The 41588-nt window shown below is 69.9% G+C and carries 36 protein-coding genes and 1 pseudogene; 23 read left to right on the top strand and 14 right to left on the bottom strand.

The features are described 5' to 3' along the window. The 10 genes from ACFWI9_RS13395 to ACFWI9_RS13350 form a co-directional block, all read left to right on the top strand. On the top strand, positions 1-4215 hold a 4215-nt coding region (locus ACFWI9_RS13395; protein ID WP_387161524.1), incomplete at its 5' end, for a HAMP domain-containing protein. Between the two features lie 352 nt (positions 4216-4567). Then, positions 4568-5248 (top strand): two-component system response regulator, encoded by a 681-nt coding sequence (locus tag ACFWI9_RS13390; protein WP_387161522.1) that lies wholly within the window; start codon positions 4568-4570, stop codon positions 5246-5248. 144 nt (positions 5249-5392) lie between these two features. Continuing rightward, a complete protein-coding gene (locus tag ACFWI9_RS13385; protein ID WP_387161520.1) occupies positions 5393-8131 on the top strand; it encodes a DNA translocase FtsK in 2739 nt (912 codons plus the stop codon). Positions 8132-8322: 191 nt separating this feature from the next. After that, positions 8323-9192 carry a helix-turn-helix domain-containing protein gene (locus ACFWI9_RS13380; protein WP_387161518.1) on the top strand — a complete coding sequence of 290 codons (870 nt, stop codon included), beginning with the start codon at positions 8323-8325 and terminating at the stop codon, positions 9190-9192. Between the two features lie 289 nt (positions 9193-9481). Beyond that, entirely contained in the window at positions 9482-11005 is a 1524-nt protein-coding gene (rimO, locus tag ACFWI9_RS13375; RefSeq protein ID WP_387161515.1) for a 30S ribosomal protein S12 methylthiotransferase RimO, read from the top strand. Next, on the top strand, positions 11002-11694 hold the full coding sequence (pgsA, locus tag ACFWI9_RS13370) for a CDP-diacylglycerol--glycerol-3-phosphate 3-phosphatidyltransferase (RefSeq protein WP_387161512.1): 693 nt from the start codon (positions 11002-11004) through the stop codon (positions 11692-11694). The genes rimO and pgsA overlap by 4 nt, the downstream gene beginning before the upstream one ends. Further along, the gene (locus tag ACFWI9_RS13365) at positions 11691-12236 is read left to right on the top strand and encodes a CinA family protein (protein ID WP_387161510.1); all 546 of its coding nucleotides are present in this window, start codon (positions 11691-11693) and stop codon (positions 12234-12236) included. The genes pgsA and ACFWI9_RS13365 overlap by 4 nt, the downstream gene beginning before the upstream one ends. 109 nt (positions 12237-12345) lie before the next feature. Then, positions 12346-12729, top strand: a complete 384-nt coding sequence (locus ACFWI9_RS13360) for a helix-turn-helix domain-containing protein (protein WP_028963738.1) — start codon at positions 12346-12348, stop codon at positions 12727-12729. Between the two features lie 193 nt (positions 12730-12922). Beyond that, positions 12923-13393 (top strand): Dps family protein, encoded by a 471-nt coding sequence (locus ACFWI9_RS13355; RefSeq protein WP_387161507.1) that lies wholly within the window; start codon positions 12923-12925, stop codon positions 13391-13393. 214 nt (positions 13394-13607) lie between these two features. Next, a complete protein-coding gene (locus ACFWI9_RS13350) occupies positions 13608-13859 on the top strand; it encodes a hypothetical protein (protein ID WP_387161504.1) in 252 nt (83 codons plus the stop codon). On the opposite strand, the gene ACFWI9_RS13345 is transcribed toward ACFWI9_RS13350, so the two are convergent. The 3 genes from ACFWI9_RS13345 to ACFWI9_RS13335 form a co-directional block, all read right to left on the bottom strand. Further along, positions 13807-14571 carry an SDR family NAD(P)-dependent oxidoreductase gene (locus ACFWI9_RS13345; RefSeq protein WP_387161502.1) on the bottom strand — a complete coding sequence of 255 codons (765 nt, stop codon included), beginning with the start codon at positions 14569-14571 and terminating at the stop codon, positions 13807-13809. The two genes, ACFWI9_RS13350 and ACFWI9_RS13345, sit on opposite strands and share 53 nt — an antisense overlap. A 78-nt stretch (positions 14572-14649) precedes the next feature. Beyond that, positions 14650-15453: an Fpg/Nei family DNA glycosylase gene (locus ACFWI9_RS13340; protein WP_387161500.1), complete on the bottom strand. Its 804-nt coding sequence runs from the start codon at positions 15451-15453 to the stop codon at positions 14650-14652. A gap of 28 nt (positions 15454-15481) precedes the next feature. Further along, on the bottom strand, positions 15482-20104 hold the full coding sequence (locus ACFWI9_RS13335; protein WP_387161498.1) for an ATP-dependent helicase: 4623 nt from the start codon (positions 20102-20104) through the stop codon (positions 15482-15484). Positions 20105-20160: 56 nt separating this feature from the next. Here ACFWI9_RS13335 and ACFWI9_RS13330 point away from each other — a divergent pair, with 56 nt between their 5' ends. The 3 genes from ACFWI9_RS13330 (at position 20161) to ACFWI9_RS13320 (ending at position 22157) form a co-directional block, all read left to right on the top strand. Next, positions 20161-21000, top strand: a complete 840-nt coding sequence (locus ACFWI9_RS13330; RefSeq protein WP_387161496.1) for an AraC family ligand binding domain-containing protein — start codon at positions 20161-20163, stop codon at positions 20998-21000. 102 nt (positions 21001-21102) lie between these two features. After that, on the top strand, positions 21103-21852 hold the full coding sequence (locus tag ACFWI9_RS13325; protein WP_387161494.1) for an AzlC family ABC transporter permease: 750 nt from the start codon (positions 21103-21105) through the stop codon (positions 21850-21852). Continuing rightward, positions 21849-22157 (top strand): AzlD domain-containing protein, encoded by a 309-nt coding sequence (locus ACFWI9_RS13320; protein ID WP_387161492.1) that lies wholly within the window; start codon positions 21849-21851, stop codon positions 22155-22157. The genes ACFWI9_RS13325 and ACFWI9_RS13320 overlap by 4 nt, the downstream gene beginning before the upstream one ends. A 33-nt stretch (positions 22158-22190) precedes the next feature. On the opposite strand, the gene ACFWI9_RS13315 is transcribed toward ACFWI9_RS13320, so the two are convergent. Further along, on the bottom strand, positions 22191-23111 hold the full coding sequence (locus ACFWI9_RS13315; protein WP_387161490.1) for a hypothetical protein: 921 nt from the start codon (positions 23109-23111) through the stop codon (positions 22191-22193). A 79-nt stretch (positions 23112-23190) separates the two neighbouring features. Between ACFWI9_RS13315 and ACFWI9_RS13310 the strand changes: the two genes are divergently transcribed. Further along, the gene (locus tag ACFWI9_RS13310; RefSeq protein WP_387161488.1) at positions 23191-23385 is read left to right on the top strand and encodes a DUF3046 domain-containing protein; all 195 of its coding nucleotides are present in this window, start codon (positions 23191-23193) and stop codon (positions 23383-23385) included. 240 nt (positions 23386-23625) lie between these two features. Beyond that, a complete protein-coding gene (locus ACFWI9_RS13305; protein WP_387161534.1) occupies positions 23626-24765 on the top strand; it encodes an AI-2E family transporter in 1140 nt (379 codons plus the stop codon). Between the two features lie 62 nt (positions 24766-24827). Here ACFWI9_RS13305 and ACFWI9_RS13300 read toward each other — a convergent pair whose 3' ends face one another. Continuing rightward, the gene (locus ACFWI9_RS13300; RefSeq protein ID WP_387161485.1) at positions 24828-25883 is read right to left on the bottom strand and encodes an MBL fold metallo-hydrolase; all 1056 of its coding nucleotides are present in this window, start codon (positions 25881-25883) and stop codon (positions 24828-24830) included. 296 nt (positions 25884-26179) lie between these two features. On the opposite strand from ACFWI9_RS13300, the gene ACFWI9_RS13295 reads away from it, so the two are divergent. The 3 genes and pseudogenes from ACFWI9_RS13295 to recX all read left to right on the top strand — a co-directional run. Beyond that, positions 26180-26638, top strand: coding sequence for a PaaI family thioesterase (locus ACFWI9_RS13295; protein ID WP_387161532.1), 459 nt, complete (start codon positions 26180-26182; stop codon positions 26636-26638). A gap of 222 nt (positions 26639-26860) precedes the next feature. Then, complete coding sequence (gene recA, locus ACFWI9_RS13290; protein WP_387161483.1) at positions 26861-27988, top strand: recombinase RecA; 1128 nt, start codon at positions 26861-26863, stop codon at positions 27986-27988. Beyond that, positions 27925-28566, top strand: a pseudogene (gene recX / locus ACFWI9_RS13285) (recombination regulator RecX); the annotation flags it as partial. The gene recA and the pseudogene recX, both read left to right, overlap by 64 nt. 114 nt (positions 28567-28680) lie before the next feature. On the opposite strand, the gene ACFWI9_RS13280 reads toward recX, so the two are convergent. The 8 genes from ACFWI9_RS13280 to ACFWI9_RS13245 all read right to left on the bottom strand — a co-directional run bounded on the left by ACFWI9_RS13280 (position 28681) and on the right by ACFWI9_RS13245 (position 35022). Continuing rightward, positions 28681-29100 (bottom strand): rhodanese-like domain-containing protein, encoded by a 420-nt coding sequence (locus tag ACFWI9_RS13280; RefSeq protein ID WP_387161481.1) that lies wholly within the window; start codon positions 29098-29100, stop codon positions 28681-28683. After that, complete coding sequence (locus tag ACFWI9_RS13275; RefSeq protein WP_387161479.1) at positions 29097-29639, bottom strand: cysteine dioxygenase; 543 nt, start codon at positions 29637-29639, stop codon at positions 29097-29099. Before ACFWI9_RS13275 ends, ACFWI9_RS13280 begins: the two co-directional genes overlap by 4 nt. Before the next feature lie 90 nt (positions 29640-29729). Beyond that, positions 29730-29801: a putative leader peptide gene (locus ACFWI9_RS13270; RefSeq protein WP_322747027.1), complete on the bottom strand. Its 72-nt coding sequence runs from the start codon at positions 29799-29801 to the stop codon at positions 29730-29732. 69 nt (positions 29802-29870) lie between these two features. Further along, positions 29871-31472 carry an FAD-dependent monooxygenase gene (locus ACFWI9_RS13265; RefSeq protein WP_387161477.1) on the bottom strand — a complete coding sequence of 534 codons (1602 nt, stop codon included), beginning with the start codon at positions 31470-31472 and terminating at the stop codon, positions 29871-29873. 198 nt (positions 31473-31670) lie between these two features. Further along, complete coding sequence (locus tag ACFWI9_RS13260) at positions 31671-32576, bottom strand: amino acid ABC transporter permease (protein WP_387161474.1); 906 nt, start codon at positions 32574-32576, stop codon at positions 31671-31673. Continuing rightward, entirely contained in the window at positions 32573-33238 is a 666-nt protein-coding gene (locus tag ACFWI9_RS13255; RefSeq protein ID WP_387161471.1) for an amino acid ABC transporter permease, read from the bottom strand. Before ACFWI9_RS13255 ends, ACFWI9_RS13260 begins: the two co-directional genes overlap by 4 nt. Before the next feature lie 84 nt (positions 33239-33322). Beyond that, the gene (locus ACFWI9_RS13250; RefSeq protein ID WP_387161469.1) at positions 33323-34171 is read right to left on the bottom strand and encodes a glutamate ABC transporter substrate-binding protein; all 849 of its coding nucleotides are present in this window, start codon (positions 34169-34171) and stop codon (positions 33323-33325) included. 110 nt (positions 34172-34281) lie between these two features. Then, positions 34282-35022 (bottom strand): amino acid ABC transporter ATP-binding protein, encoded by a 741-nt coding sequence (locus ACFWI9_RS13245; RefSeq protein WP_387161530.1) that lies wholly within the window; start codon positions 35020-35022, stop codon positions 34282-34284. Positions 35023-35375: 353 nt separating this feature from the next. On the opposite strand from ACFWI9_RS13245, the gene ACFWI9_RS13240 reads away from it, so the two are divergent. From ACFWI9_RS13240 to ACFWI9_RS13230, 3 genes are all read left to right on the top strand, one after another. Further along, positions 35376-36077: a response regulator transcription factor gene (locus ACFWI9_RS13240; RefSeq protein ID WP_387161467.1), complete on the top strand. Its 702-nt coding sequence runs from the start codon at positions 35376-35378 to the stop codon at positions 36075-36077. A 15-nt stretch (positions 36078-36092) separates the two neighbouring features. Further along, on the top strand, positions 36093-37514 hold the full coding sequence (locus ACFWI9_RS13235; protein WP_387161465.1) for an ATP-binding protein: 1422 nt from the start codon (positions 36093-36095) through the stop codon (positions 37512-37514). Between the two features lie 115 nt (positions 37515-37629). Then, a complete protein-coding gene (locus ACFWI9_RS13230) occupies positions 37630-38061 on the top strand; it encodes a GNAT family N-acetyltransferase (protein WP_387161463.1) in 432 nt (143 codons plus the stop codon). A gap of 44 nt (positions 38062-38105) precedes the next feature. Here ACFWI9_RS13230 and ACFWI9_RS13225 read toward each other — a convergent pair whose 3' ends face one another. Then, the gene (locus ACFWI9_RS13225) at positions 38106-39107 is read right to left on the bottom strand and encodes a TAXI family TRAP transporter solute-binding subunit (protein ID WP_387161461.1); all 1002 of its coding nucleotides are present in this window, start codon (positions 39105-39107) and stop codon (positions 38106-38108) included. 89 nt (positions 39108-39196) lie between these two features. Here ACFWI9_RS13225 and miaB point away from each other — a divergent pair, with 89 nt between their 5' ends. Together miaB and ACFWI9_RS13215 are read left to right on the top strand one after the other, a co-directional pair. Continuing rightward, a complete protein-coding gene (gene miaB, locus ACFWI9_RS13220) occupies positions 39197-40714 on the top strand; it encodes a tRNA (N6-isopentenyl adenosine(37)-C2)-methylthiotransferase MiaB (protein WP_387161459.1) in 1518 nt (505 codons plus the stop codon). Positions 40715-40748: 34 nt separating this feature from the next. Continuing rightward, positions 40749-41498, top strand: coding sequence for a hypothetical protein (locus ACFWI9_RS13215; protein WP_387161456.1), 750 nt, complete (start codon positions 40749-40751; stop codon positions 41496-41498). The last annotated feature ends 90 nt before the right edge of the window (positions 41499-41588 follow it).

The following is a 41588-nucleotide window of genomic DNA, read 5'->3' as shown; positions in this document are numbered from 1 at the left end:
ACGACGGCGGTCGCGAACGGTGATCTGTCGCAGAAGGTCACGGTCGATGTGGCCGGGGAGATGCTGGAGCTGAAGAACACCGTCAACACGATGGTGGAGCAGCTCCAGTCGTTCGGTTCGGAAGTGACCCGGGTGGCCCGGGAGGTCGGCGTCGAGGGCCGGCTCGGTGGTCAGGCGCAGGTGCCGGGCGCGGCGGGTACGTGGAAGGACCTGACCGACTCGGTCAACACGGCGTTCCGCAACCTCACCGGTCAGGTGCGGGATATCGCGCAGGTGACGACGGCGGTCGCGAACGGTGATCTGTCGCAGAAGGTCACGGTCGATGTGGCCGGGGAGATGCTGGAGCTGAAGAACACCGTCAACACGATGGTGGCGCAGCTCTCCTCGTTCGCGGACCAGGTCACGGGTATGGCGCGTGACGTGGGCACGGAGGGCCGGCTCGGCGGTCAGGCGCGGGTGCCCGGGGCGTCCGGCACGTGGAAGGAGCTCACCGACTCCGTCAACTTCATGGCCGGGAACCTGACGTCGCAGGTGCGGCAGATCGCGCAGGTGACGACGGCGGTGGCGCGCGGTGATCTGTCGCAGAAGATCGATGTCGACGCGCGGGGCGAGATCCTCGAGTTGAAGAACACCATCAACACGATGGTGGACCAGCTCTCGTCGTTCGCGGACCAGGTGACGCGGGTGGCCCGTGAGGTGGGCACCGACGGCCGGCTCGGCGGCCAGGCTCAGGTGCAGGGCGTCGCCGGTGTGTGGCGTGATCTGACCGACTCCGTGAACGGAATGGCGGGGAACCTCACCGCGCAGGTCCGCAATATCGCCCAGGTCGCCACGGCGGTGGCGCGCGGTGATCTGTCGCAGAAGATCGATGTCGACGCGCGGGGCGAGATCCTCGAGTTGAAGAACACCCTCAACACGATGGTGGACCAGCTCTCGTCGTTCGCGGACCAGGTGACGCGGGTGGCCCGTGAGGTGGGCACCGAGGGCATCCTCGGCGGTCAGGCGGAGGTGCAGGGCGTCTCCGGTACCTGGAAGGACCTCACCCAGTCCGTCAACTTCATGGCGAACAACCTCACCTCGCAGGTGCGCAACATCGCAGAGGTGACGAAGGCGGTCGCGAAGGGCGATCTGTCGAAGAAGATCACTGTCGATGCCAAGGGCGAGATCCTCGAACTGGTGACGACCGTCAACACGATGGTGGACCAACTGTCCAACTTCGCCGACGAGGTGACCCGGGTGGCCCGCGAGGTGGGCACCGAGGGCATCCTCGGCGGTCAGGCGCGGGTGCGCGGCGCCACCGGTATCTGGAAGGACCTGAGCGACAACGTCAACACCATGGCGGCCAATCTGACCAGCCAGGTGCGGAACATCTCGAGGGTGTCGTCCGCGGTCGCGAACGGTGATCTGACCAAGAAGGTGACGGTCGAGGCGCGCGGCGAGGTCGCCGAGCTCGCCGACACGGTCAACACCATGGTGACCACGCTGTCGTCGTTCGCCGACGAGGTGACCCGGGTGGCCCGTGAGGTGGGTACGGAGGGCGAGCTGGGCGGTCAGGCGCGGGTGCCCGGGGTGTCCGGGACGTGGAAGGACCTCACCGAGTCCGTGAACTCGATGGCGTCCAACCTGACCGGCCAGGTGCGTCAGATCGCCGCGGTCACGACCGCCATCGCCAAGGGCGATCTCACCAAGAAGATCGACATCGACGCTCGCGGTGAGATCCTCGAACTGAAGAACACCATCAACACGATGGTCGACCAGCTGTCGTCGTTCGCGGAAGAGGTCACCCGGGTGGCCCGCGAGGTGGGTACGGACGGCATGCTGGGCGGCCAGGCGCGGGTGCGGGACGTCGACGGCACCTGGCGCGACCTCACCGAGTCGGTGAACGAGATGGCCGGGAACCTGACCCGGCAGGTGCGGGCGATCGCGGCCGTCGCCACGGCCGTGACCCGAGGTGACCTCAACCTCAAGATCGACGTGGACGCGGCCGGTGAGATCCAGGTGCTGCAGGACAACATCAACACGATGATCGCCAACCTGCGTGACACCACCCTCGCCAACAAGGAGCAGGACTGGCTCAAGGGCAATCTGGCCCGTATCTCCGGTCTGATGCAGGGCCGCCGGGATCTCGACGATGTCGCGTCGCTCATCATGAGCGAGCTGACACCGGTGGTCACGGCGCAGCACGGCGCGTTCTTCGTGGCGATGCCGACGGGCGGCGGAGACCTGGGCTCGCAGGTCGAGGGCGGCTCGTACGAGCTGGTGATGCGGGGGAGTTACGGATACACGGGCGCGATGCCCACGTCGTTCCGGCCGGGAGAGACTCTGATCGGTACGGCGGCCGAGGAGAAGCGGACCATCCAGGTCAGTGTGCCGCCGGGCTATCTGAAGATCTCGTCGGGGCTCGGCGAGGCCCCGCCCGCCTATGTGATCGTGCTGCCGGTCCTCTTCGAGGGGAGGACGCTCGGGGTGATCGAGCTGGCGTCGTTCCAGCCGTTCACGCATATCCAGCGGGACTTCCTCAACCAGATCGCCGAGATGATCGCGACGAGCGTCAACACCATCAGCGTCAACACCAAGACCGAACTGCTCCTCAAGCAGTCGCAGGAACTGACGGAGCAGCTGCGCGAGCGTTCCGCGGAGCTGGAGAACCGGCAGCGGGCCCTTCAGTCGTCGAATGCCGAACTGGAGGAGAAGGCCGAGCTGCTCGCCCAGCAGAACCGCGACATCGAGGTGAAGAACACCGAGATCGAGGAGGCGAGGCAGGTGCTGGAGGAGCGGGCCGAGCAGCTCGCCGTCTCCATGCGCTACAAGTCGGAGTTCCTGGCGAACATGTCGCACGAGCTGCGTACCCCGCTGAACTCGCTGCTGATCCTGGCCAAGCTGCTGGCCGACAACGCCGATACCAACCTCACCCCGAAGCAGGTGGAGTTCGCCGAGACCATCCACGGCGCGGGGTCCGATCTGCTGCAGCTCATCAACGACATCCTCGATCTGTCGAAGGTCGAGGCGGGCAAGATGGACGTCAGCCCCTCCCGGATCGCCCTGGTGCAGTTGGTCGACTATGTGGAGGCCACCTTCCGGCCGCTCACCGCCGAGAAGGCGCTCGACTTCTCGGTGCGGGTCTCGCCTGAACTCCCGACCACGTTGCACACCGACGAGCAGCGGCTGCTCCAGGTGCTGCGGAATCTGCTGTCGAACGCGGTGAAGTTCACCGACGCCGGATCGGTCGAACTGGTTATCCGACTGGCAAACAGCGATGTGCCGCAATCGATCCGTGAGCAGTTGCTGGAGGCGGGAACGCTGCGTGAGGCCGACGGCGATCTCATCGCCTTCTCGGTGACCGACACCGGGATCGGGATCGCCGCCAGCAAGATGCGGGTGATCTTCGAGGCGTTCAAGCAGGCGGACGGCACGACGAGCCGCAAATACGGCGGCACGGGCCTTGGACTCTCCATCAGCCGGGAGATCGCCAGGCTGCTCGGCGGCGAGATCCACGCGGCGAGTGAGCCCGGCCGCGGCTCCACTTTCACTCTGTATCTGCCGAGTGAACTCCCGCTGGGCTATGTGCAGCTCGCCCCGGGTTTCGATGAGCAGCAGGCGGCGGGCGGCGATCCGGCGGCACTCGAGGCGAACGGTGCGGCACCCCACCCGGGTGCTCAGCCCACCGCGGGAGGGGATTCACAGTCCGGCCCCGCGGTGCTCTTCCGGCGCCGCCGCAAGTCGCTCGGGGGCCCGGATCTCAGGGCGGCGCTCCCCGGGCAGACGGGGGCGGCGGGGGAGTCGTGGAACGGCCGGCACACGCAGGACGGGCCGCATGAGCCGCGCCGGACCTTCGAGTTCCACAGTGAGAAGGTGCTGATCGTGGACGACGACATCCGCAACGTGTTCGCGCTGACGAGCGTGCTGGAGCAGAACGGCCTGTCCGTGCTGTACGCGGAGAACGGCAGGGAAGGCATCGAAGTCCTGGAACAGCACGACAATGTCGCGGTCGTGCTGATGGACATCATGATGCCCGAGATGGATGGATACGCCACGACGTCGGCGATCCGCAGGATGCCGCAGTTCGCCGGTCTTCCCATCATCGCTCTCACCGCGAAGGCGATGAAGGGCGACCGGGAGAAGGCCATCGAATCGGGTGCCTCCGACTATGTCACCAAGCCGGTCGACCCTGATCATCTGCTCACGGTCATGGAGCAGTGGATGCGCGGCAAGTGACGGCGTCCGGCGACCGGCGTCCGCGGATCACGGTCCGGTTCCGGTGAACACGGGTCCGGTTCCGGGGGGTCGTGGGTCTGGTCGCCGGCTCACGGGTTCCCAGGGCCGCTGACTGACTGTCGCCGGTGGTGTGTGAGGGGGCGGGATTCGGGGAACCTTCTGGTCTCCTGCGGCGTTTCTGCTACGTACACAGTGACATCGCGGTGACAGGGTGTGGCGATGGGCGGGGTGCGGCTACCATGACCGGCACAAGGATGGGCGACGTAAGGGGTCGCCCCCTGGGGCGGCGCCCGGTGCTTACCCTGGCCCTTCGGGTCGGGGTGACCCCAAGCCGGGACGAGGAGGGCGAGGCATGGTGCAGAAGGCCAAGATCCTCCTGGTCGATGACCGGCCGGAGAATCTGCTGGCGCTGGAGGCCATCCTCTCTGCGCTCGATCAGACACTGGTCCGCGCATCGTCAGGAGAAGAGGCGCTCAAGGCGCTTCTGACGGATGACTTCGCGGTCATTCTCCTGGACGTCCAGATGCCGGGCATGGACGGATTCGAGACCGCCGCGCACATCAAGCGGCGCGAGCGGACCCGTGACATCCCGATCATCTTCCTGACCGCGATCAACCACGGCCCGCACCACACCTTCCGCGGTTACGCCGCGGGCGCGGTGGACTACATCTCCAAGCCGTTCGACCCATGGGTGCTTCGCGCCAAGGTCTCCGTCTTCGTGGACCTTTATATGAAGAACTGTCAGCTGCGCGAGCAGGCCGCGCTGCTCCGCCTCCAGTTGGAGGGCGGCCAGGTCGGCGCCGGGGACACCAAGGAGCCCGCGGGACTGCTCGCCGAACTCTCCGCGCGACTCGCGGCCGTTGAGGAGCAGGCGGAGGCCCTGTCCAAGCAGCTCGACGACGAATCGGCGGATGCCGCCGCTGTCGCCACCGCCGCCCATCTGGAGCGCAAGCTCACCGGACTGCGCCGAGCCCTGGACGCCCTGGAACCGGGTACCGGAAGCGGTGCCCCCACCCTCCCGTCACAGAACTGACCTGCCCGCGGCAGTCCTGAGTGCGTAGTACGTCCGTATTACGTTTGAACGGACGTCAGTTTCCGTACGCGGCAGGGGCGACACGAAAGGGTGAAGCGGTGGGCACGCGTGTCCACCGCCGGTCACACCGGTAACCTCACCATCATGGCCTCTCGTACGTCCGGCAAGGGTTCCCAGGGCACGGCGGGCACCGCGCAGCCGCGGGCCGGCCGTACCACCGCTGCCGCGAAGAAAGCGGCACCCGCCAAGAAGGCACCGGCCAAGAAGACAGCTGCCCGGAAGCCGGCGCCCGCGAAGAAGGCGTCGGCCAGGAAAGCCGCGCCCAAGGCCGCCCCGAATCCCACCGGGGGCGTGATCTGGCTGCTGCGCGCCGTGTGGATGGGGCTGGCGCACGCGGTCGGCGCCATGTTGCGAGGGATAGGGCGCGGAGCCAAGGGGCTCGACCCGGCGCATCGCAAGGACGGTGTCGCGCTCCTGCTGCTCGGACTCGCGCTGGTCGTCGCCGCGGGGACCTGGTCCCATCTGCGCGGCCCGGTCGGGGATCTCGTGGAGATGCTCGTCACGGGAGCCTTCGGCCGGCTCGATCTGCTTGTGCCGATACTGCTCACCGCGGTCGCCGTGCGGCTGATCCTCTACCCCGAGAGGCCTGAGGCCAACGGCCGTATTGTCATCGGTCTGTCCGCACTGGTCGTCGGGGTGCTGGGCCAGGTCCACATCGCCTGCGGCTCGCCGGGCCGCGGTGAGGGCACCGAGGCCATCCAGGACGCCGGCGGCCTGATCGGCTGGGGTGTTTCCAGGCCGCTGGTCTTCGCCACGGGCGAGGTGCTCGCCGTGCCCCTGCTGGTGCTGCTGACCGTCTTCGGGCTGCTGGTCGTCACCGCGACACCGGTCAACGCGATCCCCCGGCGGCTACGCGCGCTCGGTGTGAAGCTCGGAGTCCTGGACCCGCCTTACGAGGCGGGCGTGGCGGGGGAGGCGGACGAGCGCGCCGACGACGAGTGGCGCGACGCCCCGGCAGCACGGCCCTCGCGTCGCCGGGCGGCCGGGGCGGCGGCGGACGCCCACGGTGCCGGGGAGGCCGAGGAAGCCGCGCTGTCGCGACGCCGGCAGTCGCACGGTGCTCCGGCGCGGCCCGGCACGGGCCGTCCCATGGACGCCATCGACGTGGCCGCGGCTGCCGCCGCCGCCCTCGACGGCGCCGTGCTGGGTGGGATGCCGCCGTCGCCGGTCGTCGCCGACCTGACCCGGGACCTCAGCGTGGAGCGGGAGCGCGCCGCCGGGCCCGTCCCGGGGGCGCGTACCGAGCAGCCGCCCGCCCCGCGCGGGGCGGTACCGGACCTGACCAAGCCGTCCCCCGACGAGTCGGTGCCGCTGCCCCCGCGGGCCGAGCAGCTCCAACTGTCCGGTGACATCACCTATGCGCTGCCCTCGCTGGACCTGCTGGAGCGCGGCGGGCCCGGAAAGACCCGCAGTGCCGCCAATGACGCGATCGTCGCCTCGCTGACGAACGTCTTCGCGGAGTTCAAGGTCGACGCGGCGGTCACGGGCTTCACCCGCGGCCCGACGGTCACCCGCTACGAGGTCGAGCTCGGCCCGGCGGTCAAGGTCGAGCGGATCACCGCCCTGACCAAGAACATCGCCTATGCCGTGGCCAGCCCCGATGTACGGATCATCTCGCCGATCCCGGGCAAGTCCGCGGTGGGTATCGAGATCCCCAACACCGACCGCGAGATGGTCAACCTCGGCGATGTGCTGCGGCTCGCCGACGCGGCGGGCGACGACCACCCCATGCTGGTGGCGCTCGGCAAGGACGTGGAGGGCGGCTATGTGATGGCCAACCTCGCCAAGATGCCGCACGTCCTCGTCGCCGGTGCCACCGGTTCGGGCAAGTCCTCCTGCATCAACTGCCTGATCACCTCGGTGATGATCAGGGCGACCCCGGAGGACGTACGGATGGTCCTGGTCGACCCCAAGCGGGTCGAGCTGACCGCCTACGAGGGCATCCCGCACCTGATCACGCCGATCATCACCAACCCCAAGAGGGCCGCCGAGGCACTCCAGTGGGTGGTGCGTGAGATGGATCTGCGCTATGACGACCTCGCCGCGTACGGCTTCCGGCATATCGACGACTTCAACGCGGCGGTACGGCGTGGCAAGGTCACTCCGCCCGAGGGCAGCGAACGCGAGCTCCAGCCGTACCCCTATCTCCTGGTGATCGTGGACGAGCTCGCTGACCTGATGATGGTCGCTCCCCGGGACGTCGAAGACGCCATCGTCCGTATCACCCAGCTCGCACGCGCGGCGGGCATCCATCTGGTGCTGGCCACCCAGCGGCCGTCCGTCGACGTGGTCACCGGTCTCATCAAGGCCAATGTGCCGTCCCGGCTCGCGTTCGCGACCTCCTCGCTCGCCGACAGCCGGGTCATCCTCGACCAGCCGGGTGCCGAGAAGCTGATCGGCAAGGGCGACGGGCTCTTCCTCCCCATGGGGGCGAGCAAGCCGACCCGTATGCAGGGCGCCTTCGTGACCGAGGAGGAGGTCGCCGCCGTCGTCCGGCACTGCAAGGACCAGATGGCCCCGGTCTTCCGGGACGACGTGGTGGTCGGCACCAAGCAGAAGAAGGAGATCGACGAGGACATCGGCGACGATCTCGACCTGCTCTGCCAGGCGGCCGAGCTGGTGGTGTCCACCCAGTTCGGCTCGACGTCGATGCTCCAGCGCAAGCTGCGGGTCGGCTTCGCGAAGGCGGGCCGGCTGATGGACCTCATGGAGTCCCGGAACATCGTGGGACCCAGCGAGGGCTCGAAGGCGCGCGACGTGCTGGTGAAACCCGACGAACTGGATGGAGTGCTGGCGGTGATACGGGGGGAGGCTCAACCGTAGAAAAAGTGAGGCAACCGTTTCACTTGGTCATACGTCAAGTTGGAGAGAGGGCCAGGAGCTCCCTGTCCCACCCTCCCGCTGTCCGGCCATTCTGATGGCGTACAAACGGCATCCGCCCGGTTGCCCCACCCTTTCGTACCACCCCTAGACTGAACCTCCAGCAGGTGGTTACACGCTCGAAAGGCGCACTCGTGTCCATCGGCAACTCCCCCGAAGACGGACGGCCTTCGATCGCGCAGGACCGTTCTTCGATCGAAGATGATCGACCTTCGATCGGTCGTGCGCTGCAAGATGCCCGCAGCCTGGCAGGCCTGACCGTTGACGAGGTCAGTACGTCCACCCGTGTCCGGGTCCCCATCGTGCAGGCGATCGAACAGGACGACTTCTCCCGCTGCGGTGGCGACGTGTACGCGCGCGGCCACATCGGGACGCTCGCCCGTGCCGTTGGACTCGATCCGGCCCCGCTGGTGGCGCAGTACGACGCCGAACACGGTGGCAGGCCGTCTCCGACGCCCGCCGCGCCGCTCTTCGAGGCGGAACGTATCCGCCCAGAGCCCAGGCGCCCGAACTGGACCGCCGCGATGGTCGCGGCGATCGTCGCCGTCATCGGTTTCGCCGCCTTCACGCTCTTCAGCGGCAATGACACGGCCAAGACCACCAAGAACGTCGCCGAGGGCGCCGCTCCCGCCAAGGCCAGTGCGAAGCCGCCCGCGAGCCAGCAGCCGGCGCAGCCCCTGCCCGAGCAGCCCGAGCCCGCCAAGCCGGACCCCTCGGACAGCGCGATCGCCGCGGTCCCGCAGGACAAGGTCACGGTCAAGGTGTCCGCCGTCAGCGACAAGAGCTGGATCTCCGCCAAGTCCGCGAACGGGAAGCTGCTCTTCGACGGGCTGCTCAACGAAGGGGAGTCCAAGACCTTCCAGGACGACGAGCGGCTGGATCTCATCCTGGGCAACGCTGGTGCGATCGAGCTGTTCGTGAACGGCAAGAAGGTCGAAGACAAGTTCGAGCTCGGTCAGGTCGAGCGGCTCGCCTACACAAAGGGCGACCCCGAGGTGGGCTGAGCCGCCCTCGGCCGGGGCCCGCTCGACTCGCTTGCGCGAAGGTGGGCCGCCCGTCGGATCGGAGGCACACGAGACCGGTCCGCCGGTGCGGTCGGCCGCACCGGCACACACACCGGCTGAGCCGGTTCGCACGCCGGCGGTCGGACCCCGTACGCCAGCGCTCCGTGCGGTCGCCCCGCATGCCCCTACCCCGCTGATCCGTAGGGCCGCACCTCGCCGATCCCGGGGCTCACGCCCCCGGGCGGCCTCGCGGATCAGGCGCGGGCTGGGACGAAGTAGTCTTGAGCCCATGCCCGAACGCCGTACCGTCGCCCTTGTCACTCTTGGCTGCGCCCGTAACGAGGTGGACTCGGAGGAGCTCGCAGGCCGCCTGGCAGCGGACGGCTGGGAGCTCGTCGAAGAAGCCGCCGACGCTGACGTCGCCGTCGTCAACACCTGCGGTTTTGTCGAAGCCGCCAAGAAGGACTCCGTCGACGCACTGCTCGAAGCCAATGATCTGAAGGACCACGGCCGCACCCAGGCCGTCGTCGCCGTCGGATGCATGGCCGAGCGCTACGGCAAGGAGCTCGCCGAAGCGCTGCCCGAGGCGGACGGCGTGCTCGGCTTCGACGACTACGCCGATATCTCCGACCGGCTCCAGACCATCCTCAGCGGCGGCATCCACGCCTCGCACACCCCGCGTGACCGGCGCAAGCTGCTGCCGATCAGTCCGGCGGAGCGGCAGGCGACCGCGGTCTCGCTGCCCGGCCACGCCCAGGCCCCGGAGCCGGAGAGCGTGCCGGCGGACCTGCCGGAGGGCCTCGCGCCTGCCTCCGGCCCGCGCGCCCCGCTGCGCCGGCGCCTGGACAGCAATCCCGTCGCCTCTGTGAAGCTGGCCTCCGGCTGCGACAGGCGCTGCTCCTTCTGCGCCATCCCGTCGTTCCGGGGCTCGTTCATCTCCCGTCGCCCCAGTGATGTCCTCGGCGAGACTCGGTGGCTCGCCGAGCAGGGCGTCAAGGAGATCATGCTGGTCTCCGAGAACAACACCTCCTACGGCAAGGACCTCGGCGACATCCGTCTGCTGGAGACGCTGCTGCCGGAGCTCGCCGCCGTCGACGGAATCGAGCGGATCCGCGTCAGCTATCTCCAGCCCGCGGAGATGCGCCCTGGACTGATCGACGTGCTCACGTCCACGGAGAAGGTGGCCCCGTACTTCGACCTGTCCTTCCAGCACAGCGCTCCGGGCGTGCTCCGGGCGATGCGGCGCTTCGGGGACACGGACCGGTTCCTGGAACTGCTGGACACGATCCGCGCCAAGGCGCCGACGGCCGGGGTGCGCTCGAACTTCATCGTGGGCTTCCCCGGTGAGACCGAGGCCGACGTCGCCGAGCTGGAGCGCTTCCTCACGGCCGCGCGTCTGGACGCCATCGGGGTGTTCGGCTACTCCGACGAGGAGGGCACCGAAGCCGCCACGTACGAGGCCAAGCTCGACCAGGACACCGTGGACGAGCGCCTCGCGCTGCTCTCCCGGCTCGCCGAGGAGCTCACCGCCCAGCGTGCGGAGGAGCGGATCGGAGAGACCCTGGAGGTACTGGTCGAGTCGGTGTTCGACGGGGCTGGGAGTGATGATCCCGACGACTCCCTGGACGAGGACGAGTACGCGGCGGTGGGACGTGCCGCGCACCAGGCTCCGGAGACCGACGGTCAGGTGATCTTCACGGCTGCCGACGGCCTGGTGCCCGGACGTATGGTCGAGGCGAAGGTCGTGGGCACCGAAGGCGTCGACCTGGTGGCCGAGGTCGTATCGGAGCGGTGTGAGGAGGCAGCCAGATGACGGGAGTCCCGGCGTCCGCGGCGGGCGGGACCGGCAGGCCCGCGCCCGGCGGCAAGCTGGGTGCCGCTGCCGTCAACCAGGCCAGCCTGTGGAACATCGCCAACATCCTCACCATGGTGCGGCTGCTGCTGGTGCCGGGGTTCGTGATCCTGCTGCTCCAGAACGGCGGCTACGACCCGGCCTGGCGCGCCTGGGCGTGGGCGGCGTTCGCCGTGGCCATGATCACCGACCTGTTCGACGGGCATCTCGCCCGTACGTACAACCTGGTCACGGACTTCGGGAAGATCGCCGACCCGATCGCCGACAAGGCGATCATGGCCGCGGGCCTGATCTGCCTCTCGGCGCTCGGGGACCTGCCCTGGTGGGTCACGGGGGTGATCCTCTTCCGTGAGCTCGGGATCACGTTGATGCGCTTCTGGGTGATCCGGCACGGGGTGATTCCCGCGAGCCGCGGCGGAAAGATGAAGACGCTGGCACAGGGCACGGCGGTCGGGATGTACGTCCTCGCGCTGACCGGGCCTCTGGCAACCCTGCGCTGGTGGGTGATGGCCGTGGCGGTCGTCCTCACGGTGGTCACAGGGCTTGACTACGTACGGCAGGCCGTGGTCCTGCGGCGCAGGGGGCTCGCGGCCGAGCGGGAGGCGGTGCGGGCGGGCGACCGGAAGGACGCCTCGGAGACGGCGCGATGAACGCGGCTCCCGGTGCGACGGACGGCGTCTTCGACGGCGTCGCGGCCCGGGTGCTGGGGCTGCTCGCCGAGCGCGGTGAGACCCTGGCCGTCGCGGAGTCCCTGACCGGTGGGCTGGTGGCCGCCGAGCTGACCGCGGTTCCCGGGGCCTCGAAGTCCTTCCGCGGGTCCGTGACGGCCTATGCGACGGCCGTGAAGCGCGATCTCCTGGGAGTCGACTCCGCGCTGCTGGCCCTGCGTGGTGCGGTCGATCCCGATGTGGCGGCCCAGATGGCCGCAGGTGTGAAGGCCGGTCTCGGTGCCGGCTGGGGCATCGCGACCACGGGGGTCGCGGGGCCGGAGCCCCAGGACGGGCAGCCCGTCGGGACGGTCTTCGTGGCCGTCGCGAGACCGGACGGAACGCGGAAAGCGATCTCACTGCGGTTGAACGGCGGCCGTGCGGAAATCCGTAGAGAGAGTGTACGGAGCGTGCTTGAGCTGCTCTCCGGCGAACTCTCGGAGAATGGGCGGGCACAGGATACGGAACAGAACGGGGGGACTTGATGTTTGCAGCCCTGAGTGAACACGTCATCGCTCCCCGCACGGCCGCAGCGCGAGGCGGTACGGTGGGGCGTGAAGGATGCGGCTACGCGGTCCGAGGAGGGAGCCACCGATGATTCTGCTCCGTCGCCTGCTGGGTGACGTGCTGCGTCGGCAGCGCCAGCGCCAGGGCCGTACTCTGCGCGAAGTCTCCTCGTCCGCCCGAGTATCGCTCGGCTATCTCTCCGAGGTGGAGCGGGGGCAGAAGGAGGCTTCCTCCGAACTGCTCTCCGCGATCTGCGACGCGCTTGACGTACGGATGTCCGAGCTCATGCGGGAAGTGAGCGACGAGCTGTCACTTGCCGAACTGGCCGAGTCGGCGGCGGCGAGCGAGCCGGTGTCCGCACCGGTACGCCCGATGCTCAATTCCGTTTCTGTGACGTCGGTGGCGGGTGTGCCGACGGAGCGGGTGACGATCAAGGCGCCCGCGGAGGCGGTGGACGTCGTCGCGGCCTGAGGGTGGTGCGGCAGGGTTCGCATCAGCACCCGGATCTCCACGTGTGAGCCCCGGTCGAGTGGGTACTCGGCCGGGGCTCCATTGTTTCAGTGACAGGCCCGCGAGGGCTGCACTGAGTGACCGTTTCCATCCGCTTTTCCACCTTTTGTGTCATGGTGGGAAGCGGTGCCGTACGTCTCGTGGGAGGTCTCATATGTCTGTGGTGAAGAGCGCGCTGTCCGGCCAGGACCGCAAGGTCACAGGAGAAGCGCTCCAGGGCGCGCTGGTGGATCTGGTCGATCTGGCCCTGGTGGCGAAGCAGGTCCACTGGAACGTCGTGGGGCCGCGGTTCCGCTCCGTGCATCTCCAGCTTGACGAGGTCGTCGCGACGGCCCGGCAGCACTCCGACGTAGTGGCGGAGCGGGCCTCGGCGATCGGGGTATCACCCGACGGACGGGCCGGCACCGTGGCGTCGTCGAGCGCCATTGGCAAGGCGCCGGAGGGCTACATCCAGGACGCCGACGTCGTCGCCTTCATGGTCAAGGCGCTGGGCGCCGTGATCACCAAGATGCGGGAGCGCGTCGAGGCGACGGACGAGCCCGACCCGGTGAGCCAGGACATCCTGATCCAGCTCACGGCCGACCTTGAGAAGCACGCGTGGATGTTCCAGGCGGAGAGCGCCTAGCGGCGCGGGCTGTCGAGGAGGGAAGCGCCTAGTGGCGCGGTCGGCGGTCCAGGAGCGCATCCCGGGGGGTGCGAGAGGCGTGCGCGGGCGCATAGCCCGTCGTGAGCACCTCCGGGGCGCTTGGCACATACGCTGCGGGCGCGCCCGGTGTGCAACCGGTGCGCCCTCCCGCCGAGTGATCGGTCCGGTCTAGCGTCGACCGGAGGAGGCGGCCATGGTAAGGCGATGGGTCCTGCTGCCGGCGCTCGCACTGGGCGCGCTGTGGTGGTGGGCCGTGCTGCGACTGGCGCTGGTGCCGGAGCATGCGGGACTCGTCGAGGGGGCAGTGGCGGCGGGCGGGTGGGGGCTCAGCCTGTTGCCGGTGCATGTGGCGTCGCGAGCCGGTGGTGCCGAGGGGGCTGGGGGAGCAACGGCTACCAGGGCATCGCGACGCCCCCGTTCGGCCGGAGGATCTGACCCGTCATGAACGAGGACGCGTCAGAGGCGAGATGGAGGACCGCGTGCGCGACGTCCTCGGGCTGGCCGACCCTGCCGAGCGGAGACAGCCGGACCATGGCGGCCTCCGCCTTCCGCTGAAGGTTGTCGTCATGGCGTTCGGTCATGGGGCTGCGGACCCAGCCGGGAGCGACCGTGTTCGCCCGGATGGAGTAGGGCCCGAGTTCCGCTGCCAAGGTTCTGGTGAGCTGCACGACGGCCGCCTTGGCGGATCCGTAGCACAGCAGCCCGGGATTCCCGGTGTCCACCGCCCCCGAAGCCATGGTGATCAGTGAGCCGGGGATGCCCGCGTCGATCATTCCGCGGGCCGCTGCCTGGCAGGCGTAGAGCACGCCCTTGAAGTTGACCGCGAATACACGGTCGAGATCCTCGTCGCGGGTCTCCAGAACGGTGCTGGAGTGCATGATCCCGGCGATCGCGGCCATGACGTGCAGCGGGCCGGCGGCCCGGATCGCGGCCTGGACAGCGGATCGGTCGCTGACATCGACGACATGGGCGTGCGCAGTACCGTGGGTGCTCGGGATGAGGCTCAGCGTCTCGTGGAGGCCTTTCTCGTCCACATCGGCGCAGTGCACGGTGGCACCGGACTGTGCGAGAAGGAGGGCGCTCGCGCGGCCGATGCCGCTCGCCGCGCCGGTGACGAACGCGGTGCGGCCGGTGAGGTCGTACGCCGTGAGGGCCATGCCGGTGAACGTACGACCGAATCTGACGGACCGTCAACCATCGAGGGTGGGCGCGTATGCCGTGTGTAGGCCGCACCCTCAGCCGGCAGCCGGTCCCGCGGGCCCTGACTGGCAGCGAGGACACCAGTAGGTCACCCGCTCGTCCTGTCCCGCCTTGCGGACCAGAGCGCCGCAGCGCAGACACGGGCGGCCTTCCCGGCCGTACACGAACAAGCGCTGCTCCGTACGGCGTTCCCCGGGGGTGGTGCGCCGGTCGAAGCGGTTCTTGTTGGCCTCCAGAAGGCGGTGCGCCGTGGCCACAAGCCGCGCCGGGACACCGGCGGGGAGCTCGCCCACCGGGAGCCAGGGCGTGGCGCGGGCCAGGAAGGCCAGCTCCGATTTGTAGACGTTGCCGATCCCGGCCATATTGCGCTGATCGAGCAGAGCCTCGCCGAGCGGGCGGGCGGAGTCGGCCAGGAGATTGCGTACGGCGGCACCAGGGTCCCAGTCCGGTCCGAGGAGATCGGGGCCGAGATGGCCCACGACCCGCTCCTCGTCCTGCGTGCGCAGCAATTCCAGCACCGGAAGCCGATAGCCCACCGCGGTGTGCTCGCTGTTCCCGAGCACCGCCCTGATCTGGTGCCCGGGGCCGCCGCGCCAGCGTTCCCCGGCCGCGAACACCCGCCAGGAGCCGTCCATCCGCAGGTGCGAGTGCAGGGTGAACCCACCCTCGATACGGGTGAGCAGGTGTTTGCCGCGCGGGGTGACGTCCAGTACCTCGCGGCCGGTGAGATCGGCGGTGGCGAACCGAGGCACCCTCAGATCGAAGACGGTGAGCAGGCGACCGGCCAGCACGTCGTGCAGTTTGTGCGCGGTCAGCCAGACGGTGTCTCCTTCGGGCATGCGTCCATGATGCGCGACGCGCGCCGGCTCAGGGGCGCAGACGCAGCCCGCGCGGGGTGGCATGGAAGCCGGACTCCTCGAACGGCCGCGCGAGGGGCGAGGTCAGTGCGGCGGCGCCGTTGACACGCTCGACCGTGACCGTGCCCAGCGCGCCCGCCCGGGCCGCATCGGCGAGTGCCCCGGCCGCCGCGAGCAGCGCCGGGGCGTCCGGCTCGGTCGCCCAGGACAGCAGGGTCTTGCCGCCGCGCTCCATGTAGAGCGTCAGCTCGCCGTCGACCAGCACCACCAGAGAGCCCGCCTTGCGTCCGGGTTTGTGCCCGGCGCCGGTCGGGGGCTCGGGCCACGGGAGGGCCGCGCCATAGGCGTTCGCCGGGTCAGCCGCCGCCAGCACGACCGCGCGGGCTGAGGTGTGGGCATCGGCGCGGTCACGTGCGGACGCCGCCGCGCGCAACCGGTCCACAGCTCCGTCCATCGCGAACTGGGCCGCTCCCAGGCCCTCGACGACATAGCCGCGTCTGGCCTGCCCGCTGTCCTCGAAGGCCGACAGGATCCGATACGTAGCCGAGAACCCGCCCTCGACCCCTTCGGCCGCGACCGCGCCCCGGGTGACCACCCCATGACGGTCGAGCAGGGTGCGCGCCAGGGCATGTGCGCGATGGGTGGCGTCCGGCTCCGCGGGCGGGAGCAGCGACCAACGCCCGGAGACGGTCGGCGGTCCCGTCCGCGAGGCGGGGCGCGCGGACGCCGTCAGTGAGCCGTAGCGCCCGCGCGGGACGGTTCGCTTGGCCCGGTGCGCGGTGGACCCGGCCGTGCGGCCCGATCCCAGCAAAGCACGCAGCGGTGCCAGGGTGTCGTTGGTCAGCCGTCCCGACCAGGCCAGGTCCCAGAGCGCGTCGGCGAGTTGGGGATCGGTGGCGTCGGGGTGGGTGGTGGCGCGGACCTGGTCGGCGATCTGCCGGAAGAACAGTCCGTAGCCGCCGGACAGGACGGCGAGCACGGACTCGTGCAGCGCCGTCAGCTCCAGGGGATGCGGCGGTGGCAGCAGCAGCGGGGCCGCGTCGGCGAGGTAGAGGGATACCCAGCCGTCTTTGCCGGGCAGCGCGCCCGCTCCGGCCCATACGACCTCGCCGGTGGTGGTCAGCTCGTCGAGCAGGGTGGGGGAGTACCCCGTCACCCGGGACGGCAGGACCAGCTTCTCCAGCGCGGAGGCCGGTACGGGGGCGCCCTGGAGCTGCTCGATGGCGCGCGCCAGCCCGTCGATACCGCGCAGGCTGCTGCTCCCCAGGTGCTGCCACTGGGGCAGGAACGTCGCGAGCGCCGCCGGCGGCACCGGTTCCAGCTCCTGCCGCAGTGCCGCCAGCGAGCGGCGCCGCAGACGCCGCAGCACGGTCGCGTCGCACCACTCCTGGCCGATCCCCGACGGGTGGAACTCTCCCTGCACCACCCGCCCGGTCGCGGCCAGACGCTGGAGCGCCCCGTCGGTGACGGCCGCGCCCAGGCCGAACCGGGCCGCCGCCTGCGATGAGGTGAACGGGCCACGGGTCCGGGCGAAGCGGGCGAGCAGATCGCCCAGCGGATCCTTGACGGGCTCGGTGAACGCCTCGGGGACGCCCACCGGAAGCGCTGTGCCCAGGGCATCCCGCAGCCGCCCGGCGTCCTCGATCGCCGCCCAGTGGTCGGCGGCCGCGATCCGGACCCGGATGGCGCGCCGGGCGGCGGCGAGCTCCTTCGCCCAGTCGGGGTCCGCGCCGCGCTCGGCCAGCTCGGCGGCCGTCAGTGGCCCCAGCACGCGCAGTGCGTCGGCGACACCCTCCGCGTCCTTGATCCCGCGCTCGTCCGTCAGCCACTGGAGCTCCCGCTCCAGCTCGCTCAGTACGTCGGCGTCGAGCAACTCGCGCAGCTCCGCTTGGCCGAGCAGCTCGGCCAGCAGCCGGGAGTCCAGGGAAAGCGCCGCGGCGCGCCGCTCGGCGAGCGGTGAGTCGCCCTCGTACAGGAACTGCGCCACATAGCCGAAGAGGAGCGACCGGGCGAACGGGGACGGCTCGGGTGTGGTCACCTCGACCAGCCGGACCCTGCGGGACTCGATGTCACCCATCAGCTCCGTCAGGCCCGGGACGTCGAAGACGTCCTGGAGACACTCGCGGACGGCTTCCAGGACGATCGGGAACGAGCCGAACTCGCCGGCCACCTGGAGGAGCTGGGCCGCGCGCTGACGCTGCTGCCACAGGGGGGTGCGCTTGCCCGGACTGCGGCGCGGAAGCAGCAGGGCCCGCGCCGCGCACTCCCGGAACCTCGACGCGAACAGCGCGGAACCACCCACCTGGTCGGTCACGATCTGACTGATCTCGCCTTTGTCGAAGACGGTGTCGGCCGCGCCGACCGGTGCCTGGTCGCCGTCATAGGACGTGTCCAGGTGAACCGGGTCCTGGTCGAGCAGATCCGGACCCATCAGATCGGCGTCGGGCAGCCGCAGCACGATGCCGTCGTCCGCGTGCATCACCTGCGCGTCCATGCCGTACCGCTCGGCCAGCCGGGCACCGAGTGCCAGCGCCCACGGCGCGTGGACCTGGGCGCCGAACGGGGAGTGGACCACGACCCGCCAGTCGCCCAGCTCGTCCCGGAACCGCTCCACGAGGATCGTGCGGTCGTCGGGCACATGGCCGCAGGCACGGCGCTGCTCATCGAGATAGGCGAGCACATTGCCGGCGGCCCATGCGTCGAGTCCGGCCGTGCGCAGCCGAAGCAGCGCGTCCTCTTCGGAGAGCGCACCGATCTCCCGCAGGAACGCGCCTACCGCACGCCCCAGTTCGAGCGGACGGCCGAGCTGGTCGCCCTTCCAGAACGGCAGCCGGCCGGGAACACCCGGGGCGGGGGAGACCAGGACCCGGTCACGGGTGATGTCCTCGATCCGCCAGGACGTGGTGCCGAGTGTGAAGACATCCCCCACCCGGGACTCGTACACCATCTCCTCGTCCAGCTCGCCGACCCGTCCGCCGCCCTTCTTGGGGTCGGCCCCGGCGAGGAACACCCCGAACAGCCCGCGGTCGGGGATGGTGCCGCCGGAGGTGACCGCGAGGCGCTGGGCACCGGGCCGCCCCGTGACCGTCCCGGCGATCCGGTCCCACACCACCCGTGGCCGCAACTCCGCGAAGGCGTCCGACGGATAGCGTCCGGCGAGCATGTCCAGCACCGCCGTGAACGCCGACTCCGGAAGCGAGGCGAACGGCGCGGCCCGCCGCACCACGGCCAGCAGCTCGTCGGCCTGCCAGGTGTCCAGCGCCACCATCGCGACCAGCTGCTGCGCCAGCACGTCCAGCGGATTGGCGGGGATCCGCAGGGCCTCGATCGAGCCGCCGCGCATCCGCTCGGTCACCACGGCCGCCTGCACCAGGTCACCGCGGTACTTGGGGAAGACCACGCCGGTGGAGACCGCCCCCACCTGGTGGCCCGCCCGGCCCACCCGTTGGAGACCGGAGGCGACGGACGGCGGGGATTCGACCTGGACGACCAGATCCACCGCACCCATGTCGATGCCCAGCTCGAGACTGGAGGTGGCGACGACCGCGGGCAGCCTGCCCGCCTTCAGGTCCTCCTCGACCAGCGCGCGCTGCTCCTTGGAGACCGAACCGTGGTGGGCGCGGGCGAGCAGCGGAGGTGCGCCCTGGGCGGCACCTGACTGCGCCATGATCTCGGCCGGAGGGGCGCTCTCGGGCAGGGGCTCGCCCGTGGCACGTTCGTAACCGATCTCGTTGAGCCTGTTGCACAACCGCTCGGCAAGCCGACGGGAGTTGGCGAAGACGATCGTGGAGCGGTGCGCCTGGACCAGGTCGGCGATGCGCTCCTCGACATGGGGCCAGATCGACGGCTTCTCACCGGCGGCGTCCGGCTCCGACGCGGGGGAGCCGCCGAGCTCGCCGAGATCCTCGACGGGGACCACCACGGAGAGGTCGAACTCCTTGCCGGACGGCGGCTGGACGATCTCCGCCCTCCGCTGCGGCGACAGATAGCGCGCAACCTCGTCCACCGGCCGTACGGTCGCGGACAGGCCGATCCGCCGGGCCGGGCGCGGCAGCAACTCGTCCAGCCGCTCCAGGGACAGGGCGAGATGGGCACCCCGCTTGGTCCCCGCCACCGCGTGCACCTCGTCCACGATCACCGTCTCGATGCCTGCCAGCGCCTCGCGCGTGGACGAGGTCAGCATCAGGAAGAGCGACTCGGGCGTGGTGATCAGGATGTCCGGCGGCCGGGTGGCGAGCGCTCTGCGCTCCGCGGCCGGTGTGTCCCCGGAGCGGATGCCGACCCGCACCTCAGGCTCGGGCAGCCCCAGCCTGACGGCCTCCTGGCGGATCCCCGTCAGCGGGCTGCGCAGATTGCGCTCGACATCCACCGCGAGCGCCTTCAGCGGGGACACGTACAGCACACGGCAGCGCTTCTTCGTGTCCGCGGGCGGGGGAGCGGACGTCAGACCGTCGAGCGCGGCGAGGAAGGCGGCGAGGGTCTTGCCGGAACCGGTCGGGGCGACGACCAGGACGTCCGAGCCCCGCCCGATCGCCTGCCAGGCGCCCTCCTGGGCATCCGTGGGCGCGCTGAACGCACCCGTGAACCAGCCGCGGGTCGCGGGTGCGAAGCTGTCGAGTGCGCTGCCGACCATGCCACCCATCGTGCACCGCCCCACTGACAATCCCCCGGACCTGCGAGAATGTGCGTATGACAGAGGGTGAGTGGGCCCGGTACTGGCAGCCGGAGCGGCTTCCGGGAATCGATCTGCTCCGCGCCCGGTACGTACGTCATGCCTTTCCCCGCCACAGCCACGAGGGCTATGTCTTCGGGACCATAACCCGCGGCGTCGAGGATGTCGGTCTTCCGGGCGGTGTCGTCCATGCCGGTCCCGGATCGGTCGTGATGATCAACCCCGAGGTCCCGCACACCGCCAGAGCCGGGGTCAGCGAGGGCTGGGTGTACTCGACCGTCTACCCCTCGTCACAGGTGGTGGCCGAGATCGCCGCCGAGACCACGGCGATCAAGGGCACCCCGGGCTTGGCCGTGCCCCATGTGATCGACCCCCACGCTGCGCGGCTGATCCGCGAGGTGCACCGCGCGGCGGAGGAAGGCGACGCACTCGCCGCCGACAGCATGCTGCGGATCATGGTGGCGCGGCTGCTGCGCGATCACGGAAGCAGACTCCCCGCGCGCGCCCCGCGCACGGCGGGCGCGCTCAACGCGGCACGCGCCCGCGCGGTGCTGGAGGAGCGTATGGACAGCCCGCCCACCCTCCAGGCCCTCGCCGCCGAGCTGGGCACCAGCCAGTTCGCCCTGCTGCGGGCCTTCCGCGACCGCTACGGGATGCCGCCGCACACCTGGCTCACCGACGCCCGGGTCCGCCGGGCACGGCGACTGCTGGACGCGGGAACGGCTCCGGCGCAGGCCGCCGCCGTGGTGGGGTTCGCCGACCAGCCGCACTTGAACCGGCACTTCACCCGGATCGTGGGGGTACCGCCCGGCGCCTACCAGCGGGGACGCCGGCTCGACGGGCCGCGACCGAGATGAAGCGGGCGGCGCGGGAGGAGACGGCGGGCGGCGTGCGACGAGGCGGCGGGCGCGCAAGAACGTACAAGACCGGAAACGGGTTGGCCTCGTAATGTCCACGACGTGCCAGAACAGACAGCATCAGCAGAGATACCGACCAGCGGTTCGACGACCGAGCAATTGGTGAAGCCCGACTCCGCCGTCGTACGGGACGCCCTCGGGGTGGGCCTTGCCGTCGGCCTGTCCGGCTTCGCCTTCGGGATCACCGCGGCGGGAGCGGGACTCGACCTCGCCCAGATCTGCGCCCTCAGCCTGCTCGTTTTCACCGGTGCCTCGCAGTTCGCCCTGGTCGGCGCGCTCGCCGCGGGCGGCAACCCGCTCACGGCCGCCGCGGGCGCCTTCTTCCTCGGCACCCGCAACGCCTTCTACGGTCTCAGGCTCTCCCAACTGCTGGCCCTGCCGCGCTCCGTGCGTCCGTTCGCCGCCCACTGGGTCATCGACGAGACCACGGCCGTCTCCCTGGCACAGCCGACCCGGCGCGCCGCACGGCTGGGCTTCACCGCCACCGGACTCACCCTCTATGTGCTGTGGAACCTCACCACGTTCCTCGGGGCACTGGGCGCGGAAGCGATCGGTGACACCAGCGCCTGGGGGCTGGACGCGGCGGGACCCGCGGTGTTCCTCGCACTGCTCGCACCCATGCTGCGCACCACCACTGAGCGGGTCGTCGCCGGGCTCGCCGTCGTCCTGGGACTCGGACTGCTGCCCGTACTCCCTGCCGGCGTGCCGGTGCTGGCCGCCGCTCTCGCGGCCCCGGCCGTCCTCTGGCTCCAGGGCCGCGGGCTCGTCAACCGCAAGGAGACCGACCGATGAACGTCTGGATCGCGATCGGGGTGACGGCCGTCGGCTGCTACCTGGTCAAGCTGGCCGGACTCCTGGTGCCCGCCGGAACGCTGGAACGCCCCCTTGTGCAGCGGCTTTCCGCGCTGCTTCCAGTGGCGCTGCTGGCCGCGCTCACCGCTCAGCAGACGTTCAGCAGCGGCAGCGCCCTGGTCATCGACGCCAGGGCAGCCGGGCTGGGCGCGGCGGCGATCGCCCTGGTGCTGCGCGCTCCGTTCCTCGTCGTCGTTGCGGCGGCCGTAGTGATCACCGCCGGTGCCCGCGCGATCGGAGGCTGAGCTGGACCGCGGGCGGGAGGTGTCGGACGCGGCCTAACGCAGTGGGCGTCCGTGCGCCCTCAGCGTGCGCAGTGCCTCGATCGTGGCGATGGGCCGCTCTTCGAGAGTGCTGCCGGGAGCCCATGATCCGCGCCGGGCCGGCCAGCCGCCGTCGGGCCGCTGCCGTCCGGCGAGGCGGTCGAGCGAGCGCTCCATCTCCTCGTCCGTGAACCAGCGCCGGGCCAGGGAGCCGGGTACGCGCGCGTAGTCGTACGGATAGGGGCGCTCGTCCGGGACGTCACCGGCGAGTGCCGCGCCGGTATCCGCGCGTGCCGGATCGAGCACCACGAGCCGCTGTTCGCGTACGAGACGGCCCAGGCGGTCGGCCGCGGCCTCGGCGCGTGATCCGTCCGGGGCATGGTCGAGGAAGGCGACCGCCGCCTGGATCTCGTACGGCTGGGACGGGTGCGGACGGGAGGCGCCCAGCGCGTCCACCGCCGCCCAGCAGAAGTCGGTCGCCCGGAACAGCCAGGCGTGCCACACCTGGTTGCGGTGCAGCAGCCCGACGACCGGCCCGGTCGCCAGCAGCTCGCTCCTGGGCTCGTCGGCGACCGGGACATACGGGGCGGCGGGATAGCCGCGCTGTGAGGGGTGGACCACGGGCAGGGCACCGTCCTTGGTGGCCACACCGGTCAGATAGCGGCACATCCGCTCGGCCCGCAGCCCGCCGCAGCGGCCGATCGAGTCCAGGACGTGCAGCGCGTGCGCGGTGTGCAGCGGTTGGCTGACCGGGCCGCGGAGGTCGGGTTCGAGGGCATGCCCGTATCCGCCGTCCTCGTTGAGGTACGCGGACAACGCCGCCTCCACCGGATCCGCACCCGCGCCCAGGAAGTGGTACGCGAACCGCCGCTGCTCGAGCACGCGGGCCGTCAGCCAGATGAAACGCTCGGCCCTTGCGAGGGGAGTTGCAGCCATGCTCAGACCGTAGGGCCCGGACGACCCGCGGTACGGCGGACCGGCGAGGCTGCACCCTCAGGAGCGGGATACTGGACGCATGCGGTTGACGATTTTCTGGGAGCGGATGGAAGAGCACTTCGGTGCGGCATACGCGGACTCCTTCGCACGCGACCATGTGATGACCGAGCTCGGTGGCCGGACCGTGCACGAGGCACTGGACGCGGGGTGGGAGACCAGGGACGTCTGGCGCGGGGTCTGCACGGCCATGGGGATACCGGCCGAGAAGCGGTGAGGCACGGAGTTCTCCACAGGCGGTGGTCCGGTTGTCGCGCGGGTAGGCGAGACTTGCCCCGTGGCATCGACTGACGAGACCGTCCGGGACGAAGAGCCGCTGACCGCCTCGTCAGGCGCGGTCGGCCCCGACACCGGCGACAGCACAACGGAACACAGCGAGGCGACGACCCTCGGGCCCGCTCCCGCCGCGGGGCCGGGAGCGGTTCGTGTGAGCGCCGGTGGTGCCGGGAGCGCCCGGATGCCCCGCTGGCTGCCCCGGGCCATGGTGCTGGCCCTCGCGCTCTACGCCTGCTTCCAGTTCGGCAGCTGGGCCTTCCACCAGCTCGTGGGTCTGCTGATCAACATCCTGATCGCCTTCTTCCTGGCGCTGGCGATCGAGCCCGCGGTGGGCCGTATGGCGGCGCGCGGGATGCGGCGGGGTCTCGCCACCTTCTTCGTCTTCTTCGCGGTGATGCTGGCCGGCGTCGGATTCGTCGTGCTGCTCGGCTCGATGCTCGCGGGCCAGATAGTCGACATGGTCGAGGACTTTCCCAAGTATCTCGACCAGGTGATCAACTGGATCAACCAGACCTTCCACACCGAGCTGTCCCGGGTCGCGATCCAGGACAGTCTGCTGCGCTCGGACTGGCTGAAGAAGTACGTCCAGAACAGCGCCAGCGGGGTGCTCGACGTCTCGGCGACCGTACTCGGCGGGCTGTTCAGACTGCTGACGATCTTCCTGTTCTCCTTCTACTTCGCGGCGGACGGCCCCCGGCTGCGGCGGGCGCTGTGCTCCGTGCTGCCGCCGTCGAAGCAGACCGAGGTGCTGCGGGCCTGGGAGATCGCGGTCGACAAGACGGGTGGTTATCTCTACTCCCGAGGCCTGATGGCCCTGATCTCCGGTGTGGCGCACTACGTCCTGCTGGCGCTGCTCGGCGTGCCCTACGCGCCTGCGCTGGCCGTGTGGGTGGGCCTGGTCTCGCAGTTCATACCCACGATCGGTACGTATCTGGCGGGAGCCCTGCCGATGCTGATCGCCTTCACGGTCAATCCCTGGTACGCGCTGTGGGTGCTCTGCTTCGTCCTCGTCTACCAGCAGTTCGAGAACTACGTGCTCCAGCCCAAGCTCACCGCCAGGACCGTGGATATCCATCCCGCGGTGGCGTTCGGCTCGGTGATCGCGGGTACGGCCCTGCTGGGTGCGGTCGGCGCGCTGATCGCGATCCCCGCGGTCGCGACGCTCCAGGCGTTCCTCGGCGCCTACGTGAAGCGCTACGACGTCACGGACGACCCCCGGGTGCATGGCCACCGCCGCCACGGCGAAGCGGTGGTGGCCCGCCTCCAGCGCGCGCTGAGCGCCCGGCGGGAACAGCCCCCGGCGCCGAGGGACGGGACCTGACCCGGATTCCGGAAGCACCCGTCAGCCACGCCGCCGAATGCACGTAGGCCGTGTTGGTTCGGCTACCGGATCTCGCCCGGCGTGGGGTTTTCGAGAGCGGGCCGGGACCAGGGCGCGTCGGCGCCGCCGGACTCCGGCCGCAGCCCGAGTTCGCGGAGCTGGTTGACCGCCATCATGGCGGTGAACACCGCGTTCGGGTTGGCGCCACCGATGCCCAGATCAGCGAGGGTTTGCTCGAATCGGCTGGTGAACGCGCTCGGTCGCACCCGCGGACTCTCGGTGGTCAGTCTGAGTGCCGCCGTCTGGAGGGCGGCAGCCTGCTCCATCAGGCTTTCCAGGTAGGCCACCACCGCAGGGCCATGGCGTACGGCGAAGGTGTGCCCATCGGTGAGGTGCAGGGCTTCCTTCTCCTCGAAGAGGACGGCGACCGCGCCGAGTACGGTCTGGATCTTGAGCTGGTCGGCGTCCGCCATCGCGCCGCAGGCTCCGTTGCCCTCGTCGGAGAGGTGCAGGACCCCGCAGTCGCTCAGGTGCACGATCACATGCCCGGCGCAGTGGCCCTGAGTGCGCAGCACACGGACAGTGCCGTCGGCGAAGGTCCAGCCGGTGAATCGCAGTGAGCCGATCCGGATCCGCTCCAGCGGCCGTTCCTCGTAGGTCCGGGTCGTCGCGCAGAAGGGCCGCATGGGCTGGCAGATCTCCACGATCTTGTCGGCCAGGGCGGATGGCGCGGGCAGCGGAGCGAGCCCGGCGACGCGGTCGAGGGAGCGCACCCAGTACGACGCGGGATCCCGCATCTGGTCCAGGTCGGGGGCGGGGACGTAGTGCTCGGCGGGCACGCCCAACTCGTCTGCCAGGTCGTTGTTGCCGACGTGGTCAGGATGCCCGTGCGTGGTCAGCAGCAGGGCCCGGGACCAGGGCATCAGCCGATTCGCCGCCGCTCGCAGTACGGTGCGAAAGGCCGTCGTCACACCGGTGTCGACAATGACCAGGGTGTCTCCGACCCGGTGCAGCAGGGCGTTGGCGACATCCGGCTGGTCGTGCTCGATGCGCAGTTCCTGACCGAGGGCCAGCACGGTCCGGTCGTCGATCTCTATCAGGTCACCGAGCGCGGTCATGGATCCTCCCGCGGTCTCGTCCGGTCCGGCTCGCCGCTGAACCGCCCTCGGTGCGCCGGAGCCGCCACGTCGGCGGCTTGACCACGAGCCCCTGCAGACGAGCGTACGCCGCACCAGAGGGGGTGTCCCGCGTGGTGCGGGACGGGGGGCGCGGCCCGGCCTTCAGCCGCCTGGTCGTCACCCGCATCAGTGGTGCCATGATGATCGCCGTCGGCGCCTTTCCGCTGTGGAACCCCCGGCCGGCTGAGGAAACGTTTCCGCTCCACTCCGATACGTACCTTGAGGAGAGCATGTACGTGGAAGACCAGACGCAGTACGAACAGGCGAGCCCCGCGGTCCGCGAGCGCGTCCAGGGCAGCTTCGACGGTCAGGGCCTCATGGCCCACCTCGGCGCTCGGCTCACCCACGTCGGCCCCGGCCGTGTCCACATCGTGCTCCCGGTCCGTCCCGAGGTGACCCAGCAGCACGGCTACGTCCATGCAGGTGCCACCGGTGCCATCGCGGACAGCGCCGGTGGCTACGCGGCGCTCACGCTGTTCGACGAGGGCTCCGACGTCCTCGGCGTCGAGTACAAGATCAACCTTCTCGCTCCCGCCGTCGGCGACCATCTCGAAGCGATCGGCACCGTCCTGAAGTCCGGACGTACCCTGACCGTCTGCCGGCTGGAGGTGTACGGCATCCAGGGCGACGGCGAACGGAAACTCGTCGCCAGCGGACAGCAGACGCTGATCCGGGTGGAGGGGTCCACCCGGTGAGTCCGCAGCCGCCGCCGTCCTGGCATCCTGGCCCGCCCGGCCGGACTCGTGTCGCTTGACACGAAAATCGAACATCCATTCTCATGAGGGAGTCGGCCGTGGAATCCCGGGGGATTGCGCCGGGTTTTCCACAGGCTGGACGGACGTCGAGGCGCATTGTCAGTGGCAGGGGATAGCGTCTCTGACGTGAAGCGATCGACTCAAACACCCCGGGTGGAACCCATGGCAGGAACCGACCGCGAGAAGGCGCTCGACGCCGCGCTCGCACAGATTGAACGGCAGTTCGGCAAGGGCGCCGTGATGCGCATGGGCGAGCGGTCGAAGGAACCCATCGAGGTCATCCCGACCGGCTCGACCGCGCTCGATGTCGCGCTCGGCGTCGGTGGCCTGCCCCGCGGCCGTGTGGTGGAGATCTACGGCCCGGAGTCCTCCGGTAAGACGACCCTGACCCTGCACGCCGTGGCCAACGCCCAGAAGGCCGGCGGCCAGGTCGCCTTCGTGGACGCCGAGCACGCGCTCGACCCCGAGTACGCCAAGAAGCTCGGTGTCGACATCGACAACCTGATCCTCTCCCAGCCTGACAACGGCGAGCAGGCGCTCGAGATCGTCGACATGCTGGTGCGGTCCGGCGCCCTCGACCTCATCGTGATCGACTCCGTCGCCGCGCTCGTGCCGCGTGCCGAGATCGAGGGCGAGATGGGTGACTCGCATGTGGGTCTCCAGGCCCGACTGATGAGCCAGGCGCTGCGGAAGATCACGAGCGCGCTCAACCAGTCCAAGACCACCGCGATCTTCATCAACCAGCTTCGCGAGAAGATCGGCGTGATGTTCGGCTCGCCCGAGACCACGACCGGTGGCCGCGCGCTCAAGTTCTACGCGTCGGTGCGTATCGACATCCGCCGCATCGAGACCCTCAAGGACGGCACCGAGGCGGTGGGCAACCGCACCCGCTGCAAGGTCGTCAAGAACAAGGTCGCGCCCCCCTTCAAGCAGGCCGAGTTCGACATCCTCTACGGCCAGGGCATCAGCCGCGAGGGCGGCCTGATCGACATGGGTGTGGAGCACGGCTTCGTCCGCAAGGCGGGCGCTTGGTACACCTACGAGGGCGACCAGCTCGGCCAGGGCAAGGAGAACGCGCGCAACTTCCTGAAGGACAACCCCGACCTGGCCGACGAGATCGAGAAGAAGATCAAGGAGAAGCTGGGCGTCGGAGTCAGCCCCGCGGCCCCGTCGGCGGAACCGGGCGCGGACGCGGCGGGCGCTGGTGCGGATGAGCCCGCGAAGTCGGTGCCCGCGCCGGCGGCAAAGGCCACCAAGGCCACCAAGGCGGCTGCCGCGGCGAAGAGCTGAGTCCGTCCGTGACCCGGCGCACCGAATGGCCGGGCGACAGCCCCGACTCGTCGAGGGCCGAGAAGGAGCTGTCGCCCCAGGATCCGGTTGAGCGGGCGCGGGCGATCTGTCTGCGCCTGCTCACCGGGACCCCGCGCACGCGGAAGCAACTCCGCGACGCGCTCCGCAAGAGGGACATCCCGGAGGACGTCGCCGATGAGGTCCTGTCCCGCTTCGAGGACGTGGGCCTGATCGATGACGCGGTGTTCGCGGACGCCTGGGTGGAGTCCCGGCACCATGGGCGCGGTCTGGCCCGCCGCGCTCTCGCCCGTGAGCTGCGTACGAAGGGCGTCGACCCGGCACTGATCAACCAGGCGGTCGACCGGCTCGATCCGGACCAGGAGGAGACGACCGCCCGCGAGCTGGTGGACCGCAAGCTGCGGGCCACGCGCGGTCTCGACCGTGACCGCAGGCTGCGGCGCCTCGCCGGAATGCTCGCCCGCAAGGGCTACCCGGAAGGCATGGCGCTGCGGGTGGTCCGCCAGGCCCTGGAGGAAGAGGGCGAAGACGTCGAGGACTTGGGCGAGGGCCTGGACTGAGCGGTGGCCGGTCAGCCCGTCCACCGTGGCGCCACGGTCTGCCTACCCGCCCGGGTACGGCCCCACGGGGGGTGGCCGTACCCCGGCCTGCGGGAGCACACAGCAGCCCGGGGGTTACGCCCCCGGGGCCCGCACCGGCAGGCCCGCCGCCCGCCATGCCTGGAAGCCGCCCACCAAATCCGTCGCTCGTCGCAGCCCCAGCCGCTGGAGCGAGTCCGCGGCGAGCGAGGAGGCGTATCCCTCATTGCAGACCACGATGACATGCAGATCATGGCTGGTGGCTTCGGGAACGCGATGACTGCCCAGGGGGTCCAGCCGCCACTCCAGCTCATTGCGCTCGACCACCAGCGCGCCTGGAATCAGCCCATCCCGATCACGCAGCGCCGCGTAGCGGGTGTCGACCAGCAGCGCCCCGTTCGCCGCCGCGGCGAACGCCTCATGCGGCCCGACCCGCTCCAGGCCCTCGCGTACCTGCTCCAGCAACGCGTCGATCCCCGCAGGGCCGTCGTCGCGTCCGCCCGTTGCCGTGCTCACTGCCAGTCCTCCGGGCGTTCGACCTGCTCAAGCCGTAGCACCGCCCCTGAGCGGCTGAAGCGCCGAAGCAGAGGCAGGGGTGGGTAGTACGCATGGACGGACACCGCATGCGCGACCTTCGACGTGTTCAGCACCTCATGCACATGGTGGCGCCCGAACGACCGCCCCCGGCCGGGGACGAGGCGTCGCGTACGGTCCAGCCCTTCCGCCAGTTCGAGGGTCCTCCAGCCGCTCGCCGGGAGACGCACCGCCAGCGCGTGCTCCGTGAGCTCCCCGGCGGCCGTGGCGAAGGCGCCGACCGATTCATCGTGGTCGTGCCAACCGGTGCCGCTGCCCGGCGGCCATCCGATCAGCCACGCCTCGCTACCCCCGGGGCCGTCGAGGCGCACCCAGGTGCGCCCCTGCGGGTCCAGCGGAAGGGAGGCGACCAGCTCCGTGTCGGCGGCGGTGCGCCGGACGAAGTCGAGCAGTTCGGCGGCGGTGGGTGCGGTCGTTGCCGCGGGTGCCGCAGTCGTGGGTGGGGGAGCAGAGCGAGACACAGCAACCGTCCTGGAAGTTCGCGGGAATACGCGCGGCCCGGTGCGGCACACAGAGTGGACACGGCCGTGCGGCAGGAAAGGGAGGCGAATTCAGCAGGACGGACGACACACACAGCCCGCGTAGCGGATGAGGTCCATATGGACCCTCCGCCACAGGCGCACGTCGGTGTCGGTCACGCTCGGAGTACACCATTGGGGCTCCGCACCGGTCAATCGAGGTCCGTAGTCCGGTCACCTCCGGCCGGCAGTGCTTCCCGCACCCGTCCGCGACGGCTCCGCAGCACCGCCGCGTGCCGCGTCCGCCGCGGAGTGGAGCTCATCCGGCCGTACCCCGCTGAAGGCGGCCACCAGGTGCCCGTCCGGCCGCACCAGCAACACGGTGTGCGCGGAAGCCCCCGGGTAGCTCTCGGCGACCAGCAGTTCCGCCCGCACCGGAAGTTCGTCCACGGCGGAGTCCAGCCGTGGCATCACTCCCGCGCTCATCCAGTGCCGCCGGTCCCAGACCCCGGTCCCGGGTGCCACCAGCACCACCAGCATCCGGTCCCGCCCCAGCCGGTCCCTCAGCCAGACGGTCGTGCCGTCCGGCGCGGTCACCCGGGTGTCGGCGACGGGGGCGCCGAACGGCGTGCCGACCGAGGTGTGCGACTCGGTGTGCACCGGCGCGAGGGGGGAGTTGGGGTACACGGGCGGCGCACCCAGTGCCCCGAGCCCCAGATGCGCGTCCGTCAGCAGAACGTCGTGCCCGCGCGCCGCGCCCGGCATGTACGTCCGCAGGCCACCGCTGCCCCGCAGTATCGGCAGTGACTGATCGGCGGCACGCAGCCGGGCGGCGACAGCGGTCCGCCGCTCCGCCTGGTAGCTGTCGAGCAGGGTTTCCGACGCACCGTGATGCCAGGCGAGCGCCAGCTTCCAGGCCAGGTTGTCGATGTCGCGCAGTCCTTCGTCGAGCCCCTGGGTGCCGACCGCGCCCAGCAGATGAGCCGCGTCCCCGGCGAGGAAGGCGCGGCCCACCCGCCAGGTGCGGGCCAGACGGTGGTGCAGGGTGTATACACCGGTGTCGATGAGGTCGTACTGCGGAGGGCCGTCGCACCAGCCGGCCAGGGTGTCCCGTACCCGCGACACGAGTGCCTCCGGTGTCACCAGCTCGCTGCGGGCAGGCAGCAGCCAGTCCAGCCGCCACACTCCGTCCGGCAGCGGCCTGGCGGTCACCTCCTCACCACCCGAGCGCCACGGCGGCAGCCGGTGCAGTACCGCCTCGCCGGGCCAGGGCAGTTCGGCACGCAGCACGGCCACGGCATGCCGCTCCACCGACGTACGCCCCGGGAACCGGACGCCGATGAGCTTGCGCACCGTCGACCGGGCGCCGTCGCAACCCACCAGATGACTCCCACGCCACCAGGTCGCCCCGGGACCGCGGGTGTGCGCGGTGACACCGGAGCCGTCCTGCTCCAGGGTGTCGAGCCGGCTGTGGGTGGCGACCGTGACGAGTCCGGATTCCACGATGGCGTCGCGCAGCCCCCGCAGCAGCGCGTGCTGGGGAATATGAACCGGCCCGGGCAACTCGTCCCCGCCGAGTTCCACCACCCGCAGTTCCTGCTTTCGCCGCCGCGACCGCCAGCCCGTCCAGCGGAGGCCCTCGTCACGGATCGTGGCGCAGCCCACCCGCTCCAGAAGCGCCGCGGTGTCGGCGCGCAGCACGACCGTACGCGCGGGCCGCGGCTCGTCCTTCCCCGTTCCCTCGTCCAGTACGACCGAGGGGACCCCCTGCGCGGCCAGCGCCAGGGACAGCGCGAGCCCGACCGGACCCGCGCCGACGACGATCACCGGGTCCACGGCGTGGCTCCTGTGGCCTGCTGGGACGGAAGCAACGAGAGGGAGGGGCTGGCCGAAGCCCGGTGCGCGATCACAGAACGTATGCAACCCACTGCTGGTGCCCCCGTCAAGCGACCACAGGACGCGGCGGCACGGCGAAGGGCGGTGACCCGCAGGTCACCGCCCTCCAGGCGTCGAATGTCTGATTGCTGATCAGATTCAGTGGCCGGCGTCGCCGTCGAGCGTGGTCGGTCCGACGGTCTCCAGACCACCGCCGGGCCCCGCGTGCACCACCGCGCCGGTGCTCTTCTTCCCGCGCCGCAGCTTGCGCTCCAGCCAGCTCGCCGCCGAGGTGAGGACGAAGTTCAGGGCGATGAAGATGACGGCGACGATGGTGAAGCAGGCGATGGTGTTGGCGCCGTAGTTGGCACTCATCGGCCGGACCGACGACAGCAGTTCGGCGAAGCTGAGCATCGCACCGCCGAGCGCGGTGTCCTTCACGATGACCACGAGCTGGCTGACGATCGCCGGGAGCATCGCCGTCACCGACTGCGGCAGCAGCACGTTTGTCATCGTCTGGCCCTTGCGCATGCCGATCGCCTTGGCAGCGTCCGTCTGCCCCTTCGGCAGCGACAGGATGCCCGCCCGGACGATCTCCGCGAGGACCGAGGCGTTGTAGAGCACCAGGCCGGTCACCACCGCGTAGAGCGGTCGGTCATCCGGGTTGATGTCAGTGAAGTCGGAGTAGGCCTGGTTGGCGAAGAGCATCAGGATCAGTACGGGGATGGCGCGGAAGAACTCCACAGCCGTGCCCGCGACACCCCTGACCCATCGGTGGTCGGACAGCCGGGCGATACCGAACACCGCACCGAGCGGAAGCGCGATGACCAGCGCGAGCGATGCCGCGATGAGGGTGTTCTGGAGTCCCGGCCAGATGAACGCGGTGTACGGCTGGGTGCTCGTGAAGAACGGCTCCCATTTGATCCAGTCCAGCTGGCCCTTGGAGCTCAGCCCGTCGTACACCCACCACACGACCGCGCCGAGCGCGACGGTGAAGAGGACGGTGTAGACGATGTTGCGAACCCTGGCGCGGGGCCCCGGGGCGTCGTAGAGAACGGAAGTCATCGCTTCACCGCCACCTTCTTGCTCACCCAGCCGAGGATCAGTCCGGTCGGTAGCGTCAGGCAGATGAAGCCCAGCGCGAAGATCGTGGCGATCGGGAGCAGCGCGGCGTAGGTCTCGATCCACTCCTTCATCAGGTACGCGGCCTCGGCCACACCGATCACCGAGGCGACCGTGGTGTTCTTGGTCAGCGCGATCAGCACGTTGGCCAGGGGATTGATGACCGACCGGAAGGCCTGCGGAAGGATGATGAGCCTCAGCACCTGGGTGAAGCTCAGGCCCAGGGCTCGGGCGGCCTCCGCCTGCCCGACCGGCACGGTGTTGATCCCGGACCGCAGCGCCTCGCACACGAAGGCCGCGGTGTAGGCGATCAGGCCGAGTACCGCCAGCCGGAAGTTGATCACGTCGGTGAGGTCCGCGCCCAAGGAGACGCCGAGGGTCGAGTAGAGACCCAGTGAGGCGAAGAGGATGACGACGGTGAGCGGGATGTTACGCACGACGTTCACGTACGCGGTGCCGACGGCCCGCATCAGCGGCACCGGGCTGACCCGCATGCCGGCCAGCAGCGTTCCCCAGACCAGGGCGCCTATCGCCGAGTAGACGGTGAGTTTCACCGTCACCCAGAAGGCGCCCAGCAGGGCGTCCATTTCAAGAAAGTCGAACACGATCTCCCGCGCTTCCGCGTCTGCGAGTGGGAAGGACTCGGCGCGCCGCCGCCGTCAGCGACGGCGCGCCCGGTCAGCCAAGAGTCACTTGACGATGTTGCCGATCTTCGGCGCGGGCTCGTTCTTGTAGCCGGCGGGGCCGAAGTTGGCGTCCACGGCCTCCTGCCAGGACTTGTCCGCGACCATCTTCTCGAGCGCCTTGTTGATCTTGTCCTTGAGCTCGGTGTCGCCCTTCTTCAGGCCGATGCCGTAGTTCTCGTTGCTCATCTTGAAGCCGGCGAGCTTGAACTTGCCCTTGAAGGCCTCCTGCGAGGCGTAGCCCGCGAGGATCGAGTCGTCGGTGGTGAGCGCGTCGATGACCTTGTTCTCCAGGCCGGTGAGGCACTCGGAGTAGCCGCCGTACTCCTGGAGCTGAGCCTTCGGGGCGAGCTTGTCCTTGACGTTCTGCGCCGAGGTCGAGCCGGTGACCGAGCAGAGCTTCTTCGAGTTCAGGTCCTCGGGCTTGGTGATCGAGTTGTCATCGGCGCGGACCAGGATGTCCTGGTGGGCGAGCAGGTACGGGCCCGCGAAGTCGACCTTCGCCAGACGCTTGTCGTTGATCGAGTAGGAGGCGGCGATGAACTTCACGTCGCCGCGCTCGATCGCCGTCTCACGGTCGGCGCTCTTGGTCTCCTTGAAGACGATGTCGCCCTCTTCGTAGCCCAGCTCCTTGGCGATGTACTTGGCGACCTCGACGTCGAAGCCGGTGTACTTGCCGTCCGGGGTCTTGAGACCGATGCCCGGCTGGTCGATCTTGATGCCGATGGTGATCTTGCCGCCCTTGTCTCCGCCGTTCCCGTCGGCGGAGTCCTTCTTGCCGCCGCCACAGGCGGTGGCCGCGAGGGCGAGCGAGAGGGCGACTGCCGAGGCGGCGGTGACCTTGCGAACGTTCATGGTGACTTCCCTTGACTTGAGCGATCTCGAAACGGTCGTGAGCTTCTGGGGCGACCGATGATCAGCTTGATCGAGAACTGAGAACTGAGAACTGGAAACGGTGAAGTTGCTCAGTGGTGCAGGATCTTCGACAGGAAGTCCCTGGCGCGGTCACTGCGCGGGTTGCTGAAGAACTCCTCGGGCGAGGCCTCTTCGACGATCTTGCCGTCGGCCATGAAGACCACCCGGTTCGCGGCCGAGCGGGCGAAGCCCATCTCGTGCGTGACGACGACCATGGTCATTCCGTCCCGCGCGAGCTGCTGCATGACCTCGAGCACCTCGTTGATCATCTCGGGGTCGAGGGCGGAGGTGGGCTCGTCGAAGAGCATCACCTTCGGACCCATCGCCAACGCCCGGGCGATCGCGACCCGCTGCTGCTGGCCGCCGGAGAGCTGCGCCGGGTACTTGTCGGCCTGGGTGCCCACACCCACCCGGTCGAGCAGTTGGCGCGCCTTCTGCTCGGCGGCCTTCTTGTCCGTCTGGCGGACCTTGACCTGGCCCAGCATGACGTTCTCCAGCACGGTCTTGTGTGCGAAGAGGTTGAATGACTGGAAGACCATGCCCACGTCGGCGCGCAGCCGGGCGAGCTGCTTTCCCTCCTGGGGAAGCGGCTTCCCGTCGATCGTGATCACGCCGGAATCGATCGTCTCCAGGCGGTTGATGGTGCGGCACAGCGTGGACTTGCCGGACCCGGAGGGTCCGATCACGACGACGACCTCGCCCCGCGCGATCGTCAGGTCGATGTCCTGGAGCACGTGCAGCGCGCCGAAGTGCTTGTTGACGTTGCTCAGTACAACCAGGTCGGTCGCCATGGGTGCGGCGTCCTGCACGCCCTTGGTCACTGAAACTCCGCTCATCGGCTTCTTGCTCCGTCCTCCTCGGTTGGAGAGGACCCTAGGCACACCGTCCGACCAGCGTCAGTACATCTGAGCTGAAATTGAGGATAACGATACGGTATCTGCCGGACACTCAGGGTGAACGGGATCATGAATGTCGTACCGGGTGGATAACGGATACGCCGGAGGGCGGGCTACCCCTTGACTCACCGGGTGGTGATCAGCGTTCATGCGGTGTACACACGCCAGAGCCAGGACCTGATCCGGACGTCGCGACGGGATCGGGGGGCCGAGCCATGAGGCCGGTCATGACCACCGGAGGGAGGCCAGTGAGACTTCTGCTCGTGGAAGACGACAACCATGTGGCCGCCGCCCTGTCCGCGGTGCTGGTCCGGCACGGCTTCACGGTCACCCACGCCCGCAGCGGCGAGGAGGCGCTCCAGGCCGTGCTGCCCGTGACCGACGGGAGCAAGCCGCCCTTCGGCGTGATCCTGCTAGACCTCGGACTGCCCGACCAGGACGGCTACCAGGTCTGCGGCAAACTCAGGAAGCTCACGGCCACCCCGGTCATCATGGTCACTGCGCGCTCGGACGTTCGCTCGCGGATCCACGGGCTCAACCTCGGCGCGGACGACTACGTCGTCAAGCCGTACGACACCGGCGAGCTGCTCGCACGCATTCATGCCGTCAGCCGGCGCACCGTGTCCGGTGAGGACCAGGCGCCCGCGGCCGATCGCGCCCTGACGCTCGGGCCCGTCACAGTCGAACTCCCCACCCGACGGGTCAGCGTCGGCGGAGAGGCCGTCCCGCTCACCCGCAAGGAGTTCGACCTGCTCGCGCTCCTTGCCCAGCGCCCCGGTGTGGTCTTCCGGCGCGAGCAGATCATCAGCGAGGTGTGGCACACGAGTTGGGAGGGCACCGGGCGCACGCTCGAAGTGCATGTCGCGTCGCTGCGCTCCAAGCTCCGGATGCCGGCTCTGATCGAGACCGTGCGCGGCGTCGGGTACCGCCTGGTCGCGCCCGCCGCGTAAAGGCCGCCGACCCCGTTGCGTACCCGTCTCCTTCCCCTCCTCATCGTCCTCATGGCGGCGGTGCTGCTCGCCCTCGGCTTTCCGCTGGCCGTGAGCCTCGCAGCCGCCGAGCAGCAGAACGTCGTCGTCGACCGCCTCGACGACACCGCGCGTTTCGCCGCCCAGGCGCAGTTCGTCACAGACGGTGTGACCCGCCAGGACGAGCGCAGGGAGCGGCTCGTGGAGGAGCTCACGCGCTACCACGACGTGTACGGAATGCGGACCGGGGTCTTCTACCGCAGCGAGGTCGTGATGGCCCGCGCTCCCGAAACCTGGGGGATACCCGACGAAGGCGAAGGGCGCCGGGCCTTCCGTGAGGCCCTGCTCGGACGGCGCAGCCATGATCCGCCCCAGGTGTGGCCTTGGCAGGAAGGGGCGAGGCTCGTGGTCGCCTCGCCGGTGGTACGGGAAGGCGATGTCGTCGCGGTCGTCGTCACCGACTCTCCCACCGGTCAGCTGCGTTCCCGGATCCTGGCCGGATGGCTGGTGATCGTCGTCGGGGAATCCGCGGCGATGCTCGTCGCCCTCGGGGCCGCCGTTCGGCTCACCGGCTGGGTGCTGCGGCCGGTGCGGGTGCTGGACGCGGCCACCCATGACATCGCCACGGGCAGGATGAACTCACGCGTGGTGGCTTCCGGCGGCCCCCCTGAACTGCGACGACTGGCACGCTCGTTCAACGAGATGGCGGACAACGTCGAAGCCGTACTGGAGCAGCAGCGCGCCTTCGTCGCCGACGCCTCCCACCAACTGCGCAACCCCCTTGCCGCACTGCTGCTGCGCATCGAGCTGCTCGCGCTCGAACTGCCCGAGGGAAACGAGGAGATCGCCTCCGTACGTACCGAGGGCAAGCGGCTCGCGCAGGTCCTCGACGATCTGCTCGACCTCGCGCTCGCGGAGCACGCCTCGTCGGACCTCAGGCTGACCGACGTCGGCGCGCTGGTCGCCGAACGGGTCGCTGCCTGGCGCCTGCTCGCCGATGAGAAGGGCGTACGGCTCCGGGCCGATGGCGGCGCGGTGACAGCCTGGACCGACCCCATCGCGCTCTCCAGCGCGCTCGACGCCGTGATCGACAACGCGGTGAAGTTCACGCCCGAAGGCGAGGCGGTCACCGTAGGGGTATCGGCGGACGGCGAGACCTCCACCATCGTGATCAACGATCGAGGGCCCGGACTCACCGATGAGGAGCTGGGACGGGTCGGCGACCGCTTCTGGCGCAGCAACCGCCACCAGAATGTGAAGGGTTCCGGCCTCGGCCTCTCCATCACCCGCGCGCTCCTCGCGGCGGCTGGAGGTTCGATCGCCTACGCGCACAGCGAACCGCACGGTCTACGGGTCACACTCACGGTGCCGCGCACACCCCCTGCGGGTCCGGAAGCCGACGAGGCAGCCCGGTCGTAGACGGCGCACGGTCCGTATGCCGGACGCGATGGCCGTCGCCGCTACTCGCTCGTGCTCGCTGGTATCGCCGGTATTCGCTCGCACGGGCGCGCGGCGGGGTGTTTGGATTGCGCTCATGCACAGAGACCCTCTCCCCGGCTACGAGATATCCACCGATCCCGCCCGCCTCGATGCCGCGCTGATCCACCAGTGGCTCTCGCGGGACGCCTACTGGGCCATCGGCCGAAGCCGGGAGAAGCAGGACGCGGCCATCGCCGGGTCCCTCAACTTCGGCCTTTACGACAGCGCCTCCGGTGCGCAGACCGGCTATGCGCGGGTGGCCACCGACCTGGCCACGTTCGCCTGGCTGTGCGATGTCTACATAGCTCCGGAGTCCCGCGGAAAGGGCCTGGGCACCGCGCTGGTCACCGCCGTCCGCGATCATCTGGCTCCCTACGGGCTGCGCCGAATCCTGCTGGCGACCGCCGACGCGCACGAGGTGTACGCCAAGGTCGGCTTCGAGCCGATGGCGAAACCGGACAAGTGGATGGTGCTGGGCGAGCAGTGAGCCGCGTGCCGGCCGCGGCTCACGCCCTCCACGGGCAGGCGACTCTAAGGCTTGGTCGAGCGGTAGTACCGCCGGGCGCCTTCGTGCAGGGGTAGCGGATCCGTGTAGATGGCCGTCCTGAAGTCCACCAGCTGCGCGGGATGCACCTCGTGCCCGATCCGGTCCCGGCTGTTGATCACTGTGCGGGTGAAGCGCTCGGTCAGCTCCGGGTCCGCGTCCGTTGTGGTGACCAGCAGGTTCGTCACGGCGACCGTCTGCACCTGGACGGGTCCCCCGAGTATGTGCGGATAGGCGTCGGCGGGGATCACCGCGGAGCGGTAGTACCGCGTGATGGAGCCCGCGTCGAGGAGTTGGTCGACCAGCTTGTCGTCGAGCGGGACCAACCGGATGGGCAGGCGTTCGGACAGCGACTGCACCGCACTGGTGGGCAGCCCGCCCGACCAGAAGAAGGCGTCCAGCCGTCCCGCCTCCAGCAGGCCCGGCATGGTGTCGATGCCGGCCGACACGGGCTTGATGTCCTCGTCCGCGTCGAGTCCCGCCGCCGTCAGCACCCGCTCGGCGATCAGCCGGACTCCGGAGCCGGGCTGACCCACCCCGACCCGCATGCCACGCAGACCGCCTGCGGCCTCGACGCGGGAGCCCTGCGGCACCACGAGCTGGACGTAGTCGTCGTACAGCCGCGCGCAGGCGCGCAGCCGGTCGGCACCAGGCCTGGCGTGCCGCTGGTACGTCGCCACGGCGTCGGCGGTGGCGATGGTGTAGTCGGCCTCACCCGAGGCCACCCGGGCGAGGTTCTGCTGCGAGCCCTCGCTGACCCGGAGGTCTATCTCGACTTCGGGCAGATCGCGGGCCAGCGCACCCTTGAGCAGCTCGCCGTACCGCTGGTACACACCGCTCTTCACACCCGTACTGAAGGTGAGCCGACCGCTCGGGGCGCTCTCCCCGAACGGCAGCAGCCACCACAGCAGCAGCCCGCACACCACGGCCAGCACCGTGGAGCCCTGGAGGACACGGCGTCTGCTGAGGCGAAGGAGCGCTCGGGACATGGCCGCGATCCTGCCAGCTCGCCGCCCATGATGGCCAGGCCGGGCCCCGCGCGGCAGAGGCTGTCTCCGGCACCGCCTACTCTTTATGCATGACCAGCAGCGACCGGAGCCAGGCAGTGGACGTCAAGCGAAGCTACGAGATCCGCACCTACGGATGTCAGATGAACGTCCACGATTCCGAGCGGCTGTCCGGTTTGCTGGAGGACGCGGGATATGTCCGCGCGTCCGAGGGTGCGGGCGAAGGCGACGCCGACGTGATTGTCTTCAACACCTGCGCGGTGCGGGAGAACGCCGACAACAGGCTGTACGGCAACCTCGGCCGGCTCGCCCCGATGAAGGCTTCCCGCCCCGGGATGCAGATCGCCGTCGGCGGCTGCCTGGCCCAGAAGGACCGCGACACCATCGTGAAGAAGGCGCCGTGGGTCGACGTCGTCTTCGGCACGCACAACATCGGCAAGCTGCCGGTGCTGCTGGAGCGCGCCCGGGTCATGGAGGAGGCGCAGGTCGAGATCGCCGAGTCGCTCGAGGCGTTCCCCTCCACGTTGCCCACGCGCCGCGAGAGTGCCTACGCAGCCTGGGTCTCCATCTCCGTGGGCTGCAACAACACGTGCACGTTCTGCATCGTCCCCGCGCTGCGTGGCAAGGAGAAGGACCGGCGTCCCGGCGACATCCTGGCCGAGGTGGAGGCGCTGGTCGCCGAAGGCGTATCGGAGATCACCCTGCTCGGGCAGAACGTGAACGCCTACGGTTCCGACATCGGCGACCGCGAGGCGTTCTCCAAGCTGCTGCGCGCCTGTGGCGCCATCGAGGGTCTGGAGCGGGTCCGTTTCACCTCGCCGCACCCGCGCGACTTCACCGACGACGTGATCGCGGCCATGGCGGAGACCCCGAATGTGATGCCGCAGCTGCACATGCCGCTCCAGTCGGGCTCCGACCCGGTGCTCAAGGCGATGCGCCGCTCATACCGGCAGGAGCGGTTCCTCGGGATCATCGAGAAGGTCCGGACGGCGATTCCGCACGCCGCGATCTCGACCGACATCATCGTGGGCTTCCCCGGCGAGACCGAGGAGGACTTCGAGCAGACCCTGCACGTCGTGCGTGAGGCACGCTTCGCGCAGGCCTTCACCTTCCAGTACTCCAAGCGGCCCGGGACCCCCGCCGCCGAGATGGAGGGCCAGATCCCCAAGCAGGTCGTCCAGGCCCGCTACGAGCGGCTGGTCGCGCTCCAGGAGGAGATCTCCTGGGAGGAGAACAAGAAGCAGGTCGGACGGACCCTCGAGGTCATGGTCGCGGAGGGTGAGGGGCGCAAGGACGGCGCCACCCACCGGCTCTCCGGGCGGGCACCCGACAACCGCCTCGTCCACTTCACCAAGCCGGAGGCCGAGGTGCGGCCCGGTGACGTGGTCACCGTCGAGATCACCTACGCCGCCCCGCACCACCTCCTCGCCGAGGGCCCGACGACCGCGGTGCGCCGCACTCGGGCCGGCGACGCCTGGGAGAAGCGCAACGCTGCCCCGGCACAGCCGGCGGGCGTGATGCTGGGCCTCCCGACGATCGGCGTCCCGGCACCGCTTCCGGCCGCCACGGGTGGCTGCTCCGTCGGCTGACGGCCGCGGCGGGGCAGGGACTAGGCTGCGGATCATGCTGGTCGCCGCTGCCGTATGCCCCTGCCCTCCGCTCCTGGTTCCCGATGTGGCCGCAGGAGCCGCACCTGAGCTGGACGCGGCGCGGGCCGCTTGTGCGCGGGCGCTCGACGACCTCGCAGCGGTCCGCCCCGACCGGCTGGTGGTCATCGGCCCGGCCTGCCCCGGCGAGGCCGGGGCGTACCCCCAGGGAACCCCGGGCTCCTTCAGCGGCTACGGCGTTGACGCGGGTGTAAGGCTCGGCGGTGCCGGTGATGTGCCGGCCGCCCCCGAGGCGGCGCAGGGGCGGCGCCTTCCCGCGGCCCTGGCCGTCGCCGCCTGGCTGCTCGACCAGGCAGGGTGGGCCGCGGTCCCGGTGGAGGGGCTCGCCGTCGATCCGCTGCTGTCCCCGGAGCGGTGCGTGGAGACCGGCCGGGAGCTCGCCGCCGGTGAGGCGCGTACCGCTTTGCTGATCATGGGCGACGGAAGCGCCTGCCGGACCCTGAAGGCCCCCGGATATCTGGACGAACGGGCCGCCGCGTTCGATTCCGCCGCCGCCCGGGCACTGGGCGCCGCGGACACCGCGGCGCTCATGGCGATCGACGCCTCGCTCGCGAGCGAACTCAAGGCCGCAGGGCGCGCGCCCGGGCAGGTGCTCGCCGGTGCCGCCGAGGGCACCGGCCCCGTCGGACGGATGCTGTACGAGGACGCCCCCTTCGGAGTCGGCTATTTCGTCGCCGCGTGGTTGTGCGCGGCGACGACGTCGTAGATCCCGGCACACTGTGTGACCCGTTTGACGCCGCCTGGAGCGTCGCCTGTCAGAGCTGCCTGTCATGGGGGCGGACGCGGAGCAGGAACC

The sequence above is a fragment of the Streptomyces sp. NPDC127084 genome (genome assembly GCF_042724175.1).
Lineage (GTDB): Bacteria > Actinomycetota > Actinomycetes > Streptomycetales > Streptomycetaceae > Streptomyces.
Note: the sequence above shows the minus strand (reverse complement) of the source record. Positions and strands in the feature narration are given on the sequence as shown.

Coding starts and splice junctions, on each gene's coding strand:
- ACFWI9_RS13390 (WP_387161522.1), top strand. CDS start 4,568: ATGGTGCAGAAGGCCAAGATCCTCCTGGTCGATGACCGGCCGGAGAAT.
- ACFWI9_RS13385 (WP_387161520.1), top strand. CDS start 5,393: ATGGCCTCTCGTACGTCCGGCAAGGGTTCCCAGGGCACGGCGGGCACC.
- rimO (WP_387161515.1), top strand. CDS start 9,482: ATGCCCGAACGCCGTACCGTCGCCCTTGTCACTCTTGGCTGCGCCCGT.
- pgsA (WP_387161512.1), top strand. CDS start 11,002: ATGACGGGAGTCCCGGCGTCCGCGGCGGGCGGGACCGGCAGGCCCGCG.
- ACFWI9_RS13365 (WP_387161510.1), top strand. CDS start 11,691: ATGAACGCGGCTCCCGGTGCGACGGACGGCGTCTTCGACGGCGTCGCG.
- ACFWI9_RS13360 (WP_028963738.1), top strand. CDS start 12,346: ATGATTCTGCTCCGTCGCCTGCTGGGTGACGTGCTGCGTCGGCAGCGC.
- ACFWI9_RS13355 (WP_387161507.1), top strand. CDS start 12,923: ATGTCTGTGGTGAAGAGCGCGCTGTCCGGCCAGGACCGCAAGGTCACA.
- ACFWI9_RS13350 (WP_387161504.1), top strand. CDS start 13,608: ATGGTAAGGCGATGGGTCCTGCTGCCGGCGCTCGCACTGGGCGCGCTG.
- ACFWI9_RS13345 (WP_387161502.1), bottom strand. CDS start 14,571: ATGGCCCTCACGGCGTACGACCTCACCGGCCGCACCGCGTTCGTCACC.
- ACFWI9_RS13340 (WP_387161500.1), bottom strand. CDS start 15,453: ATGCCCGAAGGAGACACCGTCTGGCTGACCGCGCACAAACTGCACGAC.
- ACFWI9_RS13335 (WP_387161498.1), bottom strand. CDS start 20,104: ATGGTCGGCAGCGCACTCGACAGCTTCGCACCCGCGACCCGCGGCTGG.
- ACFWI9_RS13330 (WP_387161496.1), top strand. CDS start 20,161: ATGACAGAGGGTGAGTGGGCCCGGTACTGGCAGCCGGAGCGGCTTCCG.
- ACFWI9_RS13320 (WP_387161492.1), top strand. CDS start 21,849: ATGAACGTCTGGATCGCGATCGGGGTGACGGCCGTCGGCTGCTACCTG.
- ACFWI9_RS13315 (WP_387161490.1), bottom strand. CDS start 23,111: ATGGCTGCAACTCCCCTCGCAAGGGCCGAGCGTTTCATCTGGCTGACG.
- ACFWI9_RS13310 (WP_387161488.1), top strand. CDS start 23,191: ATGCGGTTGACGATTTTCTGGGAGCGGATGGAAGAGCACTTCGGTGCG.
- ACFWI9_RS13305 (WP_387161534.1), top strand. CDS start 23,626: ATGCCCCGCTGGCTGCCCCGGGCCATGGTGCTGGCCCTCGCGCTCTAC.
- ACFWI9_RS13300 (WP_387161485.1), bottom strand. CDS start 25,883: ATGACCGCGCTCGGTGACCTGATAGAGATCGACGACCGGACCGTGCTG.
- recA (WP_387161483.1), top strand. CDS start 26,861: ATGGCAGGAACCGACCGCGAGAAGGCGCTCGACGCCGCGCTCGCACAG.
- ACFWI9_RS13260 (WP_387161474.1), bottom strand. CDS start 32,576: ATGACTTCCGTTCTCTACGACGCCCCGGGGCCCCGCGCCAGGGTTCGC.
- ACFWI9_RS13250 (WP_387161469.1), bottom strand. CDS start 34,171: ATGAACGTTCGCAAGGTCACCGCCGCCTCGGCAGTCGCCCTCTCGCTC.
- ACFWI9_RS13245 (WP_387161530.1), bottom strand. CDS start 35,022: ATGGCGACCGACCTGGTTGTACTGAGCAACGTCAACAAGCACTTCGGC.
- ACFWI9_RS13230 (WP_387161463.1), top strand. CDS start 37,630: ATGCACAGAGACCCTCTCCCCGGCTACGAGATATCCACCGATCCCGCC.
- ACFWI9_RS13225 (WP_387161461.1), bottom strand. CDS start 39,107: ATGTCCCGAGCGCTCCTTCGCCTCAGCAGACGCCGTGTCCTCCAGGGC.
- miaB (WP_387161459.1), top strand. CDS start 39,197: ATGACCAGCAGCGACCGGAGCCAGGCAGTGGACGTCAAGCGAAGCTAC.
- ACFWI9_RS13215 (WP_387161456.1), top strand. CDS start 40,749: ATGCTGGTCGCCGCTGCCGTATGCCCCTGCCCTCCGCTCCTGGTTCCC.